Here is a 53759-nt window from a genome sequence, read left to right as displayed (position 1 = left end):
TGCCCACACTCGTTCTTCAGGCCAGCGCTGATGTGGTGGTACCGTTATCGGCCGCACGCCTCCTGGCGGACCGTATGCCGAACGCGCGGCTCGAGATGCTGGAGACGCGCGGTCATTATCCGCATGTGAGCGCTCCGGGCGAAGTGGCTGAGGCCATTGAGCGGTTCCTACGGGAGCCCGCCGGGTGAGCATGGGCGACACAGACGGGCTGGCCCGGTGGGCGCCGGTCGGCCTCTTTGAGATGGACGCCGAGATGATCATCCGCGCGGTCAACCCGGCCCTGGCCGTAATGACCGGCTTGGCTTCAGTCGCCCTGATTGGACGCCCCTTCCGCGACCTTCTCACGCGCTCGTCTCAGTTCATCTACGCGCTCAAGGCCGAACCTTCGCTCGCCGACCATGGGACGTCCGAGGAAATCTTTCTCGAACTCGCCCACGCGGACGGACGTCCTCGCCCTGCCCTTCTCACGGTGTCGGCAGAAGGCGACCGGCGATATGGGGCGTTGTTCTCCGCGCCTGAGCGGCGCGCCTATGAACTGGAGCTCGTCGCCGCTCGCCAATCCATGCTTGGAAGTCTGGAGGCGCTGAGGGCGGCCAACGAGCAGCTGGAGCATCTGGTCGAGGAGCGTACAGCGGCGCTGGCGCAGCGCGATCTCCTGCTGCGGGAGGTCTACCATCGCGTGAAGAACAATCTGCAGGTGGTCGACGGGTTGCTGCTTCTGCAATCTCGCAAGCTCGCCGATCCGGAGGCGGTCGCGGCCCTCGAAGGCCTGCGCAAGCGAGTTTACGCGATCGGTTTGGTCCACCACCAACTGATGGGCTCGGCAGATCTCAAGACCTTCGATGTTGGCGTCTTCCTCCGGGATCTTCTGGCCCATCTCCAGCAAGGCGCTCCCGACACCATCGCTTTGCGGATCGACGCCGCGCCCCTAGCCGCGGATCTCGACTTCGCCGTTCCCTTGGGTCTGCTGGTGACCGAATTGACAACCAACGCGTTGAAGCATGCTTTCCCGGGCGGCGAAGGCGAAGTTCGGGTCACCCTTGAGGCGCCGGAGGGAGAGGACGTCGTGTTGCGGATCGCCGACAATGGCGTTGGATTTTCCGATCCCACGGGGGCGCCGACCCCCTCGCTTGGGCTGACGATCGTCAAGGGGCTCGTGCGTCAGCTTCGCGGGCGGATCCAGTCGATCCAGACAACCGGCGTTTGTTGGGAAGCGCGGCTGCCCTCGCCGGGGGCCGCCTCATGCTGAATTCCGACCGCATCCTTATCGTCGACGATGAGTTCATCATCGCCCAGACGCTGAGCATCTATGTCGAGGACCTTGGCCTGGCAGTCTGCGGCATGGCCGCTTCGGCCGAGGAGGCCGTCGCGATCGCGGTCGACCAACGGCCCTTCATCGTGCTGATGGACATGCGCCTTCAGGGCGAACGCGACGGAGTCGACGCTTCCAGGGAGATCCACGAGCGTGTCGGCTCCAAGGTGATCTTCATCACCGGCTCGCGGGAACCGGCGACCTTGACCAGGATCGAGGGCGACCACCCGGCCGCCGTGCTCTTCAAGCCAGTCTCGGAGGGAGAGCTTATTGCGGTCATTCGCAAGCTGCTCGATGAGGCGCCAGACCGTTCGAGTCCCTCTCCTTAGACGTCGTTCCGCGCCCGCTTTGGTGTCGGCGCGCCAAGGGGTGACAGCGACCTCCGATGAGACGAGCAGCTGTAGAGACACCCGCCAAAAGGCCGCGAGCGCCCTAAAGCCGGCCCAACGCGACAGACGCGATCAACAGCGGCATGAGCAGCAACATCCAGATACCCGCGCGGGCCAGATCCGGCACACGTACGGGCGGCGTTCCCACGGCAATGGCCAAGCCGGGTGTCCCTGGCACGACAAAGCCGCCAAGGCTGGCGATCACCGCCGCGATCGCCATGGGGGCCGGATCCGCGCCGACCGCCGCCGCCAAGGCCACGGCGGCGGGGACCGTGATCGTCGCCATGGCGATGTTGTTGACCAGCTCGGTCAGCAAGGCCGCGCCCGCCACCAAGGCCAGCAGGGCCATCCAGGTCGGCACGCCGTGGATCTGGCGCAAGGGCGCCGTCAGCCAGACATCGACGCCCGTCTTGGTCAGGGCCGCGCCGATCGCCAGGGCGCCGCCCGCGATCAGCAGCACGCCCCAGGGTATGCGCGCCGCATCGTCCCACGATAGCAGACGGCGACCGTCGCCGGACGGCAGCAGGAACATCAGACCGCCCCCCAGCACCGCTACCCCGGCGTCCGAGGCGCCCGGAAGCACGCTCTTGAGGAGGGGCATGTTCAGCCAGGCGCCGAGGATGCAGACCATGATCGCGGCGACCGCGATCTGCGGGAAGGACCATCCTTTCGGCGCGTTCAGGGTCCGCGAGAGCTCGTCGCGCGCCGGCAGGCGCACGCGCGAGCGGAAGCCCACGGCGACGATGAGCGCCCAGGCCAGGGGCACGCCCAGGACGGCGATTGGAAACCCGTACGAGAACCAGTCGATCACGCCGATGCTCTGGCGCGTCTGCTGGGTGATCATGCCCGCGGCGACGGCGTTGAAGATGTTGCCGCTGAAGGTCGAGAAGCCGCCCAGCATCGCGGCGTAGGCGACGCCGATGATCAGCGCGCGCGAGAAGGTCCTGACGTCGGCGTCCCGGTCCGCGTTGGCGGCGGCCGTGGCGAGCGCGATGGCGACGCCGATCTCCACCATGAAGAGCGTGGCCATGGAGGTCGACACCCACATGCCCGCGAAGGCCGCCGCCGCCATCACCGCGAGCAGAAGTCGCCGAGGTCCGCCGCCGCCGACCGCCACCGCCAGACGCGCCAGTCGCAGATGCAGCCCCGTCTTCACCGCCCCCAACGCCATGACCGAGCCACCGAGCAGCAGGAATATGATCGGCGAGGCCTGAGCCTTGGCGGCGACCTCCGGCGTGACCACCCCGAGCATGGGCAGCGCCAGGAAAGGCAGGAGGGCCGTCACCGCGGCCGGAACCGCGTCGCCGCACCACCAGACGATCATCCAGGCCAGCACCGCGGCGACGAGCCAGCCGTTCGGTGAAAGCCCCGAGGGGGTCGGAACGATCAGGGCGATGACCAGCATCGCTGGCCCCGCGACGAGGGCCGCCACCCGCGGCCAGCCGAGGCCGCTAGGCGCGAGATCGATAGCCTGGTCCTTGGTGCTCATGACGCCATCTCCACGAAGGGTGCGATGTCCTGGGTTTCGACGACCGTGGTGCGCCGCATGTCGCGGCGTTCGTTCAGGTCGTCATAGGGAAGGCCGCGATGCATCGTGCAGCGATTGTCCCACATCACCAGGTCGCCGACCTTCCAGCCGTGCTGGAAAATCATCGGCGGCGTGGTGGCTAGGGCGATCAGGCGATCGAGCAGCTCGCGCCCGCGCTCCGGTGACAGGCCCAGCACATGCGAAGCGTGGGACGCCAGATAGAGCGAAATGCGCCCCGACCCGGGATGGCGACGCATCAGCGGTTGGACGACCGGTGGAAACCGCGTGACGGCTTCGGCGGCCAGCTCGTCATAGCCGACGAGACCGCGCGAGCGCGCCATGGAGTGCGCCGCCTTCAGCCCGGCGATCTCGGCCCGGGTGGCGTCGTCCAGCGCATCGTGGGCCGCGCGAAGGTCGACGAACTCGGTCTGCCCGCCCGTGGCGGGGCATTCATGCGCCGACAGAAACGAGATCTTGCCCCACTGGGGCTTGAACGAACTGTCGGTATGCCAGAACCCATTGGCCCGCTGCATCAGCCGCCAGCGATCCTCGGGGGGACGGATCGCGCCGTCGGGCCCGAGGTTGGAGACTTCGGCGATCCGAGGCTCGCCGAGGCGGGAGCTGGCCTTGCCCTTGAGCGCGGCGCCCACGGTTTCCTCCAGAACGCCGAAGCCCTCGCTGAAGGCGATCTGCTGAACGCTGGTCAGGGGCTGGTCGCGGAACACCAGCACTGCGTGAACATCGAGCGCCTTGGCGATCTCCGCGATCAGGGCGGCCGATGGTGGCCGCGCGAGATCGACGCCGAGCACCTCGGCGGCGAACAGCGGGTGTAGCGGCTCCACGCGGATCATGGCGGCCTCCTCGGATCGGGATGACGCAGCCTAGGCGATCAAGGCATAATCAGAAGCACCAATGGTGTGATCAGGGTATACGCGAATGGTTATGTCATCGCCCGACGACTGGGCGGCGCGCATCGGTCGGCGTCTGCGCCTGCGGGACCTAGGCGTCCTCGTCACCGTCGCCCGAGAGGGTACGATGGCCAAGGCCGCGCATCGGCTGTCGATATCCCAGCCCGCGGTGTCGAAGGCTATCGCCGACCTCGAGGCCAATTTGGGCTTGAAGCTCTTCGATCGCGGTCCGCAGGGGGTGCGACCAACGCTCTATGGGGAGGCTCTGCTCGCCAGAAGCGTCGCGGCCTTCGACGAACTGCACCAGGCCGTGCGGGAGCTCGACTATCTGTCTCACCGCACCGCCGGCGAGGTTCGGCTGGGGTGCAACGAGTCTTTGGCCGCGGCGCTGCTGCCGGCGGTCGTGCGAACGCTCAACGTCCAGCATCCCGGCCTGACGCTGCATGTGACGCAGATGTCGCGACCGATCACCGAGGAGGCGCGGCGGCTGCGGGATCGGGAAGTCGAGTTCATCATCGCTCGCGGTGTGTTCGCGGTCCCGGAGGACGACCTCGACGTCGAACTGCTGTTCGAGGAGCCCCTGCAGCTGATCGCCGGCGCCGCGAGCCGATGGGCCACCGATCCGCCCAACGGCCTGGCGGACCTGCTTTCCGCGCCGTGGGTGCTCTATCCGCCGGGAGAGCCGCCGGGCACGCTGGTGGACGAGGCGTTTCGCGCCCAGGGCCTGCCGCCGCCGGACCGGGGTGTCACGACGTCGTCCTTCTATCTGCGCCAGCAACTGCTGGAGACCGGCGACTACGTCACGGTGGCGCCGCGCTGCATGCTCGCGGTGTTCAACGCGCGCCAGCCCACGGTCGCTGCCTTGCCCATCGACCTTGGGATCGCCTTGAGACCCGTGGCGATCTACACGCTGCGCAACCGGACGCTCAGCCCCTTGGCGCGAACCACCATAGACACCATCCGGTCGACGTCGACTGGTCTGCGGTGACGCCCGAAGGCGCGCGGATTTGAGCCTTGTTCTACCCACTTCCAGTCGTTGAACGCGTTTGCGCGGGCGTCGATGGCCGTCCGCATTGTCCTAGATCGCCTGACAATCCTCGTCCGGAGCGACCCAAGGCGGCGTTTGCCCCGCGAAGCGTTCGACCAGGAAGCTCGCGGCAGGCCCCAAGGGCGCATTGGCGCGATAGATGGCGAAGAAGCGATAAGCGCCGCCCTTAAAGTCGGGGAGGTCGAGCTTGACCAGGCGGCCAACTTCAAGGTCCTGGCGCACCATCGGCGCGGGCATAGCGCCCCAGCCGACGCCGTCCAGCAGCAACAGATGCTTGGTGCGAAGGTCCGCGACGCGCCAGGTGTGGTTGGCCACGACGCCAAGATCGACACCCTTGGTCCGATCGGAGCGATCGGTCAGCACGACTTGCAAGTGGTCGCGTCCGGCGCCGACCAGATTGCGCGAGGCGACCGCAAGGGGATGATCGGGCGCGGCGACGGGGATCAATTGCACACTGCCCACGCCGATGCGTTGCAGGCCCGGGACCTCGATGTCTGGCGGTCCGCAGACGCCGATCATCGCCGCGCCATCGATCACCAGTTGGGTGACCGCGCCCAAACCTTCGCTGCGGACATGCAGGGCGACGGATGGGAACTCGGTGCGGAAAGCGCGCAGGGCGTCGATCACTCGGCTCTCGGGCAACATCACATCAAGCACGAGGGTCACCTCGGGCTCCAGGCCCTCCAGCAGACCTTGCGCCTTGGCGCGAAGGCGATTGAGCCCGTTGGTGACGGCGCGCGCCTCGGACAGGACCGTCAATCCCGCGGCCGTGAGCACCGGTCGGCGGGTGGCGTCGCGCATAAAGAGCGAAAAGCCGAACAGCGCTTCGAGATTGGTGATGGTGTAGCTGACCACCGAGGTGGTGCGCCCCAGGGCCCGCGCCGCGCCGGCGAAACTGCCGACTTCCACGACGGTGATGAAGACCTTCAGCTGGTCCAGGGTCGGCGTGCCGGCGACGGCCATCTCATGTCCTCGGCGGCGCGAGGCTATGATCGCGCCAGTGCTTGGCCACTAACAACAGATGCACCGGCTTTCCAGACGCAGGGGTGCACATGGGGCAACGATCGGTTGACCAATCGGCGTTCCTGGCCGACCGGCGCCCGCCGCTAGGGTTGCGCAGGTCCGGGATGGGCAGTCCGCCCGGCGCTTGCCAAGGAAATCACCATGACGATCGCTGTCGAAGAAAAGGTCGGACTGGGCGCGCTTCTCACCCCCGACAACTGTGCCCTTATGCTCATCGACCACCAGCCGTTCCAGGCGGCCGGCGTGCGCAACATCGAGGTTGGTCAGATGATCAACAACGTCGTGTTCCTGGCCAAGACGGCCAAGATGTTCGGCGTGCCCACGCTCCTGACCAGCGTTCTGGCCGACCGCGGCGGCGTGATCTTCAAACCGCTGACCGACGTCTTCCCGGAACAGACGCCGATCGACCGCACCTTCATCAACACCTGGGAAGACCAGGCCTGCGTCGACTGGGTCAAGGCCACGGGCAAGAAGAAGATCGTCATCGCCGCCCTGTGGACCGAGGTCTGCCTGGCGTTCCCGGTCATTCAGGCGCTCGGCGAAGGCTATGAGGTCTACTTCGTGACCGACGCCTCGGGCGGCACGAGCGTGGAGGCCCACGAGATGGGCATCGCGCGAATGGTGCAGGCCGGCGGCGTGCCGCTGACCACAATCGTGTTCGCCTCGGAACTTCAGCGCGACTGGGCGCGCACCGAGCAGGCCGCGGCGCTGTCGCAACTGATCCTCGATCACGGCGGGGCTACGGCCACCAGCCTGGCCTGGGAACTGCAGCTGCTGAAAGCCTCGAGCCACTAGGCCCCAGCGCGAGGTCGGGCGCTCGATGCGCCTGACCTCGCCGGCGTCCCATGCCTTCCCGCGCCGTCCCAGGGTCACCACCGCGATAGGCTCAAGCCGATCAGCCCCAAAATTCGCGGTCCAAGGAGACCGCGCCGCCGGCATAGGTCACGCCTCCGGGGAGGTCGTGGGCCAGGAACTTCGGACCGTCCAGGTCCACGTGATCGCAGAGCTGCGCCAGGAGGTAGGCCGGCGCCGCCGCCAGGCTGGAGCCGCCCATGTTTCCGACCATGACGCCAAGCCCCAGACGGCGCGCCTCCCCCACCATCGCCAGCGCCTCAGTCAGGCCACCGCATTTGTCGAGCTTGATATTGGCCACCTGAAAGCGACCGACCAGGCCGGGCAGATCAGCCAGGCCCTGGAGACTCTCGTCGGCGGCGACCGGAACAGGCAAAGCCAGATCGTCGAGCACGGCTTCGCGTCCGATCGGAAAGGGCTGCTCCAGAAGCCGCACATCGGCCTCGACCAGCACGGGCGACAGCTCCATCAGGGTGTCGCGGCAATAGCCCTGGTTGGCGTCGACCATCAGCCAGACGTCAGGCCTGGCCGCCCGCACCTGGCGGATGCGGGCGATATCGGCCGGCAGGTCACCATCGAGCTTCAGCTTGATCGCGCGAGCGTCCGCGTAGGCCGCAAGATCCGCCCGCAGGACCTCCGGCGTCTCCGCGCCCAGCGTATAGGTCGTGATCCGAGGCCTTGGCTCGACAAGCCCGGCCAGCCGCCACACCGGCTCTCGCGTGAGCCGGCTTTCGAGCTCCCAAAGCGCGGCGTCGAGCGCGTTGCGGGCGCCGCCACCGGGCAACAGGGTCTGTAGCGCGAGGCGGTCCGCACCGGCTTCGATATCGCCGCGGACACGGTCGATCTCCGCGACCATACGGCCGGTGTCGTCGTCGAGATAGAAGACGCCGCCCGCCTCCCCCCTGCCCCGCGCGCCGTCCTGGGCGATAGTCACCCGAACACCCGGAATTCCCGGAACGGTGCGGCCGGCGATGCGCAACGGCTGGCGGAACGGTAACGCCTCCACCGTGACCGCGACCTGGCGGCGGGTCATGCCTCAAGGACCGCTGCAGGCTCGCCCCGCATGGCCAGCAAGAAGCACAGACCCGACAGGATCGCGGCCGGCGCCGAAACGAAAACGATGGCCAAGCCGAGCTTGGCCTCCCCGCCGAGCGCCTGGCTGAGCAGGGCGATGGCGGCCGGCGCGGTCGCCGCGCCGAACAGGGCCGTCGTCAGGACATAGGCGGCGATGCCCCGTCCGCGGATGGTGTTGGGCAGGTTCAGGGTGATGGCCACCACACCGACCGTCGGCACCATGCCCGCGCACACCAGGGCCAGGCCCAGGAGGATCGCGAACAATGGGACGTTCGGCGCCACGGCGAAGAGGGCCAAGGGCGCGCTGATGAAGGCCGCCAAGGCGGCGGGCAGCAGCACCCCTGCCCGACCACCGCGTCGCCGTCCCAGTTCCGCCAGCTGGCCGCCGCTCAGCGCCCCGACGATCAACCCGATCAGGGTGACGGCGCTGAGCCAACCGGCGAAGCCGCCCGGCGTCAGGCCGAAGTTGCGCATCAGCAGGGGCGCAGCCCAGACATTGGCGCCTTGGACAGCGATCGTGCTGAACAGCAGCCCGCCCAGCAGCGGGACCAGGAACCGTCGGTGCGTCCACAGTTCGCGCCACCCGCCGGCGTCGCCCAGGGCCAGGTCGCGTTCCTGCCGGGCCGGCTCGCGCAAGAACAGGAGCAACAGCAAAAGCGCCGTGCAGACCACCGCGGCGGCGACGTAGAGCATCCGCCAGGCCGAGAGCCCGCCCACATTCAGACCCGAATGGGCCAGCCAGTCGAAGGCCGCGCCGCCGACCAGGATGCCGAACGCCTGACCGCAGGCCTGGCCGCCGGCGAACAGGCTGGTGGCCACCGCGCGCCGCTCGGCCGGAAAGAAGTCGGCGATCAGCGACAGACTGGCGGGCACCAGCAACGCGGTCACCAGACCAAGCGCCGTGCGCCAGGCGACCAGGGCCGCAAAAGCGCTGGAAAGTCCTGAGCCGGCCATCGCCACGCCCCACACGACCACGCCGACCACCAGCAGCCGCATGCGGTTGCGGCGGTCGATCAGCCAGCCCATCGGCAGGGAGCTCAGCCCATAGGCGATGCCGAAGACCGTGCCCTGGAGGAGGCCGATCTGCACATCGCTCAACGCCAGTTCGCGCTTCATCGGTTCGATCAGCAGCGCTGTCAGCGTGATGTCCATCGAGGTGAGGAAGGCCAGCAGAACCAGCACGGCCAGCGCGCCGCGCCGCGTGCGCGCGGCCGGGTAGACCGCGGCGGCCACAGCAGGCCCTTCAGAAGGCAGCAAGACGGCGGCGCTCATCGGCGACGCTCGAAACGCAGGCGAACGGTGCGGCCGCTGGTCAGGGCAAAGCCCGTCTCGTCCGCCTCCAGGGTGAGCGCCAAGGGCATGGCCGCCTCGCCCAGACCTCGCCAGAGACCCGGGCCAAGGGGCTCGAGCTTGTAGAGCGACGCCCCAAGGCTTGAGGCCAGGCTCATCCGCGCACCGCCGGGGCCGTCGGTGATGCGGGCCGAAAGGCCGGCGCAGGCGTCGAAATAGCCTACCGGCGCCTTGGCGTTCGATGGAGCCTCGACACGCTCAAGGCGATCGGTGGCGCCAAACTCGGTGACCAGGAGGGCGTCGACCCGCGCCGGGCCCGTGACGGGTTTGACCCGCAGATCGGTCGGCAGGATTCCCACCGAGATCTGACCGGCCGCGTCGCGGCGGGCCGGCAGGGTGTAGCCGCCAACGGTCATGGCCTGGCCGCCTTCGTGTTCCGTCAACATCAGCACCTGACCGCTCTTGGCTGAGTAGAAGGCGCCGGTGATCGGCGCGCCGCCGGCGTCCCGCGGCGCGGGGGGCAAGCCCTCGAAGCAGGCGTCGAGAACGGCGTCGACCAGACCATAGAGATCAAGGGCGCTTTGGCCGTTGGTCATCACGATCAGGTCGAGCTCATGGTCCAGGACCTTCAGCATCTGCGAGGAGCCGCCCACGACGCCGCCGGCATGGTGGACCGTGCGCAGGCCGCGATGTTCGGTCATGTTCAGGCCCAGGCCGTAGCCGTGGGTCGTCACAGGGGTGCGCATCTCGTCCCAGGTCGCGCGTCGTCCGACGATCGGGGCGGACATGTGAGACAGCCAGCGCAACATGTCGTCGACCGTCGAGACGATGCCGCCCTCACCGGCGATCGGCAGGCCAAACACCCCCCGTGTCCAGCCGCCGTCCGGCCTGGGCAGGTGCAGGGTGGCGCTGTTGGGACACAGGTCGGTGTCGAGACGGCGCAGCTGGGTGTCGGCCATGCCGATCGGCTCGAAGATCCGAGTTCGGAAGAAGTCCTCCAGCGACTGGCCGCTGATCCGCTCGACGATCACCGACAGCAGTACGTAGCCGCCATTGTTGTAGTTCCAGCTGGCGCCAGGCGCGAAATTGACGCTGTCGAGGGCGGCCAGCATCTTCAGCTGCGCGTCGGCGGGACCGGTCTTTCCGGGTCCCGCCGTGAGGAAGAACAGGTCCAGGCTGTCGCGCATGCCGCTGGTATGGGCCATCAGCTGGCGCACGGTGATGGCGTCGGCCCAGGTCGGCAACTCCGGAATGACGCCGCGAGGGCTGTCGTCGATCGACAGGCGCCCCTCCTCGGCCAGCAGCATCACCGCCAGAACGCAGAAGTGCTTGGTGGTCGAGCCGATCCGCATGCGGATCGACGGCGACAGGGTTACGGGGAGCTCGACATTGGCCAGGCCCACGCCCCTGCGGTAGCGGGGAACGCCCCCGAGCGCCACGCCCAGGGCGAAGCCTGGTCCATGGGTGCTGTCGTAAGGCGCCAGCAGGGCGTCGAGCGCCCCAGGATCGATCCGGGCTTTCACGGTCACGAAAACGCGTCTCCAGCAAACTCTAACAGGGTTCAGAACCGGGCGGTCACCCGCACGCCGAGCGTACGCGGCTGCAGGACGGTGACCTGGGCGGGACCACCGACGGACGACAGCACCGTGGCGGCCGACAGCTGGCCTTCCTCGTCGAAGAGGTTGCGTGCGTAGAGCTGCACGTCGGCGCGCGGCAGGCTCAGGCCAAGGCGAAGGTCCACCGTCACGTAGGACGGGAGCTCGTATTGCGGCAGGCCCGCATTGGCGTCGAACGAGGCCGAACGATCGTCGACATAGCGCACCGTCGCGCCGAGCGTGGGCCGCAGGCCCTGGCTGCTGAGCTGGTAGTCGGCCAGCACGGCGGCCGTCAGCTTGGCGACATTGGGCAGACGGTCGCCCTTGAGCGCTCCCAGCAGCGGGGCGTCCTGCGCCAGGCGGGCGTCCTGGTAGGCGAAGGCGCCGCTCAGGGTCAGGGCCGAGGTCGGCCTCGCCACCAGGGTGGCCTCTCCGCCGTCGATCTTGGCCGCCCCGGCGTTGGCGATCACCGAGACGCCGCCGGCGGCCGTGGTCACCTGAATGTCGCGCCAGTCGATGTGATAGGCCGACAGGTCGAGGCTGAAGCGCCGGTCGGCGGTCTCGCCCTTGTAGCCCAGTTCATAGCTTTTCAGGCTGTCGGAGGCGAAGGTGGCCGGGGCGAGGGGCGCGCCGCTCACCGGGTCGTTGACGACGAAATTGGGACCGCCGGGACGATAGCCTGTGGCGAAACGGGCATAGACGGTCTGGCGTCCGCCAAGGCGATAGCGGGCGTTGGCCAGGTAGGTGACCACCTCGTCCTTGGCCCGGGACACCGGCGTCGAGCCGATCAGCACGCCTGAACCGATCTGCTCGAACCGTTGGTCGTTGCGGGCGTAGCGGACGCCGCCGGTGATGTCGAAGGCGTCGGTGACCTTGACGGTCAGATTGCCGAAGGCGGCGATCTCCTCGTAGCGGCTGGGAATGGCCACAGTGGCCAGATCGATCGGCGAGACCGCGCCGGCTGGATCGTAGGCCACCACGTGCTGGCGATTATCGCTGTCCTCGTCGGTATAGTAGCCCCCGACGAGCCACTGCAGTCGCGTGTCGCCGTTCGAGGCCAGGCGCACCTCCTGGGTGAACTTGTCCGTCGAACGGCGCTGATCGATGGCCACGGCGCTGAACGCCAGGCTAAAGCCGCCGAGCACCGGCACATAGACGGCCGAGGCGTCCTGGCGGAACGTGGAGTCCACTGTCTGGTAGCTGGAGATCGAGGTCAGGGTCGCGGGCCCCAGGTCGTAGTCGATGCTCGCGCTGGCGAGGCGGAACGACTGGTCAAAGGGCTCGGCCTTCAGTCTGCGCTGCTGGCGCTCGCCATCGACGCGCTGGCCAGACAGGGTGAAATCGACAGACGGCGTGCCGTCGCGCCCGATCTCCTGGGCAAAGCCGGTCAGGCGGATCTTCAGGGAGTCGGTGGGCGTCAGCGCCAGGTCCAGACGGCCGCCATAGACGTTCGAGGCGTCGACGTTCTTGTCGCCCAGGGCGACGTTGTCGACGAACCCGCCGTCACGCGAATAGAAAGCGCTGGTCCGAAGCGCTGCGTCCTCGCCGAGCGGCGCGTTGACCACGGCCGCGCCGTTGGCGCCGATCGCGCCGCCGGAGGTCGAGGACAGGCCCGCCTGGGCCTTGGCCGCGAAGGCGGTCGGATCGGGCGCCTGGCTGATGTAGCGCAACACCCCGCCCATGGCCCCAGCCCCGTAAAGGGTGCCCTGCGGTCCGCGCAGGACCTCGATGCGATCCAGGTCAAAGAGCCCGACATCGAGCGCCAGGGACGAGGCGTTGGAAAAAGCGCTGCTGGAGCCGTAGGGCACATCGTCGACATAGACCCCGACGGTTGGTCCGATATCGACGCCCGCCGTGACGCCCCGCAGCGAGACCTGGGTCTGGCCGACGCCCGCCGTCGTGAACGACAAGGCCGGCACCGTATTGGCGAAGTCGCGAAACTGAACCGCGTCCAGCCGGGCCAGATCCGCCGCCGCCAGGGCGGTGATCGACTGAGGCGCATCGATCAGACGCTCCTCACGCTTCTGCGCCGTGACGATGATCTCGTCGAGCTTGGCCGGCTCAGCGGCTTGCTGCGCCCACACCGGTGTTCCAACCGTCATCAACAGGGCTGTGCCCTGCCCCAACCAACGCGCCGTCATGTCAGCCCCTCTTGGTTTAACAAAACGGACGCTCATTCTTTATATTGTCGTTGTCAATGGCGCTCGAACGGGCGATCAGGAGGAATTAGCGAACGTGCGCTCTTTTTGGACGGCCAATGCCCAAGCGTGATCCTGGACACATGAGCGCCCAGCGCGAACGGATCGTGCGGGCCGCGATCTTGTGCATCGCCGACAAGGGCGTGGAGCGCACCACCATCGCCGACATCTGGCGCAAGGCTGGCCTGTCGGCCGGCTCGCTGTATGTGCACTTCGCCAACAAGGACGACATCATCGCCGCGGCCTTGCGCTTTGGCGGCATGACCGAGACCAGCCTGCCCGACACCTGGGAGGCGTTCGTGGCCATGGCCTCCTCCCCCGACGGCCAGATGGGATTCGACCTGGAGACCATCGTGCGCAACCGCCTGCACCTGCACGCCGAAAGCGTCCATCCGGGCCATCTCCACGAGGCGTTCAAGCCGATCCTCGAGCAGTCGCTGGATCTGTTCGCCGAGCAGCTGCAGCGCCTCGCCGACAAGGGCGAGATCGGCCTGAAGATGAGCGCCCGTCAAACGGCGATGGCCATGAGCGCCCTGATTGACGGCATGCTGTGGATCGCTCTGGCGAGCGACCGGCCGCTGGAGGACCTGCGGCCCGAGATCGCCGCCGGCCTGCGTTGTTTTGTCGAGACCCGCGCGTCATCGTGATCGACACGCCTCGACTGACCTTGCGGCCGCACACCGTTGACGACCTGGCCCATGTCGTGGCGTTGGCGCGCGATCCGGCCGTCACCGCCTTCATCCGGGGGCTGCCGACCAGTGAGGAAGAGTGCTGGCATCGGCTGCTGCGCTATGCGGGCCATTGGAGCCAGCTTGGCTTTGGAATGTTCGCGGTCTTTGAACGTCAAACCGGCCGGTTCGTTGGCGAGGCGGGCCTGGCCGACTTCCATCGAGGCCTGGGCGCGGACTTCGACGGCGCGCCCGAAGCGGCCTGGATGCTGATGGGCTGGGCGCACGGCGCGGGCTTGGCGCTGGAAGCGGCCGCCGCGGCGCATGCCTGGCTGGAAGAACGCCGCCCTGGCGGGCGCACGGTGTGCATCATCGATCCGGCCAATCTGGGTTCGATCCGGCTTTCGCAAAAGCTCGGCTATGCGCCGTTTCGTCAGGGGGTCTATCGAGACGCCCCGGTGACCCTGTTCGAGCGCCGCCTCATGACTTGAACGTTCGCGCAGAGGCTCGAGGCGCAAGGACCGGTCTTGCCGCCGGTGGCGTCTTGGTCTTGCATGCGCGCTCGGGGGTCATGGGAGCGGCGATGACGGCGCACGCCGAGCAGATCCTCAGCCACGTGATGTACGTGCGCGACGACCTGGACGCGGGGCGGCTCAGCGCCGAGCAGGCAAAAGCCTATGCCCATCTGGGCCGGCAGGTCGACAAGATCACCCGCGCGGTCGAGGCCGCGCCCGACCAGGACACCGCCGACGCGCTGTGGGAAACCGGCGCGCGGATGATCGACGACTTCCTCACTACCCACTTTCCGCTTCCGCGAGCCTGCTAGGGCCGTCACAGGTCCTAGGCTTCATCGCGCATCAGCTGGAAGAGCTCGGCGCGCAGCCACGCATGACCGGGGTCAGCGCTGCTCTTGGGGTGCCAGGCCGCATGAAGGGCGAGGGGCTCGAGCGCGAGCGGCGGCGCGTGGAGACAAAGCGTCGTGGCGTGCAGGCGCAGGAACTTGGCGGGCAAGGTGCAGAGAAGATCCTGGCCCGTCAGGATCCCCGGCGCCAAGCCGTAGCTCTGCACCAGCCGGGTGACGCGTCGCTTGCGCCCAAGGACGGCCAGCGCCCGGTCGACGTGGCTTTCGAAGCCTTCGAGCCGCTCACCGACCACCAGGTGTTCAGCCGCGCAGAACGCGTCCAGATCCAAGCCTTGAGCTTCGTAAACGCGCGTGCCGCTGGCGGTCAGGAACGCGTCGCGCCACAGAGGACGCTGGATCAGCTCCGGCGCGAGGGCCTCTCGTCCGGCCAACAGAAGATCGACCGCGCCGCGTTCCAAACCCTGCGCGGCCGCCTGGGGCGCCACGAACGCCAGACGCACGCCAGGCGCGCGCATCGCCAGGCGGCGGGTCAGGGCCGGAGCGATCACCGCGGCGGGCATGTCCGGCAAGGCCAGGGTGAAGCTCCTGGACGCACTGCTCGGTTCGAAGGGCGCGGCCAGGCGCGGCAATCGTTCCAATCGATCGAGAACCTCTCCGAGCTCAGGCGCGACCCGTTCGGCCAGCGGCGTTGGCGCAAGGCCCCTCCCCCCTTGAATGGCGACAAACAGCGGATCGCCGAAGGCCTTACGCAAACGGCTCAGACGCGCGGACATGCTCGACTGGCTTAGGCCCAGACGCACCGCGGCGCGTGTGACGCTGGCTTCGTCGAGCAAGGCGCGAAAGGCGCGAAGCAAGGCGACATCGAGTTCGGGCTCTGAAGGGTCGTTCATGGTGGTTGGCCTGGCGCTATCGATGCCGTCGATAGGTGCCATCGTTGCGCGCGCCTTCCAAGGGCGGCTGTCGCAGGCCATCTGCAGGCCGTTCAAGGAGGCTTCGATGCGAACCAAGATTCTAACGCCCGCCGCTCTGGCCCTGGCCGTGAGCCTGTCGTGCGCCGCGCCCTACGCTCACGCCCAGGCGGCAAAGGCGAGCGCGCCCGCCGCGCCGTCCAGCGCGAGCTCAAGCGTTCAGCCGCGCCCCGTGACAGGCGGGATCTATCGCTTCAAGCTTGGCGCGGTTTGGGTCACGGCGCTCAGCGATGGGACCTTGCCCCTGCCGGCGGGACAACTGCTGCACGGCATCGATAAGACGGCGCTGACCCAGGCCCTGAGCGCGGCCGATCGCGGCGACCCGCTCGAGACCTCGATCAACGCCTTCCTGATCGAGCTGGAGGGGCGTCGGATCCTGGTCGACACCGGTGCGGGAGCGCTGTTTGGCCCCGCGGGCGGACGACTGCTCGATCGCTTGGCCGCCGTCGGGGTGCGGCCAGACCAGATCGACGACATCCTGATCACCCACATCCATACTGACCACTCCGGCGGCTTGGCGCGCGACGGACGGGCCATATTCCCCAACGCCACCGTTCACGCAGGCCGCTCCGACGGCGACCTTTTCCTTGATCGCACGATCACGGTCGCCGACGTGCCGGCTCGCCACTATGACGAAGCCGCCGCCATGCTGGGTCCTTACCGGCGGGCCGGTCGGCTGGACCTCTTCAGCGGCGAGAAGACCTTCGCGCCCGGCCTGGTCGCGCGTCCCACCCCGGGCCACACGCCAGGCCATATGGCCTACGAGCTGACCAGCCAGGGCCAGACCCTGGTGTTCATCGGCGACATGATCCACGCCGGCCCGGTGCAGTTCGCAAGGCCGGAGGTGACCATCACCTATGATGTCGACCAGGCCGCCGCCCGCGATCAGCGGCAGGCGCAACTGGCGCGTTACGCCGCTCAAGGCGTGTTGATCGCCGGCCCCCACCTGGAGTTTCCCGGTGTTGGCCGTCTTCGGGTCGAAGGCCGGGGCTATCACTATTACCCGGTGGCCTTCACCGACCGCGATTGAGCCTCAGGGCCCGGACGATCGCCCATCGTCCGGCGCCGCTCTAGTCGAGGGCCATGGCCAGGGAGAGGTCGCGCCAGACGTCGGCCTCGGCGCGCCGCGTGCTCAAGACATGATCGAGCAGACCCACCGCGTCGGCGCCCGCCAGGAAGCGCAGAGGCGGATTGTCGGCGGCGGCCAGGGTCAGCAGCGCCTTCGCCAGTTTTCGCGGATCCCCGCCCTGGGCGCCGTTCATGGCCTTGGCCACACGCCGGGCCTCGCCGGCCGTGGCCTCATAGGCGGCGATTTCCGCTTGGGCGAAGACCACGGAGTCGGACTTGAGGAAGTCGGTGCGGAAGTAGCCCGGCTCAACAATGGTCACCTTGACGCCGAGCGGCGCGACCTCGGCCGCCAGGCTCTCGCTGAGCCCCTCGACGGCGAACTTGCTGGCGCTGTAGCCGGAGGCCCCAGCAAAACCCGCCAGGCCGGCGGCCGAAGACATGTTGAAGATGTGGCCAGCCTTCTGGGCGCGCAGGGTCGGCAAGACCGCCTTGGTCACCGCCGCCAGGCCCAGGAGGTTGGTCGACATTTGGGCCGCCAGTTCCTTGGGGCTGTACTCTTCCAGCGCGCCGACCAGCCCGTAGCCGGCATTGTTGACCAGGACGTCGATGCGCCCGAAGCGGGCGATCGCCGCCTCGACCGCAGCTTCCGGCTGGCCCGCGACATTGACGTCAAGGCTGACGGCCAGCAGACGATCGCAGGCCCCTAGGGCCGCCTCGACAGCCTTGGCGCTTCGACCGGTGGCGACCACGCGCCCGCCATCGGCCAGGACGGCCTTGGCGATTTCAGCGCCGATCCCGCGGGTGGCGCCGGTGATGAACCAGACTTTCGACATTGTGCTTGCTCCAGCGGCCGCCCGTTGCGGCCTGACTTGACCCTCAGATAGCGCGGCTGGTTATGGGAGATTAGATGCGGTATCTGACATGCACTTGTGCATGGAGTGCATCAATGCGCCGCAGCGAATTGGACGATCTGGCCGCCTTCGCCTTGGTCGCCGCCGAGGGCAGCTTCACCCGCGCGGCCGCCAAGCTGGGCATGTCACCATCTGGATTGAGCCACGCGATGAGCGCCCTGGAGGCGCGCTTGGGCGTACGCCTTCTGGCGCGCACCACGCGCAGCGTGGCGACGACCCAAGCCGGCGAGGATTTGCTCAAGGGGTTGCGGCCGGCCCTGACGGAAATCGAGGCCAGCTTGGCGGCCTTGGGCCAAACGCGCGCCAAGCCGGCCGGCGCGGTGCGGCTGACCATGGTCAAGCATGCCGCCACATCGCTGATCGAGCCGATGCTGGCCGGGTTTCTGGCCGACTATCCCGATATCATCGTCGAGGTGGAGATCGACGATGGTTTCACCGACATCGTCGCCGGCCGTTTCGACGGCGGGATCCGGTTTGGCGAGAAGGTGGCCAAGGACATGATCGCCGTTCGGGTCGGTCCTGACGTGCGAGCGGCCGTCGTCGCCGCCCCCGGATACCTGGCCAGAGCCCCGGCCCTGGCGTGCCCCCGTGATCTGGCGGCCCATCGCTGCATCAATTACCGGCTGGCCACATCGGGCGGGCTCTATGGATGGGAGTTCAGCGACAAGGGCCGCAGGTTTGAGGTCCGGGTCGAGGGCCCGGCCGTGTTCAACGATGGCGACCTCATCCTGGGCGCGGCGCTGTCGGGCGTGGGCGTGGCCTATCTCTTCGAGGACCAGGTGCGCGAGCCCCTCGCCGACGGGCGGCTGGTGCGCTTGCTCGAGAAGTGGTGCCCGCCCTTCCCCGGCTACTTTCTCTACTATCCGAGCCGTCGGCAGACACCGCCGGCCATGACCGCCTTGATCCAGGCCCTGCGCGAGCGGGTCTGACCTTCGGCCGATGGCTCCCAAACCCACCGCCAACCGCCGGACAGGTTTAGGTGGCTTGCCATTCGCGAGGATCAGCGCCTGCGCAGGCCGTCGATGTGATGGCTGAAGGCCGCCCGCATGGTGGCCACCGGATCGGCCACGTATCCTTCCTCATAGAAGGTCCCATCGGTCCACATGCGGGCCAGACCATACATCTGGGTGCGCGCGGCGAAGGCGGCCATGACGGGATCGACGCCTGGGCGCATGTCGCAGGCGGCCGCCCGGAAGGCGCTTTCCCACATGTCCAGGAGTTCGACCGAGGTTTCGACGATGAAGGTCGAGGCCGAGCTGTCCAGGAAAAGCGGCGTCCACAGGATCTGCAGGTGCAAGGCGTTGTCATAGGCCCAGCCGAGATAGGCATGGCCCAGCGCCTGGATGTGATCGAGGGGCGGCGCCTGCCCCGCTGTCGCCCTAACCGGCGCATAGGCCTGCGCAAGCCTTGCGATGCCCTCCTCGGCGATCGCCAGCAGAAGGGCGTTGCGCGAGGCGAAGTGCCGAAACGGCGCGCTGGGCGCGACGCCGATCCGATGGGCGGCCTCCCGAAGGGAAACCTTTTCGACGCCCTTTTCGGCGACGATCTGCAGGGTGGCCGCCATCAGCTCCTGGCGGACATTGCCGTGATGATAGCGGCCCTTGGGCGAGCGCGAGGCGTCTGCGACCCGGATACGGGCGCGTTCCGCCTTTTTCGGCCCCTTGGCCTCCATCGCGCTCTTCCCCATGCCGCCGCGCCGCCCGGCCGTTCATCGGCCCTTGGTCGCAGGTCTAAGGCCAATCGCCAAGGCGTCAAACAGCGGCTTGGGTCAGGCGCGCGACTAAAGGTTCTGGGGCTTGAAGCGCTCGCGACGCGACACCGTTCGTCCGGCGACCATGAACAGGCCCTCGCCACGATAGTGCAGGGTCTCGACCGCGTCGGGCTCGCCGGCGACGTGCGCCTTGACGACCTCCCAGATGAACAGCCCACGCCGGTCGACCTGACTGTCGTCGATCAGACGGCACTCAAAATTAGCGTAGCACTCGGCGATGAGCGGCGCGCCGACCCGCTGGGCGGGGACGGGCGTCAGGCCAATGCTCTCGAACTTGTCGCTACGGCCGCCGGTGCTGTTGCCCACGGCGACCACCGCGTCGAGGAGGTCGACGGTCGGCAGATTGATGACGCACTCGCCGCTCTGGCGGATCAGGTCGTAGCTGTGATTGCCGGTCCAGATGTAGGTCCCCACCAGGGCCGGGGCGAAACCGAGCATCATGTGCCAGCCCAGGGTCATGATGTTGGTTTCGCCTTCGTAGGCTGACGAGATCAGGACGATGGGGCCGGTCTCCAGGAACCGTCGGGTCTGGTCGAGCGGGTAGTCGTGCTTGGCTTGGGTCATGGAAGGTCTGGTCTCCAGGGACGGTTTGGCGGGGCCCGATGGCCGGCCCGCCGCTTGGATGGCGCGCTGGGCTACTTGCCCCATTCCGGACCGCCATCGGTGCAGGTCTGGAAGGCGACGGCCGCAGCGACCTCCTGGGGCCGGCTCGCGCCATATCTCCTGGACGAGCCAGGCCTCGGGTTCATCGATCGACTGGCCGATCTCGTAGCGGAGATTGCCAGCTTCGCGACGCGTAGGATCGACCAAGGCCAGCAGGCCCTCGCCCAGAGCCTCGGCCTTGCCCGGCAGGGCCCTGAAGACGGCGACGACAGTCAGGTTGGGCATGGAAATTCCCTCTGACGAATGACGATGGAAGACGGGCCGTAAGGGCGTCCTGCCGTTGCCCCGCTGGGATCGGCAGGACGCCCATGCCGGCTACCAGCCCTGCTGGGTGGGCATGATGAACATGTCGGCGATATCGACGTGGTCAGGCGCCTTGAGGGCGAACAGCAGGGTCTCGGCGATGTCCTCGGGCTGCAGGAACACCATCGAGCCGGCCAGATCGTCCATCTGCTGACGATAGTCCTTGTCGGTGATGTGATCGTAGAGCTCGGTGGCCACCGCCCCCGGCTGCAGGCTGGTCACGCGGATATTGTGCTTGGGGGCGATCTCCATCCGCAGGCCTTCGGCGAAGGCCGAGACGGCGTGCTTGGTCGCGCAGTAGACCGAGAGACCCTTGAAGACCTTGCGGCCGGCGATCGAGGAGGTGAAGAAGATGTGGCCGTTCTTTTGGGCGATCATCGTCGGCAGCACCGCGGCCGTGACGTTCAGCACGCCCTGGATGTTGACGTCGATCATCCGGCGCCACTCGTCGGTCTTCAGACTGTCGATGTCCGACAGCGGCATCAGGCCCGAGTTATTGAGCAGGATGTCGAGCGAGCCGTAGGTCGCGACCAGGCTCTGGACCCCGGCCTCGACGGCGGCGGTGTCGGTCACGTCCATCTCGATGGCCGTGGCCTGGCCGCCGGCGGCGGTGATCTCGTCGACGATCTTGTTGAGCGTGTCGATGCGGCGGGCGGCCAGGCCGACCTTGACGCCAGCGGCGGCCAGCTTGCGGGCGACGCCTTCGCCGATGCCGCTCGAGGCGCCGGTGACCAGCGCGACCTTACCTTGAATGTCCATTTCGATGATCCTTCAAACAGGGCCGCGGCGGGGGAGGCCCGCGGCCAGGATTGCGCACGGCGCTTTGGCCGCGATGAAAGCCTAGAGAAGACGTGCAATCTCGTCTGTTATACGTGCGGCTATTATACCGACGTCTAGCATTCCAATTCTTGCAACGACTTGATCTTGACTTTTGGAACTTCCGGCGCGCTTGAGAATTATCGCGCCCCCGTAGAACTGTCGACGCCGGCGGCTGGTAGCTCGGCCGGCCGACGGCCGTTCGGGTCAGCTGTCGATATCTTGCGGCGGCATGGGCGGTCTCCAGGGTGGGCAGCGATCCGAAGCTAGCCGCCCTAAGGGGGCCAACCCGTTCGCTGATGACCCCTGAACCGTATTCAACTCGGCGACGCCCTGCTCTCGGGGGCTTGCGGAAGCTGTCGTGATCTTGCGCCAAACTTGCCGCTAAGCGCGATAGTCGCTCGGCGTCACCCCGACTTCCCTTCGAAAAATCTGGGCGAAATGGCTTGGGCTCGCGTAGCCGACCTCCAGCCCGATCTCGATGATGCTGGCTTGGGTCTCGCGCAGCAGCCGGCGCGCGCGCGCCATGCGCAGCCGAATGAAGTAGCGAGAGGGCGACAGGCCGGTGGCGGCCTTGAACAGTCGACTGAAATGAAAGGGGCTCATGGCCGCCGCCTGCGCCAGGGTCGACAGGCTGAAGGGCTCGGCCAACCGCTCTTCCATCGCCTCGATCACTCGCCGAAGACGGTAAGCCGGCAGGGCGCTGGGACGGCGGGCAGGCTGAGCTCGATCGGCATAGTTACGGCGAAGGTGCACCGCCAAGGCTTGGGCCAGGCCCTGGACAAGGAGCGCGCTGGGCCGCCCCTCTTGGGCCAGCTCCAGGCGCAGGGGCTCCAACAGATGGGACAGAACCGCGTCGCGCTCACCGGAGACTTCGCGAAGCGCCAAACTCGCGCCAGGCCCGTCCACGTCCTCGGCCGCGCGCCGGAGGATCTCCAGGCCCAGATAGAGGTGCATGACCTCGAACGGCTCGGAGGGGTGGGTGGAGCGCCAGCGAAGCTCATAGGGTGTGGTCGAGGTCGTGAGAAAGAAATCGCCGACGCGGACCGTATTGGCCGCCCAGGATCCGCCCAGCTCGCGCTCCTCGACGACCGCCGCGCCCGACAGCACCCAGACGATGAGGGGTTCGGCGACGGCCGGAACCACCACGCCGGTCTCCACCGGATCACGGGAGTAGAGTTGAACGACGAGATCCTTCCAGGCCGGACCACGACCGCGCGCCAGGGCCCGGCCCGCCAGGCGCTGGTCGAGCGCCTCGGCCGAACTGCGCGGCGCGGCGGCGTCCAGGTCTAGCGTCATGATTGCCTCGTTTCCGGCTGGTGGTGCGATCCTCGACGCCCTTCGTCGGCTTTTCGAAGCGCACGGCGCTGCCATGACTTGGGGCGCCGCTAAAGGACGACAAGATGTCGGCCCTCACGCGCCCAGCGCTCAGGCCGCCGAGCGCGCGCTGGCGCGCCCGATCGGCGCGGCCAGCCGGCCGGTGACGTCGGCCAGTTGGTCCATGGCCTGCTCCAGCATGCTGGCGACCAGATCGTCGTCGCGTCCAACGAAGGTGCGAGCCGCTCCGAGGCGGTCCCAGATCCTGTCGAGCGCTTCGACCTCGCCGCCCAGGAGAACCCGCGCGTCCACGGTCATGTGGTGTCTCCTCATCCGACGTCATCGGGACGAGGAGGCCACGGCGCGCGCCGAAGATCTATTGGACAGGGGTATAACGGCCAAGCTCGATCCGGGCCCAAGGCGGCGTCCGAAGCCCCCTGCCCCGTCCCATCACGCAGACGTCCGTCGCGGAAGAAATGATCATTTCCGACGCCCAGACGCCAACGCCGAGCGCAGCGGAACAGCGACGCGAGCCCCGAAGTGAATAGGTGTTCACTTCGCGGGCCCGACGCCCTAAGTCATCGGCGGCAATCTGATTCCGGACGCCCGCCGTGGCCGGCGGAGGCCGGCAAGCCGCAAACACGACGAGACCCTTATGCGCCATTCGCGAGCTCGGCCTTGCCTGAACGATCCGATGGGTTCGGCCATCCCATGACCGCCCCCCTGGTCTATATCGTCGATGACGACGAAGCCGTGCGCGGCGGGCTGAGCGCGCTTCTGGAATCGGCCGATCTTGAGGTCCGCGCCTTCGGCGATGCGGCTGGCTTCATGTCGGCCTGGACGCCCGGGCGACCGTCCTGCCTGCTGCTGGACGTACGGATGCCCGAGTTGAACGGCCTGGACCTCCAGCAGCGCCTGGTCGCCCAGGGCGTGGATCTGCCGATCATCTTCATGAGCGGCCACGGGACCATTCCCATCACCGTTCAGGCGATCAAGGCCGGGGCGCAGGAGTTCCTCACCAAGCCCATCGACGAGACCCTGCTGCTGAACGCGGTGGACGCCGCGCTCGGACAGGCGCGCCAGAGCCTGGCCCAAGCGTTGGAACTCCAGGGCCTAAGGGCGCGACTGGAGACCCTCACGCCGCGAGAACGCGAAGTCCTGAGACTGACGATCAGCGGCAAAATGATCAAGCAGATGGCCGGCGCCCTGGGCACCTCGGAGATCACCGCCAAGGTCCACAAGCGCCGGGTCATGGACAAGATGGGCGCGCGCACCTTGGTCGACCTCGTCCACATCGCCGAAAAGCTCGGCGTGCCGCCGACCTCGCCGGCCCCGTGAGCCCGCCTCGGCACGTCGCATGAACTCCCGTTCTCTCCATTGGCCGCGCTGGGCTGTCAGCTGGTCGGCCGCCGCCTCCCCGCCCAACGTCGCCATCGGGCCGATGACGACGACCCCAAGCTTTTCTGATCAGACCTTGCGCCAGGTGGTTCGGCTGTCAGCCGGCGGCCAAGCCTTTCGAGTGCGCCTGAGCAATCTCTATGGCCGCGCCCCGCTGCGGATCGGCTCGGCGCGAACAGCGGTGGTCTGCCCGGACGGCCGCGAACGTCCCGGCAGCGCCCAGCCCCTGACCTTCGCTGGGGCGCGCGCCCTTCAGGTTCCGCCGGGAGCGACCATGGTCAGCGATCCGATCGAGCGGCCGCTGGCGGCCTTGAGCCGCCTGGCCATCGTGCTGCATGTGGACAGCGCCCCTGGCCCCGCCACGGCCCACCCGGTCGGCCTTTTCCCGACTGAAATCTCTCCGCGCGGCGCTTTCGTTGATCGCCCCTTCGTGGTGGCCGACACCACCCCGATGCGATGCTTCCTGGCCAGCGTCGAGGTGCTAGGTGCGGCGCGCACCCTGGCGGTGATCGGCGACTCCCTGTCCGACGGGGTCGGCTCCAGCCCCGGCCTGGACCGTCGCTGGCCCGACGTCCTGGCCGAGCGGCTGGCAAGCCGCGCCGGCGCGCCCTGGGCGGTCGCCAACCAGGGCATCGGGGGCAATCGCCTGCTCAATGATGGGGTTGGAGCCGGCGTCAACGCCTTGGCGCGGCTGGACCGTGACGTCCTGGCGCTGCCGGGCGTGGCCGCCCTCATCGTCTTCCAGGGCGTCAACGACCTCGGCTTCGCCTATGGCGGGATGACCGGCGATTTCGCCGCGGCCATGTCGCCGCCCGGCGCCATCATGGCTGACCCGGCGCTTGTCGTCGCAGCCTATCGCCAGATCGTCGATCGGGCCCGGGGCGCGGGGTTGGCCGTCTATGGCGCGACGCTCTTGCCGTTCAAGGGCTCGATGTTCTGGTCGGCGCGCGCCGAGGAGGCCCGCCAGGCCATCAACGCGTTCATCCGCCACGGCGGCCTGTTCGACGCTGTGCTCGACTTCGACGCGGCTCTGCGTGACCCGGCCGACCCGCAGTCCTTGCTCGCCCGGTTCCATTGCGGCGACTTCCTGCACGGCAGCGACGAAGGCTACCGCGTCCTGGGCGAGTCGGTGGACCTGGCGCTGTTTGCGGCTTGAGCTGGGGCAAGCCGGCCAGCGGGCGTTGTCCGAAGGTATATTATCGCCATGTACAATTTCGCCGCCCCCGGGTCGGCGACAGATTTGAGGCTCAGGCCGGGCCCGGTGGCTCGGCGAGTTGGAGCCTTCAGATGACCTCCCAAGACAACGCCATCCAGGACAACGCCGCCCTCATTCGCGGGCTCTACGACGCGGTCAACGCCAAGGACCTGGAGACCATCGCCGCCTTCGGCTGCGACCGCAGCGAGTGGCTGGACGTGCCCTTCGCTTTCACCTCGACGGGCCCCGAGGCCATCATCGGCCCCTGGAAAAGCTGGTTCGAGATCTTCCCGGACGCCACCTGCGAGGTCCAGAGCCTGGTGGCCCTGGGCGACCACGTCGTGGCCCAGGGGATCGGACGGGGCACCCATCGCGGGGTGTTCAACTCGCCCGCCGGCGTGCTGGCCCCGACGGGTGTGGCGATGCAGGTGAACTTCTGCGACGTCTATCGGCTGGAAGGCGGCAAGATCATCCGGGCCGACTCCTACTTCGACTTCTACGGCCTGCTGGCCCAGTTGGCCCCGCATCGCCTGGCCGCCTGAGGCCCCAGCGACCCTTCCAACAATTCCATTGGACATATGGCGCGCGCCACGCTGCGGCGCGCGCCCGGAGAGCCCCCATGCCCGCCTATCTGATCGGCGACCTCGACATCTTCGACCTGCCCGCCATCGAGGACTACCGCACCAAGGCCTTGCCTTTGGTGGAAAAGTACGGGGGCCGCGCCCTGGCCCTGGACGCCGCGCCCCTGACGCTCGAAGGCGCCTGGACCTCGACCAACATCGTGCTTTTGGAGTTCCCGGACCGCGCGGCGATCGAGGCGTTGTTCGCCTCGCCCGAGTACGCCCCTCTGGCCCGCCAACGCCAAGCCGCCTCCCGCTCGAGCATGATGGCGGTCGACGGCCTCTAGGGCGACGGCGGGCCGCAATTCTATCGCCCCAGCTAACAAGCCCTGGCGCCTCAACCCCGATTATCCGGCTCCAGCACCAGGGCTAGAACCCTCTTCACCCGGCCGGGCCATCCCGGCGGGCGACAGGAGACAGCGATATGGCCCGAAAGGTCTGGTTCATCACCGGGGTGTCGCGAGGGCTCGGACTGGCTCTGGCCCAGACCGCCCTGGCGGCTGGCCATATGGTCATCGGCACGACCCGCGACGGCGTCGCGCCGGAGGGCCTTTCAGGGCCGCGCCTGAACATCCTGGCCCTCGAGGCCACGGACCTGGAAGGCGTGGCCTTGGTCGTCAACCAGGCCCACGCCCTGCACGGGCGCCTGGACGTGGTGGTCAACAACGCCGGCTATGGCCTGATCGGTCCGATCGAGGCGGCCAGCGCCCAGGAGATCGAGCGGCAGTTCACCGTCAACGTCTTCGCGCCCCTGGCGGTGCTGCGCGCGGCCCTGCCGCACATGCGCGCGCGCGGGCGCGGCCACATCCTGAACATCTCGTCGGTGGCGGCGATCGCCCCGGCGCCGGGCGCGGGCCTCTATGCGGCGTCAAAGTCGGCGCTATGGGCCTTGACCCAGAGTCTGGCCCAGGAGGCCGCGCCGTTCGGGATCTGGACCACGACCGTTTCGCCCGGACCGTTTCGCACCGACTTCCTGTCGGACCACTCGATGCGGCGCACGGCCGCGACGATCCCCGCCTACGAGGCCAGCGCCAGCGGCCAGGCCACACAGGCCCTGATGGCCCGGGCCGGGGTCCAGGCCGGTGACCCGGCCAAGGCGGCGCGGGCGATCCTCGAGATCGTCGAGGCCGACGAGCCGCCGGTGGACCTGTTGCTGGGCGCGGCGGCCCTGACCCGGGCGCGGGCGCGCCTGGACCGCTTCGACGAGGACGCCGCGCGCTGGGAGGTCCTCACCCGCGCCGCCGACTTCACCGATTGACCCTCGCCAGACTGGAGACCTCCATGGCCCACACCAACCTTGCCTTCATCCGCGCCCTGCCAGGGCAGAGCCAGGCCCTTGGCCAGGCCCTGCAGGCCCTGGTGGCCCCCTCGCTCGCCGAGGACGGCTGCATCACCTACATCATCCATCAGTCCAAGGACGATCCGCAGCTGTGGATGGCCTACGAGACTTGGGAGTCGGCCGAGATCCTCTCCGCCCACTTCCAGCAGCCGCACATGCAGGCCTTCGTCGCCCGCCTCCCCGAGCTTGTCGAGGGCGAGCTGGACCTGCGCGCCTTCACCCCCTTCTAAGCGGCCTGACCGCCCCAGACGCCAGAGACCTTCCATGAGCATTTCCGAGAGCCTGCAAGGCAAAGTCATCCTGATCACCGGGGCCAGCAGCGGCATCGGCGAAGCCGCCGCCCGTCTGCTGGCCGCCGAGGGCGCCATCGTCGTGCTGGGCGCACGCCGCGTCGATCGCCTCGAACGTCTCGTCGCCGAAATCACCAGCGCCGGCGGCGTGGCGCGGGCGCGCGCCCTGGACGTAACCTCCCGGAGCGACACCGCCGCGTTCGTCGAGGCCGCCCGGGCCGAGTTCGGCCGCGTGGACGTCCTGGTCAACAACGCCGGGGTCATGCCGCTCTCGCCGATGGCCTCGCTGAAGGTCGACGAATGGGACGCCATGATCGACGTCAATATTCGCGGCGTGCTGCACGGCGTGGCCGCGGTCCTGCCGATCATGACCGCCCAGGAAGAGGGCCAGATCATCAACATCGCCTCGATCGGAGCGCACGCGGTCTCGCCGACCGCGGCGGTCTACTGCGCCACGAAGTTCGCGGTCTGGGCCATTTCCGAGGGCCTGCGCCAGGAGAACGACAAGCTGCGAGTGACGGTGATCAGCCCCGGCGTGGTGGAGTCCGAACTGGCCGAGAGCATCAGCGACGCCAAGGGGCGCGAGGAGATGAAGGCGTTCCGGGCGATCTCGATCAAACCCGACGCCATCGCCCGCGCCATCCGCTTCGCCGTCCAGCAGCCCCGGGACGTCGACACCAGCGAAATCATCATCCGCCCGACCGCGAGCCCGTTCTAGCCATGGCCGGCGCGCGCCTCTCCCACGGCTGGCGCGCGCCGCTGGCCGCCGTAGTCTCGCTAGGCGCGGCGGCGTCCGCGCTCAGCGCCCCGCCCCATCTCCAAACGCCCAAGGTTTCGATCATGACCAAGACCTCCGCCCCCGGCTCGCCCACCGCGCCTCATCCCTATGTCGGCATGTGGGTGACGGCCGATGGCCGCATTCGGCACAACCTCCTGCCCAACGGCCGCTACGACGAGGCGCGCGGCGCCAAGGAAAGCGCCTATCAGGGCCGCTATGTCGTCACTGGCGACCATATAGACTATGTCGACGACACCGGATTCACCGCCGATGGCGACTTTATCGACGGCGTCCTGCACCACGCCGGCATGATCCTCTATCGGCGGACCTGAAGGCTTGCCCCGGCCCCTTGCGTCATTGGTCGGCGAAGGCGCGCAAGGCGTCGATGAAAGCCCGCAGGGCCGGGGCCATCTGGCGCTGGCGCGGATAACAGATCGCGTAGCCTGGATAGGGATGAGTCCAGGCCTCCAAGAGCGGCGTAAGCCGCCCCTCCGAGACGGGGCCGGCCAGTTCCAGGCTGGTAAAGAAACCGATGCCCAGGCCGTCGATCGCCGCGCGCAGCATGGCCGAGCGCTCATTGACGATCAGCGGACCATCGACGGCGACCTCGAACCAGGCGCCGTCCTTGTAGAACTCCCAATTATAGGGCGTGGCGCGCCCCGACCAACGCCAGCGCAGGCAATGATGCTGGTGAAGATCGGCCGGCGCTTCGGGCGCGCCGTGGGCGGCCAGATAGGCCGGAGAGGCCGCGGCCAGTTGCCGATGGTCGGGGCCGATGCGCACGGCGATCAGGTCCTTTTCGATGACCTCGCCGGGGCGGATTGCCGCGTCGTATCCACCAGCCACCATGTCGACCACCGCATCGTCGATCGTCAGGTCCAGCACAATGTCGGGATAGGCCGCATGGAAGCTGGCCAGCATCGGCTCGACGAAGACCGCCGAAGCCAGGCGACTGCTGTGCAGGCGCACCGTGCCCGCCGCGGCGCTGCGGAAGCGGCCGACCGCCCCGACCGCCGCGGCGATCTCGCCCATGGCCGGCGCCAGGCGGGCCAGCAGCGCCCCGCCCGCCGGAGTCGGCGCGACGCTGCGGGTCGTGCGGTTGAGCAATCGCACGCCCAGACGCTCTTCCAGCAGGCGTATGGTCTGGCTGAGCGCCGAGGGCGAAATGCCCAGTTGCTCGGCCGCCCGGCTGAAGCTGGCCAGCTGCGCCACGGCGACGAAGGCGCGAAGCTGGGCGTACTCTTGGCCTTGAATATGGGGATCCATGGTGCGCGACCCTGTCGCAGGCGCGCGGCCAGCGCAATGATTATGCGCCGGAACCTCATCAATGCCGCCGCCATCGCCTCGATCCTGTTGGCTTTGCGACAGGATCGCCCGCCGCCGTTCAGCGCCAGACCGACCTCATCCACCCCCGCGACAGGAGGCCGCCGTGCCGGTTTTTGAATGGATCCTCGTGCTGCTGCTTGGCGCGGTGGCGCTTTCGGCCCTGGCGCGAAAACTGGGCGTGCCCTACCCCGCCCTGCTGGCCGTCGGCGGCGCGATGGTGGCCCTGACGCCAGGGTCGCCGCGACTGTCGCTGGATCCGGAGCTGATCCTGGCGCTGTTCGTGGCCCCGGTGCTGCTGGACGCGGCCTATGACGCCTCCTGGCGCGACTTGAAGGACAACTGGCGGCCGGTGACCTCGCTGGTGCTGGCCGCGGTCGGCCTGACCACCCTGGGCGTGGCGCTGGTGGTCCACGCCCTGGTTCCCGCCATGCCTTGGGCGGCGGCCATCGTGCTGGGCGCCATCGTCGCGCCGCCCGATGCGGTGGCCGCGCTGGCGGTGTTGCGCGCCATCCACCCGCCCCATCGCATCCTCAAGGTGCTCGAGGGCGAAAGCCTGCTCAACGACGCCTCGGCCCTGCTGATCTACAAGGTCGCCGTCGCCGCCAGCGTCGGCGGCTTCAGCCTGACCCACGCCGCCCCGACCTTCGCGGGCGTGGCCGTCGGCAGCGTCATCGCCGGACTTGGCCTTGCCCGCCTGTCTCATCCGGTGCTGGCCATGATCCAGGATCCGCCCAGCTCGGTGATCGTGCAATTCGTCACCACCTTCGGGGTGTGGATCGCCGCCGAGCACCTGGGGCTTTCGGGGGTCATCACCATCGTCTGCTATGGCCTGGCCAGCGCCTGGAGGCCCGGTGAGCCGATGTCGCCAAGACTTCGGATTCCCTCCTTCGCCGTCTGGGAGACCGCGACCCTGGTCCTGAACGTCTTGGCCTTCACGCTGATCGGCCTGCAGCTGGGCCCCATCCTTGAAACCCTGACGCCGGCCAGGCGGCTGGACTATCTGGGCGTGGCCCTGGCGGTCCTGGCCACGGTGATCGGCGTGCGCATCGCCTGGGTGATGAGCTACAACAGCGCCATCCGCCTGAAGAACCGCCTGTTCGGCGCCCGCCTGGCGCGACGGGGCATGGCCATCCCGACCGCGCGCGGCGGCCTGCTGGTGTCCTGGTGCGGCATGCGCGGCATCGTCTCCCTGGCCGCGGCCCTGGGCCTGCCACAGGACTTTCCGTTCCGCGACCTGATCCTGCTGACGGCCTTCACCGTGGTCCTGGGAACCCTGGTGATCCAGGGCCTGACCCTCAAGCCCTTGCTGTCGGCCTTGAAGCTGGACCCGGAAGACCCGGTGCCGGGCGAGTTGAAGCTGGCCCAAGAGCGGGCGCTGGAGGCGGCTTTGGCGGCGATCCAAGGCGAGACCGAGCCCTGGGCGGACGGCCTTCGCCGGGAATATGCCGCGGCCCTGGCGCGCACCCGGGCCGGCGCGGCGCCGGGCGACTCGATGGAGAATCTCCTGCGGCAGCGCATGGTCGCCGCCTCGCGCGCGGCGATCGCCCAGTTGCGACGGCAGGGCCAGATCGGCGACGACGCGTTCCGTCAGCTCGAGGAAGAATACGACTGGTTGGAACTGAGCGCCCGCTAGACGAGACCCGCCAGCGAAACTGAAGGCCAGGCTCGCCTGTGGATTATACTCCCGATCAATAGAGGCGCGGGGAACGCAGGGTTAGATATCCGTCTGGTTGCAAGGCGCGGAGAAGCCAAGTCATGGCTCTGATCATCATCGTGGACGACGATCCCCACGTTCGCGACGGACTGGAAAATCTCCTGGCCTCGGCCGGTCTGGCGAGCATCAGCTTCAGCGGCGGCGACGCCCTGCTGGCTGACGGGGCCTGGCATGACGCCGACTGCTTTTTGCTGGACGTGCGGATGAACGGCATGAGCGGGCTGCAATTGCAGCAACGGCTTCTGGAACGGGGCGTGTCGATCCCGATCATCTTCCTGACCGCCCACTCGGATGGCGACACCAAGGCGCGCGCCCTGGCCAACGGCGCCCTGGCGTTCTTCGCCAAGCCCTTCGACGAGGACGAACTGCTGGCGGCGATCGACACGGCCGTGGCGCGCGCCCGCGCGCGGCCGGACTAGGCCGTGGCGCGCGGAAAGGATCACAGAGTGACGGGGCGGAGGACGGGCGCATTGGATCAGGGAACGGTCATCATCGTCGACGACGACGCGGCCATCCGCACGGCCCTGGGCGACCTGCTGGAGTCGGCTGATTACGCCGTGACGACCTTCGACAGCGCCCGCGCCTTCCTGGACGGGCCGGTCACGCCAGGGGCCGCCTGCCTGCTGCTCGACGTGCGACTGCCCGAACTCAGCGGCCTGGACCTGCAGGGGCTGCTGCGCGCCGAGGGACGCGAATTGCCCATCATCTTCATGACCGGTCACGCCACCGTGCCGATGACCGTGCAGGCGATGAAGGCCGGGGCCCAGGAATTCCTGACGAAGCCGGTTGAGGAGACCGCGCTGCTGGCGGCTGTCGCCGACGCGATCGAGCAGCACCGCCGACGCCTGGCTTCCGAGGAAGGTCTGGCCGATCTTCGGGCCCGTCGGGAACAATTGACGCCGCGGGAAGCCGAGGTGATGGATTTTGTGATCGGCGGACTGATGAACAAGCAACTGGCCGGCGCGATCGGCACCACCGAGATCACCGCCAAGGTCCACAAGCGCCGGGTGATGGAAAAGATGGGCGCGCGGTCCCTGCTGGATCTGGTGCGGATGGCCGAGCGCCTGGGGCTGAGCGCCACGCCCCTTCGGCCAGGACGCCCGCCAGGCTCATGACGCGTCGGCCAGGCCAGACGGCGGGGCGCCGCGCAGCCTGACGCGAAACACCGCCCCGCGTGGCTGAGCCGAAGCCGCCTCCAACGTCCCCTCATGGCGCTCGACGATCGAGCGGCAGATCGCCAAACCAAGGCCCATGCCGGCGGACTTGGTGCTGAAGAAGGGCTCGAAGGCCCGGGTCGCCGCGCCGCCCTGCAAGCCTGGGCCTGTGTCGGCCACGGTCAGCTCGACGTCTCCCGTCGCTGCCGCGCGCGTGGTCACCTGAAGGATCTTGGGCTCCTGGCCGTTCTCGGCCATGGCCTCCACCGCGTTCGACATCAGGTTCATCAGCACCTGCTTGATCTGGCCGGCCTCCCCCAAGGCCGGTCGGTCTCCAGCCTGCAGGTCCAGCCGCAGCTGCACGCCCTGACGCTCAAGGTTCGGCCTCACTAGGGCGGCGATGTCGCGCACGATCTGATCGCCGCTGAGGGGCAGGAGGCGCGGCGGCGCCCGGCGCGCCAGAGCATGTAGCCCCTGGATGATCTCCCCGGCCCGGCGGGCCTCGCGCCGGACATTGTCCAGGCTCAGGATCGCGCGCTCGTCATTTGGCGCGTCGCGGTTGAGCCATCGCAACGCCGCCCCCGCGTTGGCGGCGATCGAGGTCAAGGGTTGGTTGACTTCGTGGGCGATGGCGGCGGCCAGCTCGCCCATGGTCGTGACCCGCAAGCCCTTGGCCAGGGCCGCTTGGGTCAGGCCTATGGCGTCCTCGGCGGCGCGAAGCTCGCTGACATCCACCACCGAGCCGATCCAGTCGCCCGAGGCGAACGGCCGGGCGCGCGCCAGGGCGTGGCGGACCTGCCCGGTCGGCATGACCAGGCGATACTCGACCCGTATCTCGCGGGCGGCCTCGACGCCTTGATCGACCGTCGCCTGGAAGTCGATCAGGTCATCGGGGTGCATGCGGGCGATGCACATGGCGTAGCCGGGGACGTCGACCTGGGGGTCGTAGCCGTGCAGTTCGAAATTGGTCTTGGTCCAAACCTGGCCGCCGTCGGCCGGGCTCCAGCGAAAGCTTCCGGACCGGCCCACCGCCTCGGCCAGGTCGAGCAGGGTCTGGGCCTCGTCCAGCCGGCGCTGCTCGGCCTCCAGCGACGCGGTCTGCCAGACCGTCGCCCGCTCCAGGGCCAGCCGCGCCTCGGCCGCGGCCCACGCCTGGGCCTTGAGCTGGACGCGCAGGACAGCGGCCGCGGTCGCCGTTTCGCCCGGCCGCAGGGCGATCGACAGCCGGCCAAAGGAACGTCCCAACGCGGCCAGATCGATTTCCAGCGCCGGACCGGGCGGCCAAGCCGCGCCCTCAGGGCAGGACCAGGCCACCAAGCCCGGCGGGACCTGGAGGCTGGATTGGCCGGCCGGGGCGTCATCGACGGGCGCGAACGGCGTGAACCGGAGCGCGGCGACCTCCGGCGCGTCGAGCGCTGATCGCGCCCAGCCGGGCGGCCCCGCCTCGCCGCCGGGCGATGGCGTCTGCGACGCCGGGGCGCCGGGCGCCCCCAAGGTCCCGACGGCGGTCACCTCGTCCCCGCCCCGGCCGGCAGGCCGATCTCGAAGTAACCCGCCCGCCCGGCCTGTTCGCCGACCCGCAGCACGCCCTCGTGCGCCTCCACGATCGCGCGGCAGACCATCAGCGCCAGTCCCTTTTCCGAAGGTCGGGCCTCAAGCAGATTGCGCGGGGTCGCGGGGCGGGACGGATCCAGCGCCAAACCGGCGGCGCCGATCCACATGCCGACCTGGCCATCGGGCAGGCCTCCGGTCTGGATCTCGATGGCCGCGCGCGCCGGGAGCGGATTGGGCAAGCCTTCCAGGCAGGCCATCACCAGGGTCATGACGACCTGCTGCAGTTGCACGCGATCGGCCATCACCGCCTGGCGCCCCTCCAGGCCGACGATCAGTTCGACCCCATGACTGCTCAGCTCGGCCCGCAACAGCGCGGCGACCTCCAGGACCGCCGCGTCCAGGTCCAGGGGGCGGCGCTCGGGCTCGGACTTGCGGGCCAGGGCGCGCAGGCTGGCGATGACCGTTTGGGCGTGCTGGACGCTGGCGATCGTGGCTTCGATGCTGGACTTTGCCCGCCCGCGCTCAGGCTGTGGGGCCTGAAGCCAGCGCGCGCCCGCGCCCGCATGGGCGACGATGGCGGTGAGCGGCTGGTTCAGTTCGTGGGTGATGGAGGCGGCAAGCTCGCCCAAGGTCGCCAGCCTGGAGGCCGCGGCCAGTTCGGCGTGGGCGCGCCGGGCCTGGGCCTGGGCCCGGCGGCGGTCGGTGATATCGCTGGCGGTGGCGACACAAAGGCCCGCATGCACCCTCCGCCCCAGGGCCCGGACCGTGCGCACCGCGCCATCGGGCAGCCGATAGCGATATTCCAGATCAAACTGCCCCGCCGTCGCCAGATCCTCCACATGGGCCTGGAAGCCGTCGCGATCCTCCGGATGGACGCGCTCCAGGTGGGCCGCCTGCGAGGGCGCCGTGGTCTCCGGGTCGTGGCCCAGGAGATTGTAAAGCTCGGGAGACCAGGCGCAGACGCCGGGATCCATTGGATTCCAGGTCCAGCTGCCCGTGCGGCTGACGCTTTGCGACTGCACCCGAAACGCTTCGGTCTCCGCCAGCCGCGCCTCGAGCGCCCTGCGTTCATCCCCGATCCGCGCGTGCTCGGCCTCCAGGACCAAGGCGCTCAGCAGGGACTCGCCGGCTTCAACCAGGTCGTCGATCAAGCTCGCCGCCTCGGCGGTCGGCGCCGAAGGGGCCTCAAGACCAAGGGCGATCGCCAAGCTCCCGCCCCGACGCCGAGGCGGCCGCCAATCAAGGTTGGGCAGAGCCCCCGGGGGTGGGGTGAACCCATCGCCGAACCCAGGGTGTGGATGGCCCCGTCGCCACGTGGTGTGGTCATTGTCGGCCAGCAGGCTGGCGGCGGCGTCATCCAGGCCGCGGGTGACGAGCACCTGGCGCGCGCCCGTCAGTTGCAACGCCGCCCCAGCCAGCGCCTCGCACAGGGCGTCCGGGCTGTCGGCGGCCCCGAGGCCGGCCAACGGCGAGCCGAGAGCGCTTGGGCGGGTTGGCCAAACTTTGCTCGGCACGGCGTCCTTCCAGCCCTACGCAACTAAAAAGGCGGCGAGCGGTCCAGGCTGCCGGCGCGCCGTCACGCCAGTCTAGGCGCCCGCACCTCAGGGACCAGCTATACTCTTGTATAACGCCCTCGCCGCCTCCTCGCCCGAAGGAACGGCGAGGCCGGGCCTGCGGATACGGCATGGCCCTAGCGTTCGGGCGACGGGCCGTGACGGGCGACCGATCAGTGAGACGCTGGCGGCGGGGCCAGACCGCCAAGAGCCGTGGGCGGCTCCAACAACAGGCTCATCTCGGCCAGGGCCGCGGCCAATTCGGCTTGGGCGGCCCTGGCCTCGTCAAAGGCCCGTTCAAGCGCGGCGGGCGTCGAAAAGCCGGTGAGCGCGGTCCTGACGCGCTGAGCCGACACCGAGGCGGCCTCGGCGTGCAGCGCCAGGCTCTGGGGCACGCCGAACAGGGCGCCGCGGGCCCACGGGGAGAGTGAAGCGGAAATCGTCATGGTCGTGTCTCCAGTCGGGCCGGTTTCGGGACCGCAGATGTGCCCGGAGCTCGGCACTCAAGAAACCCGAATAAAATCGACGAAGACGTGCGAATAATTCGAAAGACTTCAGCCGGCGTCTTGCTGCTCGAAGCGTTCGATCAGGAACCGGGCGGCAGGTCCCGGCGGGGTGTCGCTGCGATAGATCGCCTGCAGGCGATAGGGCCCGCCCTTGACGTCGGGCATATCCAGGTGGACCAGGCGGCCGGCCGCGATGTCCTCGCGCACCATGGGCTCGGGCATGTTGCCCCAGCCGATCCCTTCTTTCAGCAGCATGTGCTTGGAGCCCAGGTCGGCCAGGCGCCAGGTGCGGGTGGCGACCACGGCGAACTCCAGGCCCTGGGTCAGGGCCGAGCGATCGGTCAGGACGAGCTGGATGTGCTCGCGGCCCGCGCCCGGCGCGTTGCGTCCCGCCAAGGCCAGGGGGTGGGTCGGGGCGGCCACGGGGATCAGCTGGACGAACCCCACCCCGACCCGCTCGAGGCCGTCGACCTCGACATCCAGGGGACCGCTGATCCCAAGGCCGGCCCCGCGGCCGAGCACCATCTGGGTGACCGCGCCGAGCGCCTCGACATAGAGGCGCAGGGTGACGGTGGGAAATTCCTCGTTGAAGGCGCGCAGGGCGTCGGTGACCCGGGCGGCGGGCAGCATGACGTCCAGCGCCAGGTTGACCTCCGGCTCCAGACCCTGGAGCAGGCCCTTGACCTTGGCGCGCAGGCCGTTGACGCCGTTGGTGACGGTCCGGGCCTCGGCCAGCACCGTGCGCCCCGCGTCGGTGAGCTGAGGCTTCTTGGTGATGTTGCGGTCGAAGAGCTGGACGCCAAGCTGGTTTTCGAGATTGGCCACCGAATAGCTGATCACCGAAGTGGCGCGCCCCAGGCGCTTGGCGGCGGCGGCGAAGCTGCCGCAGTCGACGATGGTCTGAAACACTTTCAGCTGGTCGAGCGTCGGCGTACCGGGATCTGACATTCTGATTCCTCGAACGATTTGGCCGAACTTATCCCAGTTTTTTCGATCCGTCAGCAGGCCTAGCTTTTGGTCATCGAACGCCGCGGCGCTCGGCGGGCCGGCGCCAAGCCGGCGCCCCGGGCGCGGCAGAACACGCTGGAGCCGCCATGACCCTGATTTCCGCCGCCGCCGACATCGAACAGATCCTGCTACCGGCCGTACGCGACCTTGGCGACGGCTTCGAAGTGCGCCGCGCCCTGCCCTCGGCCCAACGCCGCATGGTCGGGCCTTTCATCTTCCTGGACACCTTCGGTCCGGTGACCTTCGGGGCCGGCCAGGGCGTCGACTCCCGTCCTCACCCCCATATCGGCCTGTCGACTTTGAGCTATCTGCTTGAGGGCGAGATGCTTCATCGCGACAGCGAAGGCTATGTCCAGGCCCTGCGGGCCGGCGAGGTCAACCTCATGACCGCCGGCAGCGGCATCGTCCATTCCGAACGCACGCCCGACGCCGACCGGGCCAGCGACCAGGCCCGCCTGTTTGGGGTCCAGGCCTGGATCGCCCTGCCGACCCGCGCCGAGGAAACCGATCCCAGCTTCCAGCATGTCATGGGCGAGGCGCTGCCGAGCCTGGAGGGCGAGGGCATCAGCCTGCGGCTTTTGGCCGGCAGTCTCCTGGGACGGCGCGCGCCGACCCACACCCATTCGGACCTCTTCAGCGCCGATGTGGCCCTGGCGGACGGCGCAAGGTTCCGGGTCGACGCCGAACATGTCGAGCGCGCCGTCTATGTGCTGGACGGCCAGGTCGAGGCGCAGGGCCAGACCGGCGCCTTCGGCAAGGACCAGCTGGTGGTCTTCAAGCCCGGCGCGGAGATCGTGCTGCGCGCCAGGGGCCCCGCCCGACTGCTGCTGCTCGGCGGCGAGCCCCTGGCCGAAAAGCGACACGTCTATTGGAACTTCGTCTCCTCGCGTCGCGAGCGGATCGAGCAGGCGGCCGAGGACTGGCGCGAGCGGCGCTTCCCCGGCGTGCCCGGCGAGACCGAGTTCACCCCCTTGCCGCAGGCCGCGCCCAAAGCGGCGTGACCGACGACCCGGACCGCGCCGCCGGCTTCGGCGCGCCCATTTCTCTCTCAAGGATACCTCTCATGACCTATGCCATCATCGGCTCGGGCGCGATCGGCGCGGCGCTGGCCGGCCGCTTCGCGGCCCAGAACATTCCCGTCCTCATCGCCAACAGCCGCGGGCCCGCCTCGCTGGCGCCGCTGGTCGCCGAGCTTGGCCAGTCGATCCGCCCCGCCGAGCTGGTCGAGGCGCTCCGCGCCGACATCGTCATCCTCGCCGCGCCCTTCACCGCCGCGGCGCAGATCCTGGCCCAAGGCGGGGATTTCGGCGGCCGCATCCTCATCGACGCCACCAACGCCATCAACTTCGCCGACTTCACGCCCGCCGACCTGGGCGGGCGGCTGTCGAGCCAGATCCTCGCGCAGGCCGCACCGGGCGCGCGCCTGGTCAAGGGGTTCAACACCCTGCCCGCCAAGATCCTGGCCGCCGATCCCAAGGTGGAAGGCGCGCGACGCACGGTCTTCCTGTCGAGCGACGAGCCTGCGGCCGCCGCCGAGGTTGGTCGCCTGGCCGAGGCGCTCGGCTATGGGCAGATCTATCTGGGGCGGCTGGCCGAGGGCGGCCGGCTGCAGCAGTTCGGCGGCGCGTTGATGGTCCACAGCCTCCTCAAGCAATAGCGGCCGGGCGGCGTCGGGCGACAGGCCCGCCGCCGCCGCGCCTGTCGCCCTGACCGGAGCCCTCCATGACCCGCAACCCTCGTCCGACGTGGCGCGCCGAGCCCCTGCGCGCGCGCGTGCTGCGCGCGGCCGACACGCTGTTTGCCAGCGCGGGCGCGTCGCGAACCTCGATGGAGGCCGTGGCCAGCCTTGCAGGTACGCGCAAGATGTCGGTCTATCGCCTCTATGCGTCCAAGGCCGAACTGGTCTGCGCTTGGCTCGACCTGCGCCTGGCCGCCGAGGCGGACCTCTGGGCGCACCGTCGCCCGCTGGGCGCGGCCGGGGCGCGGCGGCGACTGGTCGCGCTGCTGCGACTGGCCCGGGCCACGCCCCTGGACAAGCGGCTGGGCCTTGCGCAGGTCGACGACCTCGAGACTCTGGGCCCCGCGGTGGCCGCTCGGCTCCAGACGCGTCTGGACCTGCACCTATCGCGGCTGGAGGCCTTCTGTCGCGAGGCCGGAGCCGCCGATCCCCTCCTGGCCGCCTGGACCCTGGCTTGCTTCCTCCACGCCGGCGGGACCGGGCGCGGCCTGGTTCCGCCGGGCCTGGATCCACGGCGCCTGGCCGATCTGGCCCTGGCGGCAGGCCGCGCGCCCGCCGCCGCCCCCGTCTTTGTCTAATCCCAACCCAAAGGACGACGCCAATGTCTTCAAATCCGATCGCGCGCCTGTGGCGCCTGCTCATTCTGGTCTGGGCCGTGCGCTTGGTCGCCAAGCAACTGAGCCGCCGCTATCGCCTCGCGGCGTCACGCCGCGACCGCCTCTCGTGGCGCTGATGGCCGACGCCGCCCTGACAGCCCTCTCGAACCATCGACCGGCAACGCAACCCCGAGCCGTCGATGACTCCGGACAAGATCGTTCTAATTGATCGATGATCTTGGTCGATCTTATGCGGATTTCGCGATCATTCGAGCTGGCCTATTTGAACCGGGCTTCCACAGGAGATCCCCCATGACCAACCTTCGCCTCGTCCGTTCGCGCCATCGCGCCTTTCACACCATCGAGGGCGATGGGTTCGACGTGCAGCGCGCCGTGCCCAACGCCGGCTATGAGAGCGTCGGCCCGTTCATCTTTCTCGATCACTTTGGTCCCATCGCCTACAAGCCTGGCGAGGCCAAGGGCGCGTCGGCTCATCCTCACGCTGGCATTGAGACCCTGACCCTGCTGCTGGACGGCCGCATGCGCCACAAGGACAGTTTGGGCAACGCCAGTTCCATGGCCCCCGGAGATGTCCAGTGGATGCGCGCTGGTCGCGGCGTGGTCCATGATGAACAACCTGACACGGCGGCGATGCGCCCCGGACAGACCACCCATGGCGTGCAGCTTTGGATCAACCTGCCGGCGGCCAGCAAGCATGTCGAGCCTCGCTATCGCCATGTGACCGCCGCGGAGATCCCGTTGGTCCCGGGCGTCGACGGCAAGGTCAAGGCGCGTCTGGTGGCCGGCGCCATCGGTGGTCTGCAGGGCCCCATCGAGACCCTGGGGGCGCCGCTGGCCTTGCACGCCTCGTTCGAGGGCGCCGACACCCTGGTCCTGGACACCCCGCATGTGCGCGAGTTGGCGGTCTACGTCATGCTCGGCGCGGCCCGGATCGGCGGCCAGGCGGTCGAGGCCGGTGCGTTGGCCTGGATCACGGACGGTGACCTGCTGAGCCTGCAAGCCGAAGCCGGGACCGAGCTGGTTGTGATCGGCGGCGACCCGCTCGACGCGCCGATCGTTCGCTACGGCCCGTTCGTGATGAACACCGCCGACCAGCTCAATCGCGCCGTTCGCGACTATCAGGCGGGCAGGATGGGCCACATCGCCGCCTAGTCTTCGAGCCTTCCAAAGCGCCAAGCCGGGACCGTCCAAGCGGTCCCGGCTTTCGGCCGTTGCGGCGCGACCGTTCCAATTTATCGACCATCATGATAGAGTTTATTCGGCTATTTCAGCATCGACGCGTGTGGGAGAACCAAGGCGCAGGGCGGCGACGGGCCACTCTGGACGACCTTCGAGGCTCCCATGACCGGCCTTTCTCACACCGCCGCGACCTTCATCGCCCAGCACGCGGCCTGGGCGGGCTTGGCTCTGGGCCTGGTCACGTTCGGGGAGTCGATGGTGGTGGTTGGCGCGTTCCTTCCCGCCACCGTGATGTTGCTGGCGGCGGGCGGCATGATCGCCGCGGGCGTGCTTGAACCGATATCGGTGTTTGGCTGGGCCCTGGTCGGCGCGATCCTTGGGGACGCCCTGTCCTATTGGCTTGGCCGCCGCCTCGGCGCACGAGCGTTGCGCCATCCGCTGCTGTCGCCTCATCATCGCCTGGTGGCGCGCACGCGGCTTTTAACCCGGCGCCATGGCGTGGCCTCGCTGTTCATCGGCCGCTTCGCCGGGCCGCTGCGCGCGTTCATTCCGGTCGCCGCGGGGATGGCGCGCATGCCCGCCCGCCACTTCCATCTGGCCAATATCGGCTCAGCGGTCGTCTGGGTCGCGGCGTTCCTGACGCCAGGTTACCTGGCCGCTCGCGGGGTCTCCGCCATTCCAGCCTCCACCTTGATCGGCGTTCTGGCCGGGCTGGGGGCGGCGGCCGCGGCGATCCTCGCGATCTCCAAACTGCGGGGTTGGCGGCCCTTGCCTAGGGCGCTTCAGACGACGGCCGGTTGCGGGCTGCGCGTCGCGCCGTGCTGAAGCGCGCCCAAAGCCACCAGGTCGGGCCCCTGCGCCTCGGCGATGTCCTCGGCGAACTGCACCAGGGCCTCCACGGCGGGAGCCGCCCGGCCGTGTGAGGGAAGATAGACATAGGCCACCAGCGGCTCCTCCTCCCAACCGTCGAACAGTCGCACCAGGGCGCCGCTGCGCAGGTCTTCGCGGACCATGAAATCCAGCAGCTGGCCGATGCCCGCGCCGCCGAGCATCGAGGAGCGCAGGCCGAGCGGATGGTTGACCATCAGGCGCCGGGCCGGGTCGAAGGTGCGCAGCTCCCCGTCGCGCCGAAAGCGCCAGGGCGTGGGTCGCGAGGAGGACGGCTCGAGCAGGCGGACGAAATCGTGATCGCCGGCGCAGAGCTCTTCGGGCGAGGCCGGCACGCCCTTGCGGGCCAGGTAGCTTGGGGCCGCGCATGTGGCGATCGGCATGGCCATGAGCGGCCGCACCACCGCCCCGAACGTTTCCGGCGGCCCAAATCGAATGGCCAGATCGAACCGCTCGGCCAAAAGATCCACCGGCTGCTCGGTGCTGACCAACTCCACCGAAAGCCTGGGAAAGCGGTCGAGCAAGGCGCCCAGCCTCGGGGCCAGCAAGAGGTTGCCAAACACAGTGTCGCAATTGACCCGGATCCGCCCCTGGACTTGCGAGCGCCCTCGCGAGATTTCGTCGGCGACGTCCTTGAACCCGTCCAGCAGCGGCGCCATCCGCTCGTAGAACGATCGCCCCTCGCGGGTCAGGCTGACCCCCCTTGCGCCCCGGTCGAACAGGATCAGGTTGAGCCTTGTCTCCAGGCGCGCGATGGCGCGGCTAACCCCGGACTTGGTCAGGCCAAGAACGTCCCCGGCCTTCAAGAAGGTGCCGGTATCGACAACGGCCACGAAGACGCTGACGCCACTGATTAGTCTGCCATCGAACGCCAAGATCAGCCCGCCCTCTGCAATTGCGCCTCACGTCGCCAAACGATGTGAGACCGCCTGGTACCGGTCTTGGTTTAGTCCTGGCGCAAGGGCCAATGGTCATTTGAGATATATCGATCAGATTTGGCGAAAGACCCAGTAAAACACGAGATAAACCGGCTTGTGTGCTTTTGGGCGCAGACGGCGTGCGGGGCCGCGCCGGGCCGCGTCAGGTCCCCCCGGAAGGCCAGCGCCACTTATCGATCCGATCGAAAAGCCATTTCGATATTTTAGGAGTTCATCGAAAAGGCCAACCCCTTCAGATAGGGAGCGCGGCGGTGCGCCGGGGCGGCTCGTGACGTTTGTACTCCTATGGATCTGAAGCAGTTTCGCTACTTCCTGGCGGTCGCCGAGGAAGGGCATTTCGGGCGTGCGTCCGAACGGCTCAACATCGTGCAATCGGCTCTGAGCATGCAGATTCGGGCGCTCGAGGAGGAATTGGGCGCACAACTGTTCACCCGCACCAGTCGCCGGGTCGAGCTGAGTCAGGCCGGCGCCCTGTTTTTCGTGGAAGCCCAGCGCACCTTGGCGCAGGCCGAGCGCGCCCGCCTCGTGGTCGAGCGCGCGGCCTTGGGTGAGGTCGGCAACCTGCGCATCGGTTTTTCCGGCAACGCGGTCCTGGGCGGGAAGATTTCCGCAGACCTACAGGTGTTTAGAACCCGCTATCCGCACGTCGAACTGGACTTGCAAGAACTTGCGCCCGCCATGCAGATGGAGGCGGTTCTCTCGGGTCGGATCGATCTGGGCTATCTGCCGGCCATGGGCTATCGCTACCCTCGCGGCCTCGACGCTCACCCGATCGGCGCCTGGCCCTGGTTGCTGGCGATCAACCGCACCCACCGCCTGGCCGCCAAGCCCCGCCTGGGCACGGAGGACCTGCTCGGCGAGACCTTCGTGATCTATGGCGCCAGCGACCCGGAAGCTGGCCACGTCTCGGTGATCCGCAAGATGCTGGGATGCGCGCCGGCGGCGGTTCGCAGCGGTCCCACCACCCTGACGGTGCTGGCCATGGTCGGCGCCGGGCTGGGGGTGTCGCTTGTGCCCGCCGCCGTCGGTGAGGTGGACATGCCCAATGTCGCCTATCGCGCCGTGGAGGGTTTCGACGACGTCTGTCACATGGTGCTGATCAGTCGCGCCGACGAGGCCACGGGCCCGTTGCGCGCCTATGTTGATATGGCCGCCGCCCCCGCCATGGCCTGACGCCAACATCCCGGTCCAAGGTTTGGCCGGCGTTGCGGGCGCGTCATCGGACGGGTGACCAAAGGGCGTTCGCCGAACCGTTCGAGCCCACCCTAGTCTTGATCATCGCTTCCAGCCCACGCCTGGACCGGAGACCAAGATGAAGACCATGAGAGCCGTGCGGCCAGCCCCTGACGGTCAGGGCGTTCGCCTGCAAACCGTCGCCCTGCCCCAGACCGGTCCCGAAGAGGTCCTGGTCGAGCTTGGCGCTTCGGCGATCGATCCCCTTGAGAGCCTGGAGACGGTTTCTGAACGCACGCTCGGACGCGATTTCGCGGGCGTGGTGATCAGCGACGGCGAATGGGCGGGGAAGGAAGTGTGGGGTTCAGGCAACGGCTTCGGCGTCGACCGGGACGGGGCCCAGGCAGACTATGTGAGCGTTCCGACCAGTTGGCTGTCGGAAAAGCCGCCGAGCCTGGGCATGGGTCCCGCCGCCGCGGTCGGTGCGCCGTTCATCGCCGCGTGGGCGGCGCTGGCCGCCGCCAGGCTACAGCCTGGCGAGACCGTCCTGATCCTGGGCGCCTCGACCCCGCTGGGGCGGGCCACGGCGCTCCTGGCCCGCGTCCGAAAGGTCAAGGTCATCGGCGCGGACATGGTCGCCCTCGCCCCGGCGAGCGACGCCTATATCGACCTGCGGGTTCAGGGGCTGTCGGCCGAGGTGCGCGCCCTGACCGACGACCAGGGCGTGGAAGTGGTCATCGATACCCTGGGCGGCGCGCTCTTCTCACCGTCCCTGGGCGCGCTGGCGCGGGACGGGCGCTACATCCTGTTGGCCGGCCAGAGGGGCGCGTGCACCAGCTTCGACCTCAGCCGCTTCCACAGCCATCGTCATCGCCTGATCGCTGTTGATCCTTCCCAGCTTTCGGGAATCGAGATCGCCGAAATCCTCGATCAGTTACGGGCCCTGTTTGACGCCTCGCTCCTGGCGCCGCCGCCCTCGGAGACCTGGCCGCTTGATCAGGCGCCAGCCGCCTACGCGGCCGCCCAGCACGGCGGATGGCCACGCCACGTGCTGACGGCCCCCTGAATCCCTCCCGGCGACGGGGGTGCGATGGGCGCCGAACGGTCGAATAGATCGATCATAACTGTCGAACTTATTCGGCTATTTCGCAGATCGCGACGGCGCCAAATTCCCACTGCGACGACGGCAACGGCCGCGTCGGACATGTTTCAAAGGAGGCCACCATGGCCAAGGTTCTCGTTCTCTACTACTCCTCCTATGGCCACATCGAGACGATGGCCAAGGCCGTCGCCGAGGGCGCGCGCGGCGTCGGCGCCACGGTCGACATCAAGCGCGTTCCCGAGACCGTGCCTGAAGAGATCGCCAAGGGCGCTCACTTCAAGCTCGACCAGGAAGCGCCGGTGGCCACCGTCGCCGACCTCGAACACTACGACGCCATCATCGTCGGCGGGGGCACGCGCTTTGGCCGCATGAGCTCGCAGCTGGCCGCGTTCCTCGACCAGGCCGGCGGCCTGTGGGCCCGCGGCGCGCTGAACGGCAAGGTCGGCGCGGCCTTCACCTCGTCGGCCACCCAGCACGGCGGCAACGAGACCACCCTGTTCTCGATCATCACCAACCTGCTGCACTTTGGCATGACCATCGTGGGCCTGCCCTACAGCCACGCCGGGCAGATGACCGTCGAGGAAATCACCGGCGGCGCGCCCTACGGCGCCACCACCATCGCCGGCGGCGACGGCTCGCGTCAGCCCAGCGACCTGGAACTGGCCGGCGCCCGCCACCAGGGCGAACTGGTCGCCCGCACCGCCGCCAAGCTGTTCGACTAATTCCCCTCCGCCCGGTCCTCCCCCCCCATTGACCGGGCGTGAACGTCGGCCGGCTCCGCCCCCCCCCCCAAGGAGCCGGCCGACCCCTTCCCTGTCGGCGCGCCATCCCGCGCGCCTGGAGAGTTCCCATGTCCTCCGAATTCCAAGACAAGGTCGTCCTCGTCACCGGGGCCGGCTCGGGCATCGGTCGCGCCGCGGCCCAGGCCTTCGCCGCCCAGGGCGCGCTGGTCTATGCCGGCGACCTCAACGCCGAAGGTCTTGAGGAGACCCAAGGCCTGATCACCGCCGCCGGCGGCCAGGTCCAGATTGCGCGCATCGACGTTTCCGACGAGGCCGACATCGCCGGCCTGGCGGCGCGCATCGACCGCGAGACCGGCCGGCTCGACGCGGCGTTCAACAACGCCGGAATCACCGGTCCCACCCATCTGATCGAGGACTATCCGCTCGAGGCCTTCGACCGGGTCATCGCCATCAACCTGCGCAGCGTCTTCCTGGGCATGAAGCACCAGATCCCGCTGATGAAGCGGGCCGGTTCGGGCGCCATCGTCAACACCGCCTCGGTGGCGGCCATCACCGGGCCGGGCGCGATGAGCGCCTACGCCGCCTCCAAGCATGGCGTGCTGGGCCTGACCCGGGTGGCGGCGATGGAAAACGCCGCCCACGGGGTGCGCGTCAACGCCCTGGCCCCCGGCTGGACGGAGACCCCGATGGTCGTGGCCAACAGCGCCCAGAACCCGGCCTTCGCCGAGCTGGCCAAGAAGGCGATTCCCGCCAAGCGCGGCGGGCAGCCGGCCGAACTGGCCGACGCGGCCGTCTGGCTGGCCGGCCCTCACGCCTCCTACGTCTTTGGCCAGCTGATCGTCGTCGACGGCGGCATGACCATCGGCGGCTTCGAACCCTAAGCGCGCTCGCGCCCGCTCAACCCTTCATCCGGAGCTATTCCATGACCCTCTCCACCGAGAGCCAGGCGGCCATCGCCGTCGTTCGCCGCAACACCGAGCAGGTCCAGGGCCAGGGCGACTGGGCCCTGTTCGAGGACCTTTTCGCCCAGGACTTCCTCGACCACACCCCTCAGCCGGGCGGCACGCCCGACCGGGCCGGCGCGCTCAAGCTCTACAAGACCCTGCGCGGCGCCTTTCCCGACTTTCACGCCGACATTCACTGGCAGGTCGCCGACGGCGACCTGGTGACCACCTACAAGACCTATCACGGCACCCACACCGGCGGCCCGTTCCTGGGCGTGGCACCGACCGGCAAGGCCATCGCCTTCGAGACGGTGGACGCCATGCGCATCAAGAACGGCCAGATCTCCGAGCACTGGGGCGTGGCTAATCTCTACAAGGTCCTCGAGCAACTGGGCGCCCTGCCGGCCCCGACCGCCTAGCCCTCAACGTCATCGCCATCCCTGCCCCACCGCGCGGCCACGGCCGCGCGAACCCTTCCTCACGCCTTATCGACAGAGATTTGAACATGAGCGACATCCTCGCCAACAAGGTGGTCGTCGTCACCGGCGCCTCCAGCGGCATCGGCCGCGCCATCGCCATCCGGGCCGCCGAACACGGCGCGCGCGCTGTCATCGTCTCGGACGTCACCGAGGCCCCCCGCGAGGGCGGCGAGCCGACCGCGGCGGTGATCGAGGCCCTCGGGGTCACGGCCCGCTTCGTCAAGGCCGACGTCTCCAAGCGGACCGACAACGACGCCCTGGTGGCGGCGGCCGAGGACCTGGGCGGCGTCGACGTCTTCGTCGCCAACGCCGGCATCACCCTGCGCACCGACGGCGCCGATGTGCCCGAAGAGGACTACCGACGGCTGATGTCGGTCAATCTCGACGGCCCGCTGTTTGGCGCCCAGGCGGCCGCCCGGTCGATGAAGGCCAAGGGCAAGGCCGGCAGCATCGTGCTGATGGCCTCGATGGGCGGTCTCGTCGGCGCGGGCATCACCGTGGCCTATTCGACCAGCAAGGGCGGCGTGGTGCTGATGGCCAAGTCGCTGGCCGACGCCCTGGGTCCGGACGGCATCCGGGTCAACGCCGTCGCGCCGGGCACGATCGACACCGAGCTGCTGCGCACCGCCGCCGGCATCGCCGAGGCTTCGGAGGGCTTTCGCAAGCGCACCCCGCTGCGTCGCCTGGGCCAGCCTTCGGAGATCGGCGATGCGGTGGCCTATCTCGGCTCGGACCTGTCCAGCTACGTCACCGGCCACGCCCTGACCGTCGACGGCGGCCTGCTGGCGGTCATCTGAGACAAGGGCGCCCCGCGCCGCGGGCGCGGAGCGCCTCCCCTTCCTTTTCTCGCCGCACCGCCCGCGCGGGCGTCAATCCAAAGAGCCTGTCCATGGCAAACTCCGATCATCCGCAACCGGCGCGACGCCAGGTCCTGGCCAGCGCCGTCCTGGGCGCGGTGGCCCTGGGCTCTGGCCCGCTGCGCGCCCCGTCGGCCCAGGCCCAGGCCGGGTCCGGCTCGCCCCGCAAGGGTTCAGGCCCGATCGATGTGCTGATCGTCGGCGGCGGCTCGGCTGGCGCGGTGTTGGCCGCCCGGCTCAGCGAACGGGCCGACCGCCGCGTGCTGCTGCTCGAGGCCGGGCGCGCCTATCCGGCCTGGGATTATCCGCCGGTGATCGCCGCCAGCGACCGGCTCGGCGGCGATACGGGTCATGAGTGGGGTTTTCGGACCGAGCCCGGCTATGTCGGCCACCCAATCGGGGCCGTTCGCGGCAAGGTTCTGGGCGGCAGCTCGGGCGTCAACGGCGCGGTCGCCATTCGGCCCACCCGCGCCGATCTGCGAGACTGGAACCTGCCGGGCTGGTCTTATGAGGAGCTGCTGCCGGCCTTCAAACGGCTGGAGTCGGCCGACCAGGGCGACCCGGCCCTGCACGGCTTCGACGGTCCCCTGCCGGTGCGACAACTGACCCACGACGACGTCACGCCGATGCAGAAGGCGTTCATCGCCGCCACCCGCGCCAACGGCTTTGCGGCCGTCGCCGATTTCGACGGGCCCGACCCGCACGGGGTCGGCCCCTATCGGATGAACATCGTCAACGGCGTGCGGGTCAACACCGGCATGGCCTTCCTGACCAACGCGGTGCGGGCGCGGGCTAATCTGGCGATCCGCGGCGAGGTGCTGGTCGACACCGTGATCTTCGAGGGTGGGCGCGCTGTGGGCGTGCGCCTGGCCAGCGGCGAGGACATCCGCGCCAAGGAGGTGATCCTGTCGGCCGGGACCTATGGCAGCGCCGCGATCCTGCTGCGCTCGGGCATTGGACCTGCACGAGACCTGGCGGCCCTGTCGATCCCGGTCGTCGCCGACCTTCCGGTGGGGCGGCACTTCAAGGACCACCCGTTCTACTACAACGCCTATGCCGCCAGACCCGATCGGATCGGCGCGGCCTCGCCGGCGATCGGCGCCAAGCTATGGACCCGGTCCAGTCTGGCCGCCCCGGACCAATTGGATCTCCACGTCACGGCCACCCACCTTTTCCCGCACGACCAGAGCCCAACCGGGGTCGGCTTCGTCCTGGCCGTGGCCATGACGAAGCCTGCGTCGACGGGCCGGATCTGGCTCGACAGCAAGGACCCTGCCGCCGCGCCCAGGATCGATCCCAATTTCCTGGGCGAGGCGCAGGATCGCGCCCGCCTGCTCGAGGGCGTCAAGATCGCCCGCCGGATCGGCCAGACCGCCCCGCTCTCCGACCTGATCCAGACCGAGCTTTCGCCAGGGCCGTCAGCCTTGAGCGATGCGGCCATCGCGCAATCGATCAGGACGACTTTGGACACCTATCACCATCCCACCTCCAGCGCGCCGATGGGCCGGCGCGGCGATCGCAAGGCCGTGGTCGATCTCGAGGGCCGGGTTCTGGGCCTGGAGGGCCTGCGGGTCATCGACGCCTCGATCTTCCCCGACACCGTATCGGTGGCCACCAACATCGCCACCATCGCCGTGGCCGAGCACCTGGCCGCCCGGATGACCTGATTGTTCCAAAAACCTGTCCATAACGCTCTATCTTATTCGGCTATTCCGAAGATCAGGGCGACGGCAAAGTCACATTCATCGGCGGCGCCGCTTCGGAGCCGCAAGCAACCAAGGGACTTCAAGACCATGACCGACACTGCTCTCTCGCGTTCGACCGCTTCGTATTCCGACAAGCTGGCCGCCTCCTTTCCGATCGCCGCCGCGCCCGCGCTGGGCCGCCTGCTGCTGGCCGGCCTCTTCCTGATCTCGGGCGTCGGCAAGATCGCCGCCCCGGCCATGACCATCGGCTACATCCAGTCGGTCGGCCTGCCTTTCCCCGAAGTAGCCTATGCCGGCGCCATCTTCGCCGAGATCGTCGGCGGCCTGGCCCTGGTTCTGGGGTTCCAGACGCGCCTGGTGGCCTTGGCCCTGGCCGGCTTCTCGATCGCCACGGCCGTGACTTTCCACAACGCCCTGGGCGACCAGAACCAGTTCATCCACTTCCTCAAGAACGTCTCGATCGCCGGCGGTCTGCTGCAGGTGGTCGCCTTCGGCGGCGGTCGCTTCAGCCTCGACGCCCTGCGCGCCCGCTGATCCCCACCGGGCCGGAGGCTCTGCGCCTCCGGCTCCGCCTCTCCTTCGGAGTGTCTTCGCCATGTCGACGATGAAAGCCGTTCGTTTCGAGGCCTATGGCCCGCCCTCGGCGCTGAGCCTGCGCGATGTCGCCGTCCCCGCCCTCAATCCCGGCGAGGTCCTGGTTCGCATCGACGCCGCCGCGGTCAACCCCAGCGACGTCAAGATCGTTTCGGGCCTGTTCAACGCCACCACCCCCCGCACGCCGGGCCGCGACTTCGCCGGCCTCGTCGTCGCCGGCGCGGGCCAGGAGGGGCGCGAGGTGTGGGGAAGCGGCGCGGGCTTTGGCTTTCGACGCGACGGGGCGATGGCCCAGTTCGCCGTCGTGCCGGCCGCCTGGCTCTCCGACAAGCCCAGGACCCTGTCGATGGCGCAGGCCGCCGCGGTCGGCGCGCCCTATGTCGCCGCCTGGTCGGCGATCGTCACGGCCGGCCGCGTCGAAGCCGGCCAGACCGTGCTGATCACCGGCGCCCTGGGCGCGGTCGGCCGCGCCGCCACCGAGATCGCCCACTGGAAGGGCGCCAAGGTGATCAGCGCGGACCGGAGCGATCGCCCCAGCAAGGCCGACCATCTGATCGATCTTCGCCGCCAAGAGCTGGTCGAGACCGCCCGCGGCCTGACCGGCGGGCGCGGCGTCGACCTGGTGCTGGACGCCGTCGGCGGCGAGCTGTTCGAGCCGGCGCTCAGGACCCTGGCCAGCGGGGGCCGGCAGGTGGCGATCACCAGCGTGGGCTCCAGCCGCGTCAGTTTCGACCTGGCCGACTTCTACCACGCCCGGCTGCAACTGGTCGGCCTCGACACCGCCAAGCTCAGCGGCGAGGAGATCGCCTTGATCCTGGACGCCGTCCGCGGCGGGTTCGAGGGCGGACACTTCGAGCCGCCCGCTGTCCGCACCTGGCCCCTGGACGACGCCAGGGCCGCCTTCGAGGCCGTCGCGGCCGGAACGGCGGACGCCAAGCCGGTGCTCCTGCCAGCCGCCTGACCGGCTCCTTGCTCGAATTTATCGATCATATGGGTCGATCTTATTCGGCTATTTCGCACCACCGCTTGAGGTCAAAGTACAGGGGTCGCCCCGGACCACTGGGGCCTCCCGCAGGACCTTCGTCATGTGCAACCTTCACCATCGCCCCCTCGCCCGCCTGGCGCCGGCCCGCCTCCTCCACCGCCTTCGCGCCCTGATCCGGCGCCTGGACCAGATCTGCGCGGGCGCGGCGAGCTGGGACGCCTTGCGGGGCCTTAGCCCCCAGGAGCGACCGCTTCACCACCACGCCCTGAGCGTCCACGGCCATCACGGCCCGGCGCTGCACGCCCACCCATCCAACCATACCGGCGGCCACCGGCCGTCCGCCCTGGAGATCGACCCATGAGCGCCGTCATCCGTTTCCACGCCACCGGCCCCGCCGACGTCTTGACCCTCGAGGACGAAATCGTCGCCGCCCCGGGCGCCGGCCAGGTTCGCCTGCGCCAGGAGGCCATCGGGATCAACTTCGTCGACACGATGTTCCGCAGCGGTGCGTTCGGCGCGCCCCTGCCCTTCGTCACCGGCGTCGAGGCCGCCGGCGTGATCGACGCGGTCGGCCCAGGCGTCACCGGCTTCAAGCCCGGCGACCGGGTCGGCTACTTCTTCGCGCCGGGAGCGTATGCCGCCGAACGCCTGGTCGCCGCCGACGTCCTGATCGCCCTGCCCGACGATCTGCCCAGCCTCCAGGCCGCGGCCCTGATCACCAAGGGCCTGACGGCCTGGATGGCGGTCAAGGATCTCTTCCCGGTCAAGCCGGGCCATGTCGTCCTGGTGCAGGGCGCGTCGGGCGGGGTCGGCGCCTTGGTGGCGGCCTGGGCCAGGGACCTGGGCGCCACCGTCATCGGCACGGGCTCACCGGTCAAGCGCGCCCGGGTCGCTGCGGTCAGCGATCACGCCCTGGCCTCGGACGATCCCAACCTTGGCGAGACGATCCGCGCCCTGGCCCCTGGCGGCGTCGACGTCGTCTACGACTTCGTCGGCAAGGCGGTGGCCCAGGCCAGCCAGGCCGCGGTGGCCGACGGCGGGGCGATCATCACCATCGGCGCGGCGTCCGGCGCCCCCGGCTTCGACACCGCCGCGCTTGCCGCCCGGGGCGTTCGCACCGGGGGCGGCAGCACCGGCCAGTCGGTGGGCCATCGCCTGGCGGCCGCGGCCGCCGAGGTGTTCGACGCCTATCGGCGCGGGGTGTTTGGGACCCTGGACATCACCACCTTCCCCTTGAGCCAGGCCGCCCAGGCCCATCGGGCGATCGCCGACCGCACCCTCCTGGGCTCGGGCGTGCTCCTGCCCTAGGCGCGCGTCACACCCCAAGCCTCCACGCCAGACCCGCCCCAGGAGACGCCATGAACGCGCTCGCCCTTTCCAAGCCCGCCGGGCTCGACCAGATCCGCGCCGTCGACCTGGGACGCCCGCGCGATCCGGGTCCTGGCGAGATCGTCGTGCGGCTGCAGGCCAGTTCGCTGAACTATCACGACCTGGCCGTGGCCCTGGGCTATCTGCCGACCGCGCAGGGCCGCATCCCGCTCTCGGACGGGGCGGGTCGGGTCGAGGCGGTGGGGCCTGGGGTCGCGGACCTGGCGGTGGGCGACCTGGTCGTCTCGCTGTTCTTCCCCGACTGGCGAGACGGCCGCCCGCCGGTCGCCGACTTCTCGCGCACCCCGGGCGATGGGCTGGACGGCTACGCCCGCTCCCATGTCACCGCGCCGGCCAGCTTCTTCACCCAGGCCCCGAAGGGCTTTGACGCCCTGCAGGCGGCCAGCCTGACCACCGCCGGCCTGACCGCCTGGCGGGCCCTGGTGGAAGGCGGCGTCAAACCCGGCGACCGGGTGCTGGTGCTGGGCACGGGCGGGGTCTCGGTCTTCGCCCTGCAGTTCGCCAGGATGATGGGCGCGCAGGTGGCGGCGACCTCCGGGTCCGACGACAAGCTCGCGCGGATCGGCGCCCTGGGCGCAGATCATCGGGTCAACTACCGCCGCCAGCCCGACTGGAGCGCCTCGATCCTGGACTGGACGGACGGTGTCGGCGTCGATCACGTGATCGAGGTCGGCGGCCCCGCCACCCTGGGCCAGTCGATCGCGGCGACGAGGCTGGGCGGGCATATCGCGCTGATCGGCGTGCTGACGGGTTTCTCCGGCGAGATCCCGAACGCCGCGCTGATGGCGCGTCAGATCCGCCTGCAGGGGGTCACGGTCGGCAGCGCCCGCCACCAGAAGGAGATGATCAAGGCCATCGACGCCAATGGCCTGGCGCCCGTCATCGACCAGGTGTTCCCGGTGGCCGAGCTTGGCCAGGCCCTGGGCCTGATCCAGGCGGGCGGCCACTTCGGAAAGGTCGGCGTCGACCTGACCTTTTGACCGCTCAGCGGTCCATGGCGCGTCCCCCCAGGCCGCGCCGCGGCAATCTGCGCCGGCGCCGACAAGGCCCTCAAACCTCCTATCTAAAATCCTGTAAAGACGGGAGATTGAACACGGCATGGCCGGCGGCTGGACGCAGGACGGGGGGTCTCGATCAGATTGAAGACACGATCACCGACGGCGTGCTGCATGCGCGCGCACCGCGGCAGGCGACGGCACGGCCTTTTGCGTCGAGTGCGGCGAGGACATCCCGCTGGCCCGCCGCCGCGCATTGCCCAGCGCCCGCACCTGCATCGACTGCCAGTCGGGTCGTGACCGGCGCGTGGTGATCGGCGGCGTCAATCGCCGGGGCAGCAAGGACAGCCAGCTTCGCTGAGGGCCCTTGCTTTGCGCGCTCGCCCGGCGGACTCGAGCTAGTCCCGATCGAACCGGCGCGGATGGACGGCCG

General features: G+C 69.0%; 59 protein-coding genes and 2 pseudogenes (2 of these 61 running past the window's edge). 41 read left to right on the top strand and 20 right to left on the bottom strand.

Annotated features, from left to right (window positions below; all coding sequences use genetic code 11):
- The 3 genes in view from V6S85_RS12210 to V6S85_RS12200 are tightly spaced (at most 2 nt apart) and all read left to right on the top strand, a layout consistent with a single transcriptional unit that may run on beyond the window.
- On the top strand, positions 1 to 188 hold the final stretch of the coding sequence (locus V6S85_RS12210) for an alpha/beta fold hydrolase (RefSeq protein ID WP_243410509.1). 625 nt of this gene lie to the left of the window's left edge; the window shows 188 of its 813 coding nt (coding positions 626-813); the start codon falls outside the window, past its left edge; the stop codon is at positions 186 to 188.
- A gap of 2 nt (positions 189 to 190) precedes the next feature.
- Entirely contained in the window at positions 191 to 1249 is a 1059-nt protein-coding gene (locus tag V6S85_RS12205; protein ID WP_243410511.1) for a sensor histidine kinase, read from the top strand.
- Positions 1243 to 1641, top strand: coding sequence for a response regulator (locus V6S85_RS12200; protein WP_116566280.1), 399 nt, complete (start codon positions 1243 to 1245; stop codon positions 1639 to 1641). The genes V6S85_RS12205 and V6S85_RS12200 overlap by 7 nt, the downstream gene beginning before the upstream one ends.
- Positions 1642 to 1744: 103 nt before the next feature.
- On the opposite strand, the gene V6S85_RS12195 is transcribed toward V6S85_RS12200, so the two are convergent.
- Both V6S85_RS12195 and V6S85_RS12190 read right to left on the bottom strand, forming a co-directional pair.
- Positions 1745 to 3190: an SLC13 family permease gene (locus tag V6S85_RS12195; RefSeq protein ID WP_334349033.1), complete on the bottom strand. Its 1446-nt coding sequence runs from the start codon at positions 3188 to 3190 to the stop codon at positions 1745 to 1747.
- Entirely contained in the window at positions 3187 to 4080 is an 894-nt protein-coding gene (locus tag V6S85_RS12190; RefSeq protein ID WP_334349032.1) for a TauD/TfdA dioxygenase family protein, read from the bottom strand. The genes V6S85_RS12195 and V6S85_RS12190 overlap by 4 nt, the downstream gene beginning before the upstream one ends.
- 85 nt (positions 4081 to 4165) lie before the next feature.
- On the opposite strand from V6S85_RS12190, the gene V6S85_RS12185 reads away from it, so the two are divergent.
- Entirely contained in the window at positions 4166 to 5125 is a 960-nt protein-coding gene (locus V6S85_RS12185) for a LysR family transcriptional regulator (RefSeq protein WP_334349031.1), read from the top strand.
- Positions 5126 to 5215: 90 nt separating this feature from the next.
- Here V6S85_RS12185 and V6S85_RS12180 read toward each other — a convergent pair whose 3' ends face one another.
- The gene (locus V6S85_RS12180) at positions 5216 to 6148 is read right to left on the bottom strand and encodes a LysR family transcriptional regulator (protein WP_334349030.1); all 933 of its coding nucleotides are present in this window, start codon (positions 6146 to 6148) and stop codon (positions 5216 to 5218) included.
- 201 nt (positions 6149 to 6349) lie between these two features.
- Between V6S85_RS12180 and V6S85_RS12175 the strand changes: the two genes are divergently transcribed.
- Positions 6350 to 7003 (top strand): hydrolase, encoded by a 654-nt coding sequence (locus V6S85_RS12175; protein WP_116566270.1) that lies wholly within the window; start codon positions 6350 to 6352, stop codon positions 7001 to 7003.
- Between the two features lie 100 nt (positions 7004 to 7103).
- On the opposite strand, the gene V6S85_RS12170 is transcribed toward V6S85_RS12175, so the two are convergent.
- The 4 genes from V6S85_RS12170 to V6S85_RS12155 are packed head-to-tail and all read right to left on the bottom strand — an operon-like array spanning position 7104 to position 13160.
- Positions 7104 to 8093 carry a dipeptide epimerase gene (locus tag V6S85_RS12170; protein WP_116566268.1) on the bottom strand — a complete coding sequence of 330 codons (990 nt, stop codon included), beginning with the start codon at positions 8091 to 8093 and terminating at the stop codon, positions 7104 to 7106.
- Positions 8090 to 9406, bottom strand: coding sequence for an MFS transporter (locus V6S85_RS12165; protein WP_334349028.1), 1317 nt, complete (start codon positions 9404 to 9406; stop codon positions 8090 to 8092). The genes V6S85_RS12170 and V6S85_RS12165 overlap by 4 nt, the downstream gene beginning before the upstream one ends.
- The gene (locus V6S85_RS12160) at positions 9403 to 10953 is read right to left on the bottom strand and encodes a serine hydrolase domain-containing protein (protein WP_165828768.1); all 1551 of its coding nucleotides are present in this window, start codon (positions 10951 to 10953) and stop codon (positions 9403 to 9405) included. The genes V6S85_RS12165 and V6S85_RS12160 overlap by 4 nt, the downstream gene beginning before the upstream one ends.
- A 32-nt stretch (positions 10954 to 10985) precedes the next feature.
- Complete coding sequence (locus V6S85_RS12155; RefSeq protein WP_334349027.1) at positions 10986 to 13160, bottom strand: TonB-dependent receptor; 2175 nt, start codon at positions 13158 to 13160, stop codon at positions 10986 to 10988.
- Between the two features lie 116 nt (positions 13161 to 13276).
- Here V6S85_RS12155 and V6S85_RS12150 point away from each other — a divergent pair, with 116 nt between their 5' ends.
- The 3 genes from V6S85_RS12150 (at position 13277) to V6S85_RS12140 (ending at position 14711) form a co-directional block, all read left to right on the top strand.
- A complete protein-coding gene (locus V6S85_RS12150; RefSeq protein ID WP_116566260.1) occupies positions 13277 to 13864 on the top strand; it encodes a TetR/AcrR family transcriptional regulator in 588 nt (195 codons plus the stop codon).
- Positions 13861 to 14376: a GNAT family N-acetyltransferase gene (locus V6S85_RS12145; RefSeq protein WP_207780718.1), complete on the top strand. Its 516-nt coding sequence runs from the start codon at positions 13861 to 13863 to the stop codon at positions 14374 to 14376. The genes V6S85_RS12150 and V6S85_RS12145 overlap by 4 nt, the downstream gene beginning before the upstream one ends.
- A 92-nt stretch (positions 14377 to 14468) precedes the next feature.
- Positions 14469 to 14711 (top strand): hypothetical protein, encoded by a 243-nt coding sequence (locus tag V6S85_RS12140; RefSeq protein ID WP_133244739.1) that lies wholly within the window; start codon positions 14469 to 14471, stop codon positions 14709 to 14711.
- A 14-nt stretch (positions 14712 to 14725) separates the two neighbouring features.
- On the opposite strand, the gene V6S85_RS12135 is transcribed toward V6S85_RS12140, so the two are convergent.
- A complete protein-coding gene (locus V6S85_RS12135) occupies positions 14726 to 15754 on the bottom strand; it encodes a LysR family transcriptional regulator (RefSeq protein WP_165828766.1) in 1029 nt (342 codons plus the stop codon).
- Between V6S85_RS12135 and V6S85_RS12130 the strand changes: the two genes are divergently transcribed.
- Positions 15744 to 16745, top strand: coding sequence for an MBL fold metallo-hydrolase (locus V6S85_RS12130; protein WP_165828765.1), 1002 nt, complete (start codon positions 15744 to 15746; stop codon positions 16743 to 16745). The genes V6S85_RS12135 and V6S85_RS12130 overlap by 11 nt on opposite strands.
- Before the next feature lie 40 nt (positions 16746 to 16785).
- Here the strand turns inward: V6S85_RS12130 and V6S85_RS12125 are convergent, their stop codons facing one another.
- Complete coding sequence (locus V6S85_RS12125) at positions 16786 to 17616, bottom strand: SDR family NAD(P)-dependent oxidoreductase (RefSeq protein ID WP_116566253.1); 831 nt, start codon at positions 17614 to 17616, stop codon at positions 16786 to 16788.
- A 113-nt stretch (positions 17617 to 17729) separates the two neighbouring features.
- Here V6S85_RS12125 and V6S85_RS12120 point away from each other — a divergent pair, with 113 nt between their 5' ends.
- Positions 17730 to 18623 (top strand): LysR family transcriptional regulator, encoded by an 894-nt coding sequence (locus V6S85_RS12120; RefSeq protein WP_116566251.1) that lies wholly within the window; start codon positions 17730 to 17732, stop codon positions 18621 to 18623.
- A 71-nt stretch (positions 18624 to 18694) separates the two neighbouring features.
- On the opposite strand, the gene V6S85_RS12115 is transcribed toward V6S85_RS12120, so the two are convergent.
- From V6S85_RS12115 to V6S85_RS12095, 5 genes are all read right to left on the bottom strand, one after another.
- Complete coding sequence (locus tag V6S85_RS12115; protein ID WP_116566249.1) at positions 18695 to 19381, bottom strand: TetR/AcrR family transcriptional regulator; 687 nt, start codon at positions 19379 to 19381, stop codon at positions 18695 to 18697.
- Positions 19382 to 19474: 93 nt separating this feature from the next.
- Positions 19475 to 20353, bottom strand: coding sequence for a flavin reductase (locus V6S85_RS12110; protein ID WP_334349026.1), 879 nt, complete (start codon positions 20351 to 20353; stop codon positions 19475 to 19477).
- 90 nt (positions 20354 to 20443) lie between these two features.
- A complete protein-coding gene (locus V6S85_RS12105) occupies positions 20444 to 21190 on the bottom strand; it encodes an SDR family oxidoreductase (RefSeq protein WP_116566245.1) in 747 nt (248 codons plus the stop codon).
- A gap of 441 nt (positions 21191 to 21631) precedes the next feature.
- Positions 21632 to 22546 carry a helix-turn-helix domain-containing protein gene (locus V6S85_RS12100; RefSeq protein WP_116566243.1) on the bottom strand — a complete coding sequence of 305 codons (915 nt, stop codon included), beginning with the start codon at positions 22544 to 22546 and terminating at the stop codon, positions 21632 to 21634.
- Between the two features lie 129 nt (positions 22547 to 22675).
- On the bottom strand, positions 22676 to 22882 hold the full coding sequence (locus V6S85_RS12095) for a hypothetical protein (protein ID WP_334349025.1): 207 nt from the start codon (positions 22880 to 22882) through the stop codon (positions 22676 to 22678).
- Between the two features lie 393 nt (positions 22883 to 23275).
- On the opposite strand from V6S85_RS12095, the gene V6S85_RS12090 reads away from it, so the two are divergent.
- The 8 genes from V6S85_RS12090 (at position 23276) to V6S85_RS12055 (ending at position 28516) form a co-directional block, all read left to right on the top strand.
- Positions 23276 to 23902 (top strand): response regulator transcription factor, encoded by a 627-nt coding sequence (locus V6S85_RS12090; protein WP_116566240.1) that lies wholly within the window; start codon positions 23276 to 23278, stop codon positions 23900 to 23902.
- Positions 23903 to 23921: 19 nt separating this feature from the next.
- A complete protein-coding gene (locus V6S85_RS12085) occupies positions 23922 to 25118 on the top strand; it encodes an SGNH/GDSL hydrolase family protein (RefSeq protein WP_116566238.1) in 1197 nt (398 codons plus the stop codon).
- 131 nt (positions 25119 to 25249) lie between these two features.
- On the top strand, positions 25250 to 25699 hold the full coding sequence (locus V6S85_RS12080) for an ester cyclase (RefSeq protein WP_116566236.1): 450 nt from the start codon (positions 25250 to 25252) through the stop codon (positions 25697 to 25699).
- Positions 25700 to 25776: 77 nt separating this feature from the next.
- The gene (locus V6S85_RS12075; protein WP_116566234.1) at positions 25777 to 26064 is read left to right on the top strand and encodes a DUF1330 domain-containing protein; all 288 of its coding nucleotides are present in this window, start codon (positions 25777 to 25779) and stop codon (positions 26062 to 26064) included.
- A 137-nt stretch (positions 26065 to 26201) separates the two neighbouring features.
- Entirely contained in the window at positions 26202 to 27035 is an 834-nt protein-coding gene (locus V6S85_RS12070) for an SDR family NAD(P)-dependent oxidoreductase (RefSeq protein ID WP_116566232.1), read from the top strand.
- A 23-nt stretch (positions 27036 to 27058) separates the two neighbouring features.
- Positions 27059 to 27346 (top strand): putative quinol monooxygenase, encoded by a 288-nt coding sequence (locus tag V6S85_RS12065; protein WP_116566230.1) that lies wholly within the window; start codon positions 27059 to 27061, stop codon positions 27344 to 27346.
- Positions 27347 to 27380: 34 nt separating this feature from the next.
- Positions 27381 to 28124, top strand: a complete 744-nt coding sequence (locus V6S85_RS12060; RefSeq protein ID WP_116566228.1) for an SDR family oxidoreductase — start codon at positions 27381 to 27383, stop codon at positions 28122 to 28124.
- Between the two features lie 122 nt (positions 28125 to 28246).
- Positions 28247 to 28516, top strand: a complete 270-nt coding sequence (locus tag V6S85_RS12055; RefSeq protein ID WP_116566314.1) for an Atu4866 domain-containing protein — start codon at positions 28247 to 28249, stop codon at positions 28514 to 28516.
- A gap of 22 nt (positions 28517 to 28538) precedes the next feature.
- Here the strand turns inward: V6S85_RS12055 and V6S85_RS12050 are convergent, their stop codons facing one another.
- Entirely contained in the window at positions 28539 to 29450 is a 912-nt protein-coding gene (locus tag V6S85_RS12050) for a LysR family transcriptional regulator (RefSeq protein WP_116566226.1), read from the bottom strand.
- A 163-nt stretch (positions 29451 to 29613) separates the two neighbouring features.
- On the opposite strand from V6S85_RS12050, the gene V6S85_RS12045 reads away from it, so the two are divergent.
- The 3 genes from V6S85_RS12045 (at position 29614) to V6S85_RS12035 (ending at position 32339) form a co-directional block, all read left to right on the top strand.
- Positions 29614 to 31143 (top strand): cation:proton antiporter, encoded by a 1530-nt coding sequence (locus V6S85_RS12045; protein WP_116566224.1) that lies wholly within the window; start codon positions 29614 to 29616, stop codon positions 31141 to 31143.
- A 122-nt stretch (positions 31144 to 31265) separates the two neighbouring features.
- Positions 31266 to 31643, top strand: coding sequence for a response regulator transcription factor (locus V6S85_RS12040; protein ID WP_116566222.1), 378 nt, complete (start codon positions 31266 to 31268; stop codon positions 31641 to 31643).
- Positions 31644 to 31694: 51 nt separating this feature from the next.
- The gene (locus V6S85_RS12035) at positions 31695 to 32339 is read left to right on the top strand and encodes a response regulator transcription factor (RefSeq protein WP_116569781.1); all 645 of its coding nucleotides are present in this window, start codon (positions 31695 to 31697) and stop codon (positions 32337 to 32339) included.
- Here V6S85_RS12035 and V6S85_RS12030 read toward each other — a convergent pair.
- The 4 genes from V6S85_RS12030 to V6S85_RS12015 form a co-directional block, all read right to left on the bottom strand.
- Complete coding sequence (locus V6S85_RS12030; protein ID WP_116569780.1) at positions 32334 to 33890, bottom strand: sensor histidine kinase; 1557 nt, start codon at positions 33888 to 33890, stop codon at positions 32334 to 32336. The genes V6S85_RS12035 and V6S85_RS12030 overlap by 6 nt on opposite strands.
- The gene (locus V6S85_RS12025) at positions 33887 to 35140 is read right to left on the bottom strand and encodes a PAS domain-containing protein (protein ID WP_133244830.1); all 1254 of its coding nucleotides are present in this window, start codon (positions 35138 to 35140) and stop codon (positions 33887 to 33889) included. Before V6S85_RS12025 ends, V6S85_RS12030 begins: the two co-directional genes overlap by 4 nt.
- A 518-nt stretch (positions 35141 to 35658) precedes the next feature.
- Positions 35659 to 35931, bottom strand: a complete 273-nt coding sequence (locus tag V6S85_RS12020) for a hypothetical protein (RefSeq protein ID WP_116569778.1) — start codon at positions 35929 to 35931, stop codon at positions 35659 to 35661.
- A gap of 108 nt (positions 35932 to 36039) precedes the next feature.
- Positions 36040 to 36939, bottom strand: coding sequence for a LysR family transcriptional regulator (locus V6S85_RS12015; protein WP_116569777.1), 900 nt, complete (start codon positions 36937 to 36939; stop codon positions 36040 to 36042).
- Positions 36940 to 37085: 146 nt separating this feature from the next.
- On the opposite strand from V6S85_RS12015, the gene V6S85_RS12010 reads away from it, so the two are divergent.
- The 6 genes from V6S85_RS12010 (at position 37086) to V6S85_RS11985 (ending at position 41358) form a co-directional block, all read left to right on the top strand.
- Positions 37086 to 38000: a pirin family protein gene (locus V6S85_RS12010; RefSeq protein ID WP_116569776.1), complete on the top strand. Its 915-nt coding sequence runs from the start codon at positions 37086 to 37088 to the stop codon at positions 37998 to 38000.
- A 62-nt stretch (positions 38001 to 38062) separates the two neighbouring features.
- On the top strand, positions 38063 to 38656 hold the full coding sequence (locus V6S85_RS12005) for an NADPH-dependent F420 reductase (RefSeq protein ID WP_116569775.1): 594 nt from the start codon (positions 38063 to 38065) through the stop codon (positions 38654 to 38656).
- Between the two features lie 65 nt (positions 38657 to 38721).
- A complete protein-coding gene (locus V6S85_RS12000; protein WP_334349024.1) occupies positions 38722 to 39315 on the top strand; it encodes a TetR/AcrR family transcriptional regulator in 594 nt (197 codons plus the stop codon).
- 23 nt (positions 39316 to 39338) lie between these two features.
- Complete coding sequence (locus V6S85_RS11995) at positions 39339 to 39470, top strand: hypothetical protein (protein WP_334349023.1); 132 nt, start codon at positions 39339 to 39341, stop codon at positions 39468 to 39470.
- Between the two features lie 175 nt (positions 39471 to 39645).
- Positions 39646 to 40506 carry a pirin family protein gene (locus V6S85_RS11990; RefSeq protein ID WP_334349022.1) on the top strand — a complete coding sequence of 287 codons (861 nt, stop codon included), beginning with the start codon at positions 39646 to 39648 and terminating at the stop codon, positions 40504 to 40506.
- A 189-nt stretch (positions 40507 to 40695) separates the two neighbouring features.
- Positions 40696 to 41358, top strand: a complete 663-nt coding sequence (locus V6S85_RS11985) for a DedA family protein (RefSeq protein WP_116569772.1) — start codon at positions 40696 to 40698, stop codon at positions 41356 to 41358.
- Here V6S85_RS11985 and V6S85_RS11980 read toward each other — a convergent pair.
- Entirely contained in the window at positions 41316 to 42254 is a 939-nt protein-coding gene (locus V6S85_RS11980) for a LysR family transcriptional regulator (protein ID WP_133244829.1), read from the bottom strand. The two genes, V6S85_RS11985 and V6S85_RS11980, sit on opposite strands and share 43 nt — an antisense overlap.
- 390 nt (positions 42255 to 42644) lie before the next feature.
- Between V6S85_RS11980 and V6S85_RS11975 the strand changes: the two genes are divergently transcribed.
- From V6S85_RS11975 to dnaE2, 14 genes and pseudogenes are all read left to right on the top strand, one after another.
- A complete protein-coding gene (locus tag V6S85_RS11975; protein ID WP_116569770.1) occupies positions 42645 to 43532 on the top strand; it encodes a LysR substrate-binding domain-containing protein in 888 nt (295 codons plus the stop codon).
- 139 nt (positions 43533 to 43671) lie between these two features.
- Positions 43672 to 44598, top strand: a complete 927-nt coding sequence (locus V6S85_RS11970; RefSeq protein WP_116569769.1) for a quinone oxidoreductase family protein — start codon at positions 43672 to 43674, stop codon at positions 44596 to 44598.
- Positions 44599 to 44756: 158 nt separating this feature from the next.
- Positions 44757 to 45356, top strand: coding sequence for an NAD(P)H:quinone oxidoreductase (wrbA, locus tag V6S85_RS11965; protein WP_116569768.1), 600 nt, complete (start codon positions 44757 to 44759; stop codon positions 45354 to 45356).
- Between the two features lie 128 nt (positions 45357 to 45484).
- Positions 45485 to 46258: an SDR family NAD(P)-dependent oxidoreductase gene (locus V6S85_RS11960; RefSeq protein WP_334349021.1), complete on the top strand. Its 774-nt coding sequence runs from the start codon at positions 45485 to 45487 to the stop codon at positions 46256 to 46258.
- Positions 46259 to 46299: 41 nt separating this feature from the next.
- Positions 46300 to 46740 carry an ester cyclase gene (locus tag V6S85_RS11955; RefSeq protein ID WP_116569766.1) on the top strand — a complete coding sequence of 147 codons (441 nt, stop codon included), beginning with the start codon at positions 46300 to 46302 and terminating at the stop codon, positions 46738 to 46740.
- An 86-nt stretch (positions 46741 to 46826) separates the two neighbouring features.
- Positions 46827 to 47597, top strand: coding sequence for an SDR family NAD(P)-dependent oxidoreductase (locus V6S85_RS11950; RefSeq protein ID WP_207780807.1), 771 nt, complete (start codon positions 46827 to 46829; stop codon positions 47595 to 47597).
- A 92-nt stretch (positions 47598 to 47689) separates the two neighbouring features.
- Positions 47690 to 49324 carry a GMC family oxidoreductase gene (locus V6S85_RS11945; protein ID WP_116569764.1) on the top strand — a complete coding sequence of 545 codons (1635 nt, stop codon included), beginning with the start codon at positions 47690 to 47692 and terminating at the stop codon, positions 49322 to 49324.
- A gap of 126 nt (positions 49325 to 49450) precedes the next feature.
- Positions 49451 to 49897: a DoxX family protein gene (locus tag V6S85_RS11940; RefSeq protein WP_116569763.1), complete on the top strand. Its 447-nt coding sequence runs from the start codon at positions 49451 to 49453 to the stop codon at positions 49895 to 49897.
- Positions 49898 to 49958: 61 nt separating this feature from the next.
- Positions 49959 to 50918, top strand: a complete 960-nt coding sequence (locus V6S85_RS11935) for a quinone oxidoreductase family protein (RefSeq protein ID WP_334349020.1) — start codon at positions 49959 to 49961, stop codon at positions 50916 to 50918.
- A 124-nt stretch (positions 50919 to 51042) separates the two neighbouring features.
- Positions 51043 to 51303 carry a hypothetical protein gene (locus tag V6S85_RS11930; RefSeq protein ID WP_133244828.1) on the top strand — a complete coding sequence of 87 codons (261 nt, stop codon included), beginning with the start codon at positions 51043 to 51045 and terminating at the stop codon, positions 51301 to 51303.
- Entirely contained in the window at positions 51300 to 52250 is a 951-nt protein-coding gene (locus tag V6S85_RS11925) for an alcohol dehydrogenase catalytic domain-containing protein (RefSeq protein WP_116569760.1), read from the top strand. The genes V6S85_RS11930 and V6S85_RS11925 overlap by 4 nt, the downstream gene beginning before the upstream one ends.
- Positions 52251 to 52300: 50 nt before the next feature.
- Positions 52301 to 53311, top strand: a complete 1011-nt coding sequence (locus V6S85_RS11920; protein ID WP_116569759.1) for a zinc-dependent alcohol dehydrogenase family protein — start codon at positions 52301 to 52303, stop codon at positions 53309 to 53311.
- 235 nt (positions 53312 to 53546) lie between these two features.
- A pseudogene (locus V6S85_RS26595) lies at positions 53547 to 53687 on the top strand (TraR/DksA C4-type zinc finger protein); the annotation flags it as partial.
- Positions 53688 to 53700: 13 nt separating this feature from the next.
- Positions 53701 to 53759: pseudogene (dnaE2, locus tag V6S85_RS11915) on the top strand (error-prone DNA polymerase); its annotated part runs 363 nt beyond the window's last position; the annotation flags it as partial.

This window comes from Caulobacter sp. CCNWLW153 (assembly GCF_036889365.1).
Lineage (GTDB): Bacteria > Pseudomonadota > Alphaproteobacteria > Caulobacterales > Caulobacteraceae > Caulobacter > Caulobacter radicis.
The sequence above is the reverse complement of the archived record's forward strand: the minus strand, read 5'-3'. Positions and strand labels throughout refer to the sequence as shown.

What these genes read in the sequence shown, in the direction of transcription:
- V6S85_RS12205 (WP_243410511.1), top strand. Translation starts at nt 191, where the DNA reads ATGGGCGACACAGACGGGCTGGCCCGGTGGGCGCCGGTCGGCCTCTTT.
- V6S85_RS12200 (WP_116566280.1), top strand. Translation starts at nt 1,243, where the DNA reads ATGCTGAATTCCGACCGCATCCTTATCGTCGACGATGAGTTCATCATC.
- V6S85_RS12195 (WP_334349033.1), bottom strand. Translation starts at nt 3,190, where the DNA reads ATGAGCACCAAGGACCAGGCTATCGATCTCGCGCCTAGCGGCCTCGGC.
- V6S85_RS12190 (WP_334349032.1), bottom strand. Translation starts at nt 4,080, where the DNA reads ATGATCCGCGTGGAGCCGCTACACCCGCTGTTCGCCGCCGAGGTGCTC.
- V6S85_RS12185 (WP_334349031.1), top strand. Translation starts at nt 4,166, where the DNA reads ATGGTTATGTCATCGCCCGACGACTGGGCGGCGCGCATCGGTCGGCGT.
- V6S85_RS12180 (WP_334349030.1), bottom strand. Translation starts at nt 6,148, where the DNA reads ATGGCCGTCGCCGGCACGCCGACCCTGGACCAGCTGAAGGTCTTCATC.
- V6S85_RS12175 (WP_116566270.1), top strand. Translation starts at nt 6,350, where the DNA reads ATGACGATCGCTGTCGAAGAAAAGGTCGGACTGGGCGCGCTTCTCACC.
- V6S85_RS12170 (WP_116566268.1), bottom strand. Translation starts at nt 8,093, where the DNA reads ATGACCCGCCGCCAGGTCGCGGTCACGGTGGAGGCGTTACCGTTCCGC.
- V6S85_RS12165 (WP_334349028.1), bottom strand. Translation starts at nt 9,406, where the DNA reads ATGAGCGCCGCCGTCTTGCTGCCTTCTGAAGGGCCTGCTGTGGCCGCC.
- V6S85_RS12155 (WP_334349027.1), bottom strand. Translation starts at nt 13,160, where the DNA reads ATGACGGCGCGTTGGTTGGGGCAGGGCACAGCCCTGTTGATGACGGTT.
- V6S85_RS12150 (WP_116566260.1), top strand. Translation starts at nt 13,277, where the DNA reads ATGCCCAAGCGTGATCCTGGACACATGAGCGCCCAGCGCGAACGGATC.
- V6S85_RS12140 (WP_133244739.1), top strand. Translation starts at nt 14,469, where the DNA reads ATGACGGCGCACGCCGAGCAGATCCTCAGCCACGTGATGTACGTGCGC.
- V6S85_RS12130 (WP_165828765.1), top strand. Translation starts at nt 15,744, where the DNA reads ATGCGAACCAAGATTCTAACGCCCGCCGCTCTGGCCCTGGCCGTGAGC.
- V6S85_RS12125 (WP_116566253.1), bottom strand. Translation starts at nt 17,616, where the DNA reads ATGTCGAAAGTCTGGTTCATCACCGGCGCCACCCGCGGGATCGGCGCT.
- V6S85_RS12120 (WP_116566251.1), top strand. Translation starts at nt 17,730, where the DNA reads ATGCGCCGCAGCGAATTGGACGATCTGGCCGCCTTCGCCTTGGTCGCC.
- V6S85_RS12115 (WP_116566249.1), bottom strand. Translation starts at nt 19,381, where the DNA reads ATGGGGAAGAGCGCGATGGAGGCCAAGGGGCCGAAAAAGGCGGAACGC.
- V6S85_RS12110 (WP_334349026.1), bottom strand. Translation starts at nt 20,353, where the DNA reads ATGCCCAACCTGACTGTCGTCGCCGTCTTCAGGGCCCTGCCGGGCAAG.
- V6S85_RS12105 (WP_116566245.1), bottom strand. Translation starts at nt 21,190, where the DNA reads ATGGACATTCAAGGTAAGGTCGCGCTGGTCACCGGCGCCTCGAGCGGC.
- V6S85_RS12100 (WP_116566243.1), bottom strand. Translation starts at nt 22,546, where the DNA reads ATGACGCTAGACCTGGACGCCGCCGCGCCGCGCAGTTCGGCCGAGGCG.
- V6S85_RS12095 (WP_334349025.1), bottom strand. Translation starts at nt 22,882, where the DNA reads ATGACCGTGGACGCGCGGGTTCTCCTGGGCGGCGAGGTCGAAGCGCTC.
- V6S85_RS12090 (WP_116566240.1), top strand. Translation starts at nt 23,276, where the DNA reads ATGACCGCCCCCCTGGTCTATATCGTCGATGACGACGAAGCCGTGCGC.
- V6S85_RS12085 (WP_116566238.1), top strand. Translation starts at nt 23,922, where the DNA reads ATGAACTCCCGTTCTCTCCATTGGCCGCGCTGGGCTGTCAGCTGGTCG.
- V6S85_RS12080 (WP_116566236.1), top strand. Translation starts at nt 25,250, where the DNA reads ATGACCTCCCAAGACAACGCCATCCAGGACAACGCCGCCCTCATTCGC.
- V6S85_RS12075 (WP_116566234.1), top strand. Translation starts at nt 25,777, where the DNA reads ATGCCCGCCTATCTGATCGGCGACCTCGACATCTTCGACCTGCCCGCC.
- V6S85_RS12070 (WP_116566232.1), top strand. Translation starts at nt 26,202, where the DNA reads ATGGCCCGAAAGGTCTGGTTCATCACCGGGGTGTCGCGAGGGCTCGGA.
- V6S85_RS12065 (WP_116566230.1), top strand. Translation starts at nt 27,059, where the DNA reads ATGGCCCACACCAACCTTGCCTTCATCCGCGCCCTGCCAGGGCAGAGC.
- V6S85_RS12060 (WP_116566228.1), top strand. Translation starts at nt 27,381, where the DNA reads ATGAGCATTTCCGAGAGCCTGCAAGGCAAAGTCATCCTGATCACCGGG.
- V6S85_RS12055 (WP_116566314.1), top strand. Translation starts at nt 28,247, where the DNA reads ATGACCAAGACCTCCGCCCCCGGCTCGCCCACCGCGCCTCATCCCTAT.
- V6S85_RS12050 (WP_116566226.1), bottom strand. Translation starts at nt 29,450, where the DNA reads ATGGATCCCCATATTCAAGGCCAAGAGTACGCCCAGCTTCGCGCCTTC.
- V6S85_RS12040 (WP_116566222.1), top strand. Translation starts at nt 31,266, where the DNA reads ATGGCTCTGATCATCATCGTGGACGACGATCCCCACGTTCGCGACGGA.
- V6S85_RS12020 (WP_116569778.1), bottom strand. Translation starts at nt 35,931, where the DNA reads ATGACGATTTCCGCTTCACTCTCCCCGTGGGCCCGCGGCGCCCTGTTC.
- V6S85_RS12015 (WP_116569777.1), bottom strand. Translation starts at nt 36,939, where the DNA reads ATGTCAGATCCCGGTACGCCGACGCTCGACCAGCTGAAAGTGTTTCAG.
- V6S85_RS12010 (WP_116569776.1), top strand. Translation starts at nt 37,086, where the DNA reads ATGACCCTGATTTCCGCCGCCGCCGACATCGAACAGATCCTGCTACCG.
- V6S85_RS12005 (WP_116569775.1), top strand. Translation starts at nt 38,063, where the DNA reads ATGACCTATGCCATCATCGGCTCGGGCGCGATCGGCGCGGCGCTGGCC.
- V6S85_RS12000 (WP_334349024.1), top strand. Translation starts at nt 38,722, where the DNA reads ATGACCCGCAACCCTCGTCCGACGTGGCGCGCCGAGCCCCTGCGCGCG.
- V6S85_RS11995 (WP_334349023.1), top strand. Translation starts at nt 39,339, where the DNA reads ATGTCTTCAAATCCGATCGCGCGCCTGTGGCGCCTGCTCATTCTGGTC.
- V6S85_RS11990 (WP_334349022.1), top strand. Translation starts at nt 39,646, where the DNA reads ATGACCAACCTTCGCCTCGTCCGTTCGCGCCATCGCGCCTTTCACACC.
- V6S85_RS11985 (WP_116569772.1), top strand. Translation starts at nt 40,696, where the DNA reads ATGACCGGCCTTTCTCACACCGCCGCGACCTTCATCGCCCAGCACGCG.
- V6S85_RS11975 (WP_116569770.1), top strand. Translation starts at nt 42,645, where the DNA reads ATGGATCTGAAGCAGTTTCGCTACTTCCTGGCGGTCGCCGAGGAAGGG.
- V6S85_RS11970 (WP_116569769.1), top strand. Translation starts at nt 43,672, where the DNA reads ATGAAGACCATGAGAGCCGTGCGGCCAGCCCCTGACGGTCAGGGCGTT.
- wrbA (WP_116569768.1), top strand. Translation starts at nt 44,757, where the DNA reads ATGGCCAAGGTTCTCGTTCTCTACTACTCCTCCTATGGCCACATCGAG.
- V6S85_RS11960 (WP_334349021.1), top strand. Translation starts at nt 45,485, where the DNA reads ATGTCCTCCGAATTCCAAGACAAGGTCGTCCTCGTCACCGGGGCCGGC.
- V6S85_RS11955 (WP_116569766.1), top strand. Translation starts at nt 46,300, where the DNA reads ATGACCCTCTCCACCGAGAGCCAGGCGGCCATCGCCGTCGTTCGCCGC.
- V6S85_RS11950 (WP_207780807.1), top strand. Translation starts at nt 46,827, where the DNA reads ATGAGCGACATCCTCGCCAACAAGGTGGTCGTCGTCACCGGCGCCTCC.
- V6S85_RS11945 (WP_116569764.1), top strand. Translation starts at nt 47,690, where the DNA reads ATGGCAAACTCCGATCATCCGCAACCGGCGCGACGCCAGGTCCTGGCC.
- V6S85_RS11940 (WP_116569763.1), top strand. Translation starts at nt 49,451, where the DNA reads ATGACCGACACTGCTCTCTCGCGTTCGACCGCTTCGTATTCCGACAAG.
- V6S85_RS11935 (WP_334349020.1), top strand. Translation starts at nt 49,959, where the DNA reads ATGTCGACGATGAAAGCCGTTCGTTTCGAGGCCTATGGCCCGCCCTCG.
- V6S85_RS11930 (WP_133244828.1), top strand. Translation starts at nt 51,043, where the DNA reads ATGTGCAACCTTCACCATCGCCCCCTCGCCCGCCTGGCGCCGGCCCGC.
- V6S85_RS11925 (WP_116569760.1), top strand. Translation starts at nt 51,300, where the DNA reads ATGAGCGCCGTCATCCGTTTCCACGCCACCGGCCCCGCCGACGTCTTG.
- V6S85_RS11920 (WP_116569759.1), top strand. Translation starts at nt 52,301, where the DNA reads ATGAACGCGCTCGCCCTTTCCAAGCCCGCCGGGCTCGACCAGATCCGC.